Consider the following 57,671-nt stretch of genomic DNA (forward strand, 5'->3'; position numbering starts at 1 on the left):
GGGCGAGGCGGTGCACGGGACCGTGACCACGTCCGTGCCGTTGTCGAAGTCGCCCGCCACCTCCAGACAGCGCCCGGTGGCCGCGTTCACGACCTGGGCGTACGTCCCGCCGGGCGCGCGGGTCGGTGACGGCGTGGGCTTCGGCAGCGGCGGGGCGCTCGTACGGGAGGGGGAGGAACTCGGCGTCGGGGAAGGCGACGCGGAGGCGGGGGAGGAGGCGGGCGGCGCGGCGACCGTCGCCGTCACGGTCACCGGCGGGACCGTCGACGGGCCGGTGACGACCGCGCCCGCCGCGTCCTGCGAGTCCCCCGAGTTCCCCGAGGTCAGCAGCAGGGCCACCGCCAACGGCACCACGGCCACCCCCAGCGCGGCCGAGGCCAGCGCCACCCGCCGCGACGGCCGTCTCACGGCCGTCGGTCCCCGGCCGCCGGACGGCTGCCGGTCGTCCCTCACGTACGCCGACCCGCCCCACACCAGCAGCCCCTCGGCCAGCACCCCGCGAGGATCGTCGCGCAGGGCGCACTGCTCCTCGTGGGCGGTCGCGCAGTGCGGGCAGTGCGCCATGTGGGCTTCGAGGTCGGGGCTGTGCCGCGGGCCGTCCGGACGTACGGACTGCTCGATCAGCCGGCGGAAGTCCCCGCAGCGCGGGTCGTCGGAGGCGGCGAGCCGGTGCCGGAGGCAGGCCTGGGCCAGGAGGTGGAGGGCGGGGCCCGTGCCGTACGCGACGTCCTCGGGGGTCAGGCCGAGCAGCGCGGCCGTCCGTTCGGCGGGCTCGCGTTCCACGACGCCGTACCAGACGAGGCCCTGGGTGCGGGAGGGCACGGAACGGAACGCGGCGAGCAGGGGCGGCGCCGGGCCGCCGGGGGCCGCCGTGTTGAGGACGAGCAGCAGTCCCGCGTCCAGGCCGCCGGCCCGGTCGTCGAGGGCCCACTGGGCCGCCACCTGCCCGGCCAGCAGCAGGAGTCGGTGCCGCCAGGACCCGCCGGGGTCGTTGCCGCGGGCCGTCTCCCGGGCGGCGAGGGTGAACGCCTCGGCCGCGAGCCGTCGCGCCGCCGGGTCGCCGGTCGTGCAGCGGCGGGCGTAGGCCAGGACGGCGGGCTGGTGGCGGGCGCGGAGTGCGCGCAGCGCCGGGTACGCGGTGGCGGGGGCGGCGCGGAGCCGGTCGGTGAGGTACGCGTCGGAGCCGTCGGCGCTCACGTCGTCGCCGTCGCGGTCGGCACGGGCCATGGGGGTCGCCTCCTCGCCGGATGCGCTGCGCGCCCGGTTGCTGACGTACCGGTCAGTCTGTGGTGGAGGTGACCCTAGTGGCCCAGGGGGTTCCGTGGGGAGGTTTCCGGGAGTAACAAGGGGGAGGTTTCCGGGGGTAACACGAGGGGTCGGGGGCGGGCGGCCGGGGTGACAGCGGCGTCCGTGTCCGGGAGGGCGCCCGGACACGGACGGGACGGGTCACTCCTCGACCGTCAGGCCCTTCCGCAGCCGCACCAGGGTCCGCGACAGCAGTCGCGACACGTGCATCTGCGAGATGCCGAGTTCCTCGCCGATCTCCGACTGGGTCAGACCGGCGACGAAGCGGAGGGACAGGATCTGCCGGTCGCGGGACGAGAGTTCGGCGATCAGCGGCTTCAGCGACTCGACGTACTCGATGCCTTCGAGTCCGTGGTCCTCGTAGCCGATGCGGTCGGCGAGGGCGCCTTCCGAGTCGTCATCCTCCGGCTGCGCGTCCAGCGACGAGGCCGTGTACGCGTTGGACGCCGCCATGCCCTCGACGACCTCCTCGTTGGAGATGCCGAGACGCTCGGCCAGTTCCACGACGGTGGGCGCCCGGTCGTGCTTCTGGGCCAGTTCGTCGCCCGCCTTGGCCAGGTCGAGGCGGAGCTCCTGGAGCCGGCGCGGGACGCGCACCGACCACGACGTGTCGCGGAAGAAGCGCTTGATCTCGCCGATGATGGTTGGCATCGCGAAGGTCGGGAACTCGACGCCGCGCGACAGCTCGAAGCGGTCGATCGCCTTGATCAGGCCGATGGTGCCGACCTGGATGATGTCCTCCATCGGCTCGCTGCGGGAGCGGAACCGGGAGGCGGCGAACTTGACCAGGGCGAGGTTCAGCTCGACGAGGGTGTTGCGGACGTACGAGTACTCGTACGTGCCCTCCTCGAGGGACTCGAGCCGTGCGAACAGGGTCTTGGACAGGGCCCGTGCGTCGACGGCTCCGACCTCGTCGTACGGGGGGATCTCCGGAAGTCCGGCGAGGGTGTCGGTGGGGTCGACGTCCGGTGCCGTGTCCTGCGCGATGGGTTTCAGATGTTCTTGTTCCGGAGGGGGTGTCGACGTCGCTCCGCGGGTAGGCGGTGCGTCGAGCCGGGGTGACATGAAGTCCTCCATCGTTCTCGGCGTATGGCCGCCGAAGCCAGTGGGTGCACTGCGGTGTGCGGCGCCTCCAAAGCCGACCGTGTCGGTTACGTGCTTCTACTAGCCCTACCCGCTTTACTTGCCCCGCCGCAAGTGCATTTTGTCCGTCTATGTCCGTTTGTGTGTGATTGTTCGGGTGTTGAGGTGCGGGCCGAAGGCGTAGGGTGCGAGGGCGTCAGCAAGCAGTCAACGACCTCAGGAGAAGAGACGGCATGGACCGCGGGACGGTCGGCAGCGCACAGTCTGGCCGGCTTCTGGTCGAGGTGCGGCAAGAGGGCTCCAGCGCCGTGGTGACCCCGGCGGGTGAGTTGGATCACCACACCGCCGATCTGTTGCGTGAACCACTCGAGGACTGCCTCTCCAAGGGGACCAGTCGCCTCGTGGTGGACTGCACGCGTCTGGAGTTCTGCGACTCCACCGGGCTCAACGTGCTGCTCGGCGCCCGCCTGAAGGCGGAGGCGGCCGGCGGCGGAGTCCATCTGGCGGGCATGCTGCCCGTGGTGGCGCGGGTCTTCGAGATCACCGGCGCGGACGCGGTGTTCACCGTGCACGCGACGGTCGAGGCCGCCCTGAGCGACGGGCACGACGAGCGTGACGCGAACGGCTGAGCTTCGCCGTCCGCCGGAAACGGGTGCGAACGGACGTGAACGGGGGGTGTTCCGGCGGTTCTCTCGGGCAGGAGACATCCTGAGCCCGAACATGTCGGCGGCATTGCCGACGCGAACGCCGTCCGTCTGCGTAAAGATGCGTGAAGGCTTGTAGTGATCCGACCTGTGAATGGTGAACCGGTGAATCGGGGAATCGGTGAGGTGAAGCGCTGATGAGCACCACCCGGCCTTGTTCGCCGGGCGACCGCGGCCCGGAGCCCAGCGACGCTCCTGGGGTGTCCGAGGGGGGCGCACCTGGAGCCGTGACGTCCGAAGGGGGCGCGGCGACCGTGGCGTCAGGGTCGCCGGGCGGCCGCCAGGTACGTCGGCTGAGCTTCGACGGCGCCAGCGGGGTCGTCCCGCTCGCCCGCGACTTCGCCCGCCAGGCGCTCTACGCGTGGTCCTGGCTGCCCGCGGACACCGCCGACCGGCGGGCCGCCGCGGAGGACGTGCTGCTGGTCGTCTCCGAGCTGGTCACCAACGCGTGCCTGCACGCCGAGGGACCGGACGGGATGGTCCTCAGCTGTGACAGCAAGGGGATCCGCGTCGAGGTCTCGGACCGCGGCGCGGGCCAGCCGGCCCCCCGCACCCCGCACCGCGCGGGCCGCCCCGGCGGCCACGGCATGTTCATCGTGCAGCGCCTCTGCCTGGACTGGGGCGTCGTACGGACCCCGGACGTCACGGGCAAGACGGTCTGGGCGGAACTGGGCGCCCCGGCCTGACCGCCCGCCCCCGAGGCCCGGGAACCTTCAGTCCTTCCCGGGCCCGCTCCACCGGGCCTGCTCCGCCGGGTCTGCTCCGCCGGGTCTGCTCCGCCGGACTTGCTCCGCCGGGGTTTGCGTTCGCCGGGCTCGCTCCGCCGGGTCTGCTCCGGTAGGTCTGCTTCCGGCCGTCCGGCCCACGGCGGTCGCGTTCTTCCGCGGTCCCCCGGCGCACCGGGCCCTCCTGTGGCGGGACGGGCCCTTCCGGGGCGGGGTCGGCCCTTCGCTGGCGGCGCCGGTGTCCCGACGGCACGGTCGCGGCCCTGAGACGCCGCTGCGCACGCGGTGCCGGGCGTCGTCCTCGAAACCCCCTGAACCCGCGCGCCGGATCGCCACAACTCCGGCGCGTACCTTCTCTTCCCTCCTCATCGCCCCGGGCGTACCTTGACGGCTCAATCTGATGCCTCGTCAGTAAAGGCGGGGCGGTGGGAGTGAGGGGACGGGACCGTGTCGAACCGGAAGCGAACCGCAGCGCTCGCGACTGCCGCGGCCCTGGCCGGCTCGGCGGTGTGGATGGCCGCCCCCGCGGCCGTGGCCGAGGTCGTGAACGTCGACTACGCCTGCAAGACGCCCATCGGCGACAAGAGCGCCGTATCGCCCATCGACATCAAGGGCGTCAGGAGCGGCAGCGGCTACAAGATCACCATGTCCTGGCAGAAGGGCGTCTCGTCCAGCCCCGTGGAACTCGGCGCGGGCTCCATGAAGCCGAGCGCCACCATCAAGCTGGGCGGCGCCGACAGCGGCACCCTCGCGGTCACCGGCCCCGCCAACCAGGCCGCGATCCCCGAGAACACCCCCATCAAGATCAACGACCTGAGCGGCACGTACACCCCGAAGAAGACCGGCAAGGTCACCTTCACGGCCGGCGTGCTCACCATCAAGGCGCTCGGTACGACCACCACCTGCACGCCCACGAACAACGCAGCCCCCTCGCTGACCCTCGACGTGACCGCGTCGGGCGGCGGGAGCGGCACGAGCGGCGGCACCACGAGTGACGGCGGCTCCGGCGGCGACCTCCCGCAGACCGGCCCCGAGGACTCGGCCATCGCACTCGGCACCCTCGGCGGCACGGTGCTGCTCGCCGGCGCGGCCGGAACCCTGTGGCTGACCCGACGGGACCGGACGGCACGCGTCCACCGCTGACCGTCCCCCTCGTACGAGTGCTGGAGCCGCCGATGCCGTACGCCGCCGCCCGTGCCCTGCTGCTGACCCTGTCGCTGCCGCTGCTGCTCGCGGCCACCCCGGCCACCCCCGGCGGCTGGTCGGTCGCGCCCTCCGGTGGGGGACGGCCGTCCTTCTACGCGGAGGGCACGCCCGGGGCGGTGCTCCAGGACACGCTCGCCGTGACCAACCGGGGCACGGAGCCGCTCACCGTACGGCTGCGCGCCACCGGCGACGGCCTGCGGGTCGCCTTCGCCGAACCGGCCCTCGGCATCCCCGCCCGCACCCGCGCCGAAGTGCCCTTCACGGTCACGGTCCCCGCGGACGCGCCGCCCGGCGACCGCGCCGGCGAACTCCTCGTACGGGACTCCGCCGGCCGGGAGTCCGCCGTCCGGCTGCTGATCCGGGTCGGCGGCCCGGAGCTGGCCGCGCTGACCGTGGAGCACGTGGCCGTGCGCGGCGACCGCATCACGTACGAGCTGGTCAACCGCGGCACCACGGCCCTCGTCCCACGGCTCGCCGTGCACGCGGACGGCGTCCTCGGCGCCGTCCTGGACCGCGCCCCGCGCACCCTGCCCGTCCGGCTGTCCCCGGGCCGCCGCCTCGCGCTCGACGAACCGTGGCCCGACCGCCCGGCCCTGGACGCCGTCACCGTCCGCCTCACGGTGACCGCGCCGGGTGCGGCGCGGGCCACCGGGCGGGCGTCGGCACGGTTCGTGCCGTGGGGCGCGGCGGCGGGCACGGCGGCCGGCGCGCTGTCGGTCGCGGCGGCCGTGCTGGCCGCGGTGGCCGTACGGCGACGCGGACGCCGAACGGCCATGGCCCGGACCGTGGAAAAGGGAGCACCGACATGAGAGGCAAGCCCCGGATCCCGGCGCTGGTACCGGCCCTGCTCCCAGTCCTACTCCTGCTGCTGCTCCCGCTCTCGCTGCCGGCGGCCGGCACGGCCGCCGCCGCGGAGGGCAAGCCGGCCGTCACCCTCTCCTCGTCGCAGGCGGGGACGGGGGGTTCGATCACCGTCAGCGGCACCGGCTGGCGGTCGCGCACGCTGCTGATGCTGCTGGTCTGCGGGCAGGCGACACCGGCCCGGGGCGTGGTCGGCGGCACCAACTCCTGTGCCAACGCCGACGGACGTGCCGTCACCACCGACGCCGACGGCCGCTTCAGCCGGGTGCTGCCGGTGACCGACCCGCCGGTGCCGTGCCCCTGCGTGGTGCACGTGGCCACCGCGACCGGGGCGAAGGCGCAGGCCGACGCGGTGTTCCAGGTGGCCGGGCACCCCGTCGCACCGCTTCCCGCGCAGACGGCCGGCGGACGCCTCACCGTGCTCACCGACACCCGGCTCGACGGCTCCGGCTCTCTGCTGACCTGGTTCGGGGCGCCGCCCTCCCGCACCCTCGCCTTCACCGTCGGCAACGTGGGCACCGCGGCCGTCGAGAACCCCGTCTTCCAGGTCGGCACCGCCCATGGGGTGTTCGCCCCGCAGTGGGACGAGCGGCAGTGGCACGGCACGCTCGGCCCCGGCGACAAGGCCCGCGTCGAACTGCCCGTCGAACTCACCGCCGGCGCGCACGGCGACTACACCGTCTCCCTGAAGTACGGCGGGAAGGTCCTCGCCGAACAGCCGTGGGGGGTGGGCCGCCCCTGGGGCGTGACCCTGTTCTGGATCCTGCTCTGCGTGGTGGTGCCGGCGGCGGTCTTCCGCATCGGGATGGCGCTGGTGGACCGCGTACGCCCGCGCCATGCCGCCCGACGGCCCTCGCCCGCCCCCGGGCACGGACGCAGGCGCAGGACGGCGATCGCGCCCCCGAGGCCCGCGCCCCCCACCCCGAACGCGACCCTGCCGTGGTTTACCCCGGACACCGGTCCGGGCCCGGCGGGCCGGCTCTCCGCACCGCACGAAGACCATCCGACGAGTCCCACGACTCCCACGACTCCCGGCAGGAAGGGATCCACGTGAGTGAGAGAGCCGTATCACCTGACCGTGCGCCCGCGCGGAAGAGAGCGGCAGCGGCGGGCGCCGCCGTCCTGATCACCGGGGCGGCCGTCCTGCTGGGCGTGAGCGCCGGGCAGGCGCAGGCCGCCGAGGTGGCCTACGCCACCAAGTGCGTTCCGCCCTCGGGCATCGGCCTGCCCGACGTCAACGGCACCACCAAGGTCGAGATCACGGCGCCGGCGACGGCGAAGGTCGGCGACACCGTCGACGTCGTCTGGAAGTTCACCCAGGCCGCGTCGAAGAACCCCGACATCATCGACCTGCCCGCCAACTCGGTCCAGCCGTCCGGCACCCTCCTGGCGGCCGGCGCGCAGAGCGCCGACATCGCGATGCAGGGGCCGCGCGAGAACCCTGCGATCCCCAAGGGCGGCGCGATGACGCTGTCCGACATGAAGGGCACGCTGAAGCTGACGGCGGCCGGACAGGTGACGCTGACCCCGGACGCGTACGTCGTCAACGCGCTGTCCACGGACACCAAGTGCGCGCCGACGGAGGCCGTCCAGCCGGCGGCGACCATCACCGTGACGGCGGGGGAGGGGAGTTCGGGTTCCGGCTCGGGCTCGGCCTCGCCGAGTACGTCCCCTGACCCCTCGCAGAGCCAGAGCCCGTCACCCTCGGCGAGCGCGTCCGGGACGCCCAGCACCTCCCCTTCGGCGTCCGAGAGCGGAGGCGACGGCGGCCAGACCGACTTCACCGGCAAGGTCGTCGACATCCCCTACACCTGCCAGTCGCCGATCGGCGAGAAGAAGGCGACCTCGCCGATCCAGATCAACGCCAAGAAGAACGGCGGGAGTTACGGCCTCACCGTGCAGTTCAAGAAGTCGGTCATGGACAGCCCGATCGACATCCCGGCCGGCAAGGTGAAGCCGACCATGCAGATCGTGCTGGGCGGCGCGGACGAGGGCTCGGTGACGGTGGAGGGCCCGCTGAACTCCGCGCCGATCCCACAGAACGAACCGATCGAGATCCCGGACCTCACGGGCGTCTACAAGCCCGGCGCGACCGGTGAGTCCACGCTCTCCCCGGGCGTCCTCGTCATCGAGGCCATGGGCACGACCACCACCTGCACTCCGGACAGCACGGCGGTCTCCCTCACCCTGGACACCTCGGAACAGGCGAGCGGCGCGTCCGGCGGCAGCGGCTCCTCGTCGTCCTCGGGCGGGTCCACGTCGAGCAGCGGCGGCCTCGCCGAGACGGGCTCCGGCGACCACGGCGCCCTGAAGGCGCTGGGCCTGGTGGCGGGCACGGCGATCCTGCTGGGCGGCGCGGTGTTCACCTTCATGCCCAGGAGAAGGGCGAGCTGAGCCGCGCAAGACCGGAAAACGGCGGAGGGGCGCCGTACCCACGTGGGTACGGCGCCCCTCCGGCATGCGCGGGAGCGGACGTCAGTGGACGTCGCCCATCAGCGCCTTGACCTTCTTGCGGTACATCCACACCGCCACACCGGCGACGACGGCGAGCACCGCCTCCAGGGCCACTATGCCCGTCTTGTTGAGGTCGACGCCGGCGATGGACAGCAGACCGGTCGTGGCGTCACCGGCGGTGACGGCCAGGAACCAGACGCCCATCATCTGCGAGGCGTACTTCGCGGGCGCCATCTTCGTGGTGACCGACAGGCCGACCGGGGAGAGCGTCAGCTCGCCGACGGTCTGCACGAAGTAGATCGCCGCCAGCCACAGAGCGGCCGCCTTGTGACCGCCCTCGGCGATCGACAGCGGCGCCAGGAAGAGGAAGAAGGACGCGCCGACCAGCACGAGGCCCATCGCGAACTTCGTCGCGGTGCTCGGCTCCTTGCCGCGCCGGGCCAGCGCCAGCCAGGCCCAGGCGAAGAGCGGGGCCAGCGCCATGATCAGGACCGGGTTGACCGACTGGTACCAGGAGACCGGGAAGTCCCAGCCGAGGACGCTGTTCTTCGCCGAGGAGTCGGCGAACAGGGACAGCGTCGAGCCGCCCTGGTCGTAGATCATCCAGAACACGGCCGCGGCGACGAAGAACCAGACGTACGCGGTCAGCTGGGACTGCTCGGCGCGGTCCAGCTCCTTGTCGCGCTTCATCCGGGCGATGACGACGACCGGGATGATCAGACCGGCGGCGGTGATCGGGACCAGCAGCCAGTTCAGCGTGTAGACGCCGGAGACGCCGACGACGGCGTAGAAGACGATCGCGACGGCCGCCCAGAACGCGGCCTTGCGCAGTGTGGCCGCCTTCTCCCGCGCGGACAGCGGCGTGGGGACGACGTCCGAGCGGGAGCTCAGGTGGCGGCTGCCGAGCAGGAACTGGACGAGGCCCAGACTCATGCCGAGCGCGGCCAGCGCGAAGCCCAGGTGCCAGTTGACGTTCTCACCGATGGTGCCGATGATCAGCGGCGCGGCGAACGCGCCCAGGTTGATGCCGATGTAGAAGAGCGTGAAGCCACCGTCGCGGCGCGGGTCGTCGGGCCCGTCGTAGAGGTGGCCGACCATCGTCGAGATGTTGGCCTTGAGCAGGCCGGAGCCGATGGCGACCAGGCCGAGGCCCCCGTAGAAGGTGCCGGCGTTCGGCAGCGCGAGGGTCAGATGGCCGAGCATGATGACCGCGCCGGCGACGGCGACGGTCTTGCGGGGGCCGAGCACGCGGTCCGCGAACCAGCCGCCGGGCAGGGCGAGCAGGTACACGAGCGACAGATAGACCGAGTAGATCGCGGTCGCGGTCGCGGCGCTGAGGTGCAGGCCGCCGGGAGCGACCAGGTACAGCGGGAGCAGGGCCCTCATGCCGTAGTAGGAGAAACGCTCCCACATCTCGGTCATGAAGAGAGTGGCCAGTCCGCGGGGGTGGCCGAAGAAGGTCTTCCCGGAGCCGGGGGTGCCCGGGCGGACCGAGTCCTTCGTCAGGCTGGACGCCATGTCGTTCCTTGCTGCTCGGGACGCGCGCCGCGGTGGAGCGTCGCGCGCCCGGTGGGGGGCGGCCGGCACCGGCGGACCGCGTCGTCCACCCCCACGCCCCGGGGGAGTCCGCTCCGGGTCTCGGAGCGGCGGACGGCGACCACCGGGATCCACGCCCCCTCGAGTCGGGGGCCCGGCCACAGGTCGTTCCTTTGGAGGCCGGCGGGGGCCGGCCCGCACACAAAGGAGACCTTCAGCGTCAAGCCGACCGCCGAAGGTCCATGCGTGCTACAGGCGTTACCTCACCATACGACAGCACAACGCCTGATATGGAAGGACTTGAGACACGGATCACAGGTGATCAAGGAACCGTGGGCGGTGTTTTGAAGGTCTGCATCAGGATGCCATCCCTCGACCGTAGGTCCGTACCAAGATCGACGGAGGGATGGGTCCCCGCTCGGCATGCCGTCTGTCCGGCATGTCCGTGAGTAAGAAACAGCTGGGCGATCACACTTCGGCCGCCGCCCGGCGCGGACTACCATCAGCTCATGACCCGTGTACTGCTCGCCGAGGACGACGCGTCCATCTCGGAGCCGCTGGCCCGCGCCCTGCGTCGGGAAGGTTACGAGGTCGAGGTGCGTGAGGACGGCCCCACCGCGCTCGACGCCGGAATGCAGGGCGGCGTCGACCTGGTCGTGCTCGACCTCGGGCTGCCCGGCATGGACGGCCTGGAGGTGGCCCGGCGACTGCGCTCGGAGGGCCACGCCATCCCGATCCTCATCCTGACCGCGCGCGCCGACGAGGTGGACACCGTCGTAGGTCTGGACGCGGGCGCCGACGACTACGTCACCAAGCCCTTTCGGCTGGCCGAACTGCTGGCCCGGGTCCGGGCCCTGCTGCGGCGCGGCGCGTCCGAGCCCCAGCAGCCGCCCGCCACGCACGGCGTCCGCATCGACGTCGAGTCGCACCGCGCCTGGATGGGCGAGGAGGAACTCCAGCTCACGGCCAAGGAGTTCGACCTGCTGCGGGTCCTCGTCCGCGACGCGGGCCGGGTCGTCACCCGTGACCAGCTGATGCGCGAGGTCTGGGACACCACCTGGTGGTCGTCCACCAAGACCCTCGACATGCACATCTCCTGGCTGCGCAAGAAGCTCGGCGACGACGCGGCGAACCCCCGTTACATCGCCACGGTGCGGGGCGTCGGCTTCCGCTTCGAGAAGAGCTGAGCGCTGCCGCGGGCCTGGCGTTCGACCCGCGTCGCGTCGTCCTCGCGTTCGTCGTCGGCCGCCGGCCGGTGGGGGCTTGTCGCGCCGTTCCCCGCGCCCCTGGGTGGGGCTCCTCGGCCGGGGGCGGGAGGCGCCGCGTCCTGGGCGGGGTGGCCGTCGCCGTAGTGAAGTCGTTGCCCCGGAGGGTCTTGTGCGTCGCCGTCTCATTCAGTCCACCCTTGCCGTCGTGCTCGTCGTCATCGCCGTCTTCGGGGTGTCCCTCGTCATCGTCGAGACCCGCACGATCAGCAACAGCGCCCAGGAACGGGTGGACTCCGAGGCGCTGCGGCTGGCCAGCATCGTGGACAGCCGGCTGGTCGGCTCGGAGAACGTCACCGCCGAGATACTGCGCGACCAGGTCACGCAGGACCGCTACGCCGAGATCCGGATCCCCGGCCGGACGGTCATCGAGGTCGGCGCCGAGCCCCAGGGCGATGTGATCAAGGCGACGGCCCGGGGCGAGGAGGGCGAGACCATCCTCGTCCAGGAGCCGCGCTCCACGGTCACCCGGGAGGTCGGCCGCACGCTGCTGATCATCGGCCTGGTGGCGCTGCTCGCGGTGATCGCGGCGGTGCTGCTGGCCATCCGCCAGGCCAACCGCCTCGCCTCCCCCCTGACCGACCTCGCGGAGACGGCGGAGCGGCTGGGCTCGGGCGACCCGCGGCCCCGGCACAAGCGGTACGCCGTCCCCGAGCTCGACCGGGTCGCCGACGTCCTCGACGCCTCCGCCGAGCGCATCGCCCGCATGCTGACCGCCGAGCGCCGCCTCGCGGCCGACGCCTCCCACCAGCTGCGCACGCCGCTGACGGCCCTCTCCATGCGCCTGGAGGAGATCACCCTCACCGACGACCCGGACACCGTGAAGGAGGAGGCGACGATCGCCCTGACGCAGGTGGAGCGCCTGACGGACGTGGTCGAACGCCTGCTCACCAACGCCCGGGACCCCCGCACCGGCTCGGCGGTCACCTTCGACCTCGACGAGGTCATCCAGCAGCAGCTCGCCGAGTGGCGCCCCGCCTATCGCGGCGTGGGCCGGGCCATCGTCAGCTCCGGCAAGCGAAATCTGCGGGCGGTGGGCACGCCCGGCGCGGTCGCCCAGGTGCTGGCCGCGCTGATCGAGAACTCCCTCATGCACGGCGGCGGCACGGTGGCGCTGCGCACCCGCGTCACCGGCAACCAGTCCGTGGTCGAGGTCACCGACGAGGGCCCCGGCGTCCCCGCCGATCTGGGCGCCCGCATCTTCGAGCGGGCCATCAGCGGCCGCAACTCCACGGGCATCGGCCTGGCGGTGGCCCGCGACCTGGCGGAGGCCGACGGCGGCCGGCTGGAGATGCTCCAGGCCCAGCCCCCGGTCTTCGGGCTGTTCCTGTCCCGCACGGCCCCGCAGAAGCGGACCGCGGAGGACGGCGGGCCGACGGTCAGGTAGCACCCGCCCGCCGCGCGGTCCCGACCTTTTCCGGCCGACCCGGCGCCCGGCCGGTCAGCCGACCCGCTGCCCGGCCCTCGGCTCGGGCCCCCGGGACTGCTCGGCCACCGTCAGGAACGATTCGGCGCCGGCCACGGCCCCTTTGGCGGGCAGCGTCCGGAACACCCACGTGCGGTACGACCAGAACCGGAACAGCGTCGCGATCCCGATGCCGACGAACTTGAACACGTTGCTCTGGATCGGGCTGTCCCAGCCGAAGCCGTACGTCGCCGCGAACAGCAGGCCGTTCTCGATCACCAGTCCCACCGCGCTGAACAGCAGGAACAGCGTCAGTTCCTTCGTCCGCCCGCTCTTGTCGCGGTCACGGTAGGTGAAGTAGCGGAACCCCACGTAGTTGAAGACGATGGCCACGACCGTGGCTATGACACTGGCCCGCACCACCGGGAGGTCGGTGAGATGCCGGACAAGGTTGAAGACTCCGAGGTTGACCAGCAGCCCCGCGCCGCCCACGGCCCCGAACTTCGCGAGCTCGCGGACGACCCTCCTCAGCCCCGAGGAACCATGCGCCATGGCCGTACAGGCCCCCGTCCGGGTTAGGTTTCGTCAACCCAGCCATGCTAACCACCACTCTTGTCGGTTTCCTGTGGTCCGGCTCACGGGTCCGTGACCAGCGGGGGAGAAGCGGGGAAACGGTCGGTATGAGGCGGGAAAGTTCCCGGTAAGAGGCACGGAATTCGGCCGCGGTGGCGTGGCCGATACCCTGGGGTCGTGACGTTCCCGGTAGTCGGCATGGTCGGCGGGGGCCAGCTCGCTCGTATGACACACGAGGCGGGCATCCCGCTCGGCATCAGATTCAAGCTCCTCAGTGACACCCCACTGGATTCCGCGGCGCAGGTCGTCAGCGATGTCGTCATCGGCGACTATCGCGATCTCGACACGCTCCGCGAGTTCGCGCGCGGGTGCGATGTGATCACCTTCGATCACGAACACGTGCCCACCGAGCACCTCAGGGCGCTGGAGGCGGACGGCATCCCCGTCCGCCCGGGCCCCGACGCGCTGGTGCACGCCCAGGACAAGGGGGTGATGCGCGCGCGACTGGACGCGATCGGCGTTCCGTGCCCCCGGCACCGGATCGTGACCGACCCGGCCGATGTCGCCGCGTTCGCCGCCGAGGGCGACGGCTTCCCGGTGGTCCTCAAGACCGTCCGGGGCGGCTACGACGGCAAGGGCGTGTGGGTCGTCGACTCGGTCGAGGAGGCGGCGGACCCCTTCCGGGCCGGCGTCCCCGTCCTGGCGGAGGAGAAGGTCGACTACGTCCGCGAGCTCGCGGCCAACGTCGTCCGCTCACCGCACGGTCAGGCGGTCGCGTACCCGGTGGTCGAGTCGCAGCAGGTGGGCGGCGTCTGCGACACGGTGATCGCCCCCGCGCCCGGCCTGGACGGGGCCCTCGCCCTGCGGGCCGAGGAGATGGCGCTGCGGATCGCCAAGGAACTGGACGTGGTCGGCCACCTCGCGGTCGAGCTCTTCGAGATCCGCAACGACGACGGGTCGTCCGGCGTCCTCGTCAACGAACTGGCGATGCGCCCGCACAACTCGGGCCACTGGTCGATGGACGGCGCGATCACCTCGCAGTTCGCCAACCACGTCCGCGCCGTCCTCGACCTCCCCCTCGGCGACCCGCGCCCGCGCGCCACGTGGACGGTCATGGTCAACGTCCTGGGCGGCGACTACCCGGACATGTACTCCGCGTACCTGCACTGCATGGCCCGCGACCCCCAGCTGAAGATCCACATGTACGGCAAGGACGTGAAGCCCGGCCGCAAGGTCGGCCACGTCAACACCTACGGCGACGACCTGGACGACGTCCTCGAACGCGCACGTCACGCAGCCGGTTACCTGAGAGGCACGATCACCGAATGAGCCCTGCCCACCCGTCGCCCGACCACCGCCCCTCAACGAGCGCTGACGCGCCCCCCTTCCCATTGGTCGGCATCGTCATGGGGTCGGACAGCGACTGGCCCGTCATGGAGGCCGCCGCGCAGGCCCTCGACGAGTTCGAGATCGCGTACGAGGTCGACGTCGTCTCCGCGCACCGCATGCCGCGCGAGATGGTCGCGTACGGCGAGCAGGCGGACGGCCGCGGGCTCAAGGTGATCATCGCGGGCGCCGGCGGCGCCGCCCACCTCCCGGGCATGCTCGCCTCCGTGACCCCGCTGCCGGTGATCGGCGTACCCGTGCCCCTGAAGTACCTGGACGGCATGGACAGCCTGCTGTCGATCGTGCAGATGCCGGCCGGCGTCCCGGTCGCCACGGTCTCGGTCGGCGGCGCCCGCAACGCCGGTCTGCTGGCCGCCCGCATCCTCGCCACCCAGGACGAGGAGCTGCTCGCCCGGATGCGGGACTTCCAGCAGGAGCTGAACGACCAGGCCACCGAGAAGGGCAAGCGGCTGCGCGCCAAGGTCGAGGGTTCGAACGGCTTCGGTTTCGGAAAGTGACGGAGATGACCTCACTGGACGCGGCCCGCGAGCTGCTGCGCGAGTTCCCCGTGGTCGACGGCCACAACGACCTGCCCTGGGCGCTGCGCGAGCAGGTCCGCTACGACCTCGACGCCCGCGACATCTCCGGCCACCAGCACGCCCACCTGCACACCGACATCCCCCGGCTGCGGGCGGGCGGGGTCGGCGCGCAGTACTGGTCGGTGTACGTGCGCGCGGACCTGCCCGACGCGGTCCCGGCGACCCTGGAGCAGATCGACTGCGTGCGACGGCTCATCGCCCGTCACCCGGGGGACCTGCGCGCCGCGCTGACGGCCGCGGACATGGAGGCGGCGCGCGCGGAGGGCCGTATCGCCTCGCTCATGGGGGCGGAGGGCGGCCACTCCATCGCCAACTCGCTCGGCACCCTGCGCGGCCTGTACGCGCTCGGCGTGCGTTACATGACGCTCACCCACAACGACAACGTGGACTGGGCGGACTCCGCGACCGACAGGCCCAGGGCCGGCGGCCTGTCCGCCTTCGGCCGAGAGGTCGTGCGCGAGATGAACCGCGAGGGCATGCTGGTCGACCTCTCGCACGTGGCGGCGACGACGATGCGGGACGCACTCGACGCGACGAGCGCGCCGGTGATCTTCTCGCACTCCTCCGCGCGAGCGGTGTGCGACCACCCGCGCAACATCCCGGACGACGTCCTCGAACGCCTCCCCGCCAACGGCGGCATGGCGATGGTGACCTTCGTGCCGAAGTTCGTCCTGCAGGCGGCGGTCGACTGGACGGCCGCAGCCGACGACAACATGCGCGCGAACGGCTTCCACCACCTCGCCACCACGGCCGAGGCGATGAAGGTCCACCGGGCCTTCGAGGAGACGAACCCCCGCCCGATCGCCACCGTCGCCACGGTCGCCGACCACCTCGACCACATGCGCGAGGTGGCCGGCGTCGACCACCTCGGCATCGGCGGCGACTACGACGGCACCGCCTTCACCCCCGACGGCCTCGACGACGTCTCCGGCTACCCCAACCTGATCGCGGAGCTCCTCGACCGCGGCTGGTCCAGGCCGGACCTCGCCAAGCTGACCTGGCAGAACGCGGTACGCGTACTCGGCGCGGCGGAGGACGTGGCCCGTGGCCTTCAGGCCACCCGGTCGCCGTCCCACGCGACGATCGAGTCGCTGGACTGCTGAGCGGGCCCGTCGGTCAGGGCGGGGTAGTCGGTGTAGCCGACGGCCCCGCCCACATACATCAGGTACCGGTCCCGCAGGGGGTTCAGCGGCGCCCCCCGGCGCAGCCGGTCGACCAGGTCGGGGTTGGCCAGGAACGGCCGTCCCAGGGCGATCAGCTCGGCCCCGGCGGCGAGCAGCCGGTCGACCGCGCGGGAGACGGCGTCCGTGGTGAGTTCCGGCAGCACGGGGTTGGCGACGAGCGTCCCCGGCCACTCGGCCCGGATCCGGCGGAACAGCGGCGCGTCCGGGTCGGCGTACACCAGGTGCAGATAGGCGAGCCCCAGGTCCTTCAGCCGCTCGACGAGCGCCGGGTAGAGCTCCGTCGTGTCCTCGTCGTCCTCCGCTATGCCGTTGAAGGTGACGCCGGGCGAGATCCGCACCCCCACCCGGTCCGCGCCGATCTCCGTGGCGACCGCCTCCACCACCTCCGCCGCGAACCGGATCCGCCCGGCGACCGAGCCGCCGTAGGCGTCGGTGCGGCGATTGGTGTCGCCGGCCAGGAACTGGTGCAGCAGATGGCCGTTGGCGGCGTGCACCTCCACGCCCTCGAAACCGGCGTCGAGCGCGTTGCGGGCGGCCGCGGCGAAGTCGGCGACGGTGGCGCGGATGTCGTCCAGGTCCATCTCGCGGGGCGTCACGGCGGGCCGGTGGCCGTCCGGTGTGAAGATCGTCTCCGGCAACGGGACGGGAGAGGGCGCGACGGGCGTCAGCCCGGTGGTCGCCGGATGGCTCACCCGCCCGCCGTGCTGGAGCTGGAGGAACATCCGCCCGCCCGCCTCCCGCACGGCGTCCGTCACCCGCCGCCACCCGGCCACGTGCTCGGGCCGGTGGATCGCGGTGATGTTCGGATACGTCTGCCCGACCGCGTTGGGCGTCGCGGCCTCGGCGATGATCAGGCCGGCGGAGGCGCGCTGGGCGTAGTACGCGACCATGAGGTCGCCCGGGGTGCCGTCGGCGGCGGCGCGGTTGCGGGTCAGGGGGGCCATGACGAGACGGTGGGGGAGAGCGAGCCCTCCCAACCGGAACGGGGTGTCCTTGGTCGGTGTCATGCCGGTACCGTAGAAGTTGACACTGATGTCAGGTTCAAGTCCTTCCGGAACCGGGGCGGCCATGCGGATCGGTGAACTGGCGCGGCGCACGAACGTCAGCGAGCGCTCCCTGCGCTACTACGAGGCCCAGGGGCTGCTGGCCGCCGACCGCACCCCCGGCGGGCACCGGGACTACCCGGAGCGGGCCGTCGACCGGGTCGTGCTCATCCAGGAGCTGTTCGCGGCCGGGCTGCACAGCACCAAGATCGCCCAGCTGCTGCCGTGCATGCGGGACTCCGACGGAGGCCCCTCCGCCGTCGCCACCCCCCGGCTGGTGGCCGACCTCACCGCCGAACGCGACCGCATCGACCGTACGATCGCGGATCTCGTCCGGTCCCGGGACACCCTGGACGAGGTGATCCAGGTGGCCGAGGGCACCTGACCGGCGCGTCCGTACCCCGAACGCCCCGTCCACCAGGAAGCCGGCCGTCCCGCGTGCGACGGTGAACCGTACTGCTGATCGACACTGCTGATCGACGTACGGAGACCGCCATGGCCGACCTCCATGACGAGCCGCACACCCTTCCCGAGGTCGGTGAGCTCGACGACGAGGCGCAGGCGACCCCGGTCGGCCCGTACGCGCCGCTCACGGCCGAGGAGGCCGCCGAGGCCGCTCGGACCGGGCAGACCGCTCGGACCGGACAGGAGCCCGAGAGCACCCCGCTGGAGCGTGCCCGCGCCCTGCTCGCCGCGCACCCCGTCGCCGACGGCTACAGCGGACTGCCCACGGCCCTGCGCCACCTGCCCTGGTACGACCTCCAGCTCGGCGAGAGCGCCGTCGACACGGACGTGCCCCGGCTGCGCCAGGGCAATGTCGGCGCGCTGCTGTGGTCGCTGCACCTGCCCGAGGGCCTCGCCGCCGACCGGGCCGTCGGGAGCACCCTGGAGCAGCTGGACCTCGTCCGGTCGGTGATCGCCGCCCACCCCGAGGGGTTGCGGCTCGCCCGCAGCGCCGGCCAGATCATCGACGCCCGCCACTGCGGCCGCGTCGCCGTCGTCCTGGGCCCGGCCTCGGCCGCCGCGCTCGACGACTCCCTGGGCATCCTGCGCGTCCTGCACTCCCTCGGCCTGCGCGTCCTCACCCTCGCCGGCGTCTCCTGGGCGGGCGAGGCGGGGCTGACCCGGTTCGGCGAGGAGGTCGTGCGCGAGATGAACAGGCTCGGCGTGCTCGCCGACCTCTCCGGCGCCTGCGACCTCACCGTCGGCCGTGTCCTCACCCTCTCCAGGACGCCGGTCCTGTTCACCCGCTCGGCCGCCCGCGCGCTGCGCCCCCACCCCGCCAACCTGTCCGACGAGACGCTCGCCGGGCTGGGCGCGGCCAGGGGAATCTGCCTGGTGCCGCTGACCGCCGAGCAGACCGGCCCCGGCCTCCGCGACGTCGCCGACCACCTCGACCACGTCCGTGCGATCGCCGGCCCGGCCTGCGTCGGCCTGTCCGGCACCTACGACTCCGGGGCCGCCCACCCGCAGGGCCTCGCCGACGCCTCCGGCTACCCGCACCTGATCGCCGAGCTGCTCCGCCGAGGCTGGCCGGAGACCGACATCACCCTGCTGACCTGGGGCAACGTACAGCGAGCCCTGCGCACCGCCGACTTCACGGCCCGAGCGACCCAGGAACGCAGAGACCCGTCGACGGCGAGGATCGCGGAGCTGGACGGGTAGAGCCGCCGAACAGTGCCGCCCGAACAGTGCCGCCGGACCGGCTGCCGAGACGGGGCCGCCGGACGGGCCGCCGAATCGGCCGTCGGCCGCCGAATTGGGCCGCTACGGGTGGTCGATCCGGCACAGGCAGAACGGATGCCCCGCCGGATCGGCGTACACCTGGAAGTCCTTCTTCTCCCGGTCCTCCAGGTCCAGCGGCCGCGCGCCCAGCGCCAGCACCCGCTCGTGGGCCGCGTCGATCTCCGCCCAGGTGGCGCCGCCGTCGAGATCGAGGTGGAACTGCTGCGGATTGTGGTCGGCGCGCGGCCACTCCGGCGGGGTGTACCCCTCCACCCGCTGGAACGCGATGCGGGGCCCGCCGGGGACGCGCAGGACGAACCAGTCGTCCTCGCCGTCCTCGGCATCGGGCCTACCGCCCAGGACCGCCGCGTAGAAGTCGGCGAGCGCGCGCGGGTCGGGACAGTCGAGGACGACGGAACGGAATCGGGCGACGGGCGGCATGGATCCTCCTGGCTCGAGCGGGATTACGGCGGTGGCGCGGGCTGCGACGGTGGCGCGGGCCTCAGCAGGCGCACAGGCAGAACGGGTGCCCGGCCGGATCCGCGTACACACGAAAGCCGCGCGAGCGGTCCGCCGCGTCCAGCGGCTTCGCGCCCAGCGCCAGCACGCCCCGCTCGGCCGCGTCCAGGTCGTCGACGGTGAGGTCCAGATGGAACTGCTGCGAGTGCTCGGGCGCGGGCCACGCGGGCGGTACGAACCCGGGAGCGGCCTGGAAGGCCAGCGACTGGCCGCCGGGCACCTTCAGGTCGACCCAGTCCCCCTCGCCGTCGACGCTGCCGCCCAGGACCTCGGCGTAGAAACCGGCCAGCGCGACCGGGTCGGGACAGTCCAGAACGACGACACCCAGCTTGGCGAGAGCCATGACTTCCTCCTGGTGATCGGGACGGTGATGGTTACCTCTAGAGCCGGGTAACCAGTAACGGTTACTGCATGCTCCCGCATTGGCGGTAACGTCGCAACCATGAATGACCGATCGGCCGCTCCCGGGGGCCTGGCCCTGGTCGAGTCCCTGGTGAACACGCTGGACCTGGAGTCGGGCGCGGACGCTCTGGACACGGCGGAGGGCCGGGCGCGATTCGGGCTGCCGGAGAGCGCCGAGAGTGCCGGGGGCGCCGAGAGTGCCGGGGGCGTCGCGGGTGAGGTGGCGCGGGCCCGCGAGCTGCGCGAGTCCCTGCGCGCGGCCCTGCTGGCCCACGCGGGCCATCCGCCGCACCGCGAGGTGACCCCGCTGGGCGAGCTGCTGGCGTCGGCGCCCCTGCTGGTGACGGTCGACGAGCACGACGGCTCCGCCCGGCTCACCCCGTCCGGCCCCGCCGCCTCGCTGCTCTCCTGTACGGCCGCCGCGGTGGCGGAGGCGCTGATCGCGGGCACCTGGAACCGGCTGAAGGCCTGCGAGGCCGTCACCTGCCACTGGGCGTACTACGACCGCAGCCCGGCGGGCCGGGGGCGCTGGTGCTCGATGCAGGTGTGCGGGGCGCGCGCGAAGATGCGGCGGTACCGGGCGAAGTAGTTCACCGGCCGAGGCACAGGCCGGTGGTGCAGAATGCAGCAAGACGCCGGTTCGGCCGACTGAGCCTCGGCCGAACCGGCGTCGCTCCGTGGACCCGTGCCCGCGCCTCGCGTGTGGCGGCGTCCGTTCCCGCGCCCAGGCGATCTGTGCCCGGGCGGTCTGTGCTCAGGTGGTCTGGGCCCAGGTGGTCCGTGCCTAGGCGGTCGGGCGGCCCATCGCCCGGTACGTCCATCCGGCCTTGCGCCACAGGACGGGGTCGAGCGCGTTGCGTCCGTCGAGGACCAGCCGGGTCGTCGCGACCTCACCGAGCTGCGCCGGGTCGAGCTCGCGGAACTCCCGCCACTCGGTGAGGTGCAGTACGGCGTCGGCGCCCCGGACGGCCTCCAGGGCCGAGTCCGCGTACCCGAGCGTCGGGAAGACCCGGCGGGCGTTGGCCATGCCCTTCGGGTCGTACACCGTGACCTGTCCGCCCTGGAGATGGATCTGTCCGGCGACGTTGAGGGCGGGCGAGTCCCGGACGTCGTCGGAGTCGGGCTTGAAGGTGGCGCCGAGCACGGCGATCCGCTTGCCCAGGAAGGACCCGCCGCCCAGCGCCTGCCGCGCCAGCTCGACCATCTGCCCGCGCTGACGCATGTTGATGGAGTCGATCTCGCGCAGGAAGGTCAGCGCCTGGTCGGCCCCGAGCTCACCGGCACGCGCCATGAAGGCCCGGATGTCCTTGGGCAGGCAGCCGCCGCCGAAGCCGATCCCCGCCCGCAGGAACTTCTTCCCGATCCGGTCGTCGTACCCGATGGCCTCGGCCAGCTTGGCGACGTCGCCGTCGGCGGCCTCGCACACCTCCGCCATGGCGTTGATGAAGGAGATCTTGGTGGCGAGGAAGGAGTTCGCGGAGGTCTTCACCAGCTCGGCGGTGGGGAAGTCGGTGACGACGAACGGCGACCCCTCGCCGATCGGCGTCTCGTACACCTGCCGCAGCACCGCCTCGGCCCGCTCGCTGCGCACCCCGACGACGATGCGGTCCGGGTGCAGGGTGTCCTGGACCGCGAGCCCCTCACGCAGGAACTCCGGGTTCCAGGCGAGCTCGGCGTCCGCGCCGGCGGGCGCCAGCTCGGCGATCGTCCGGGCCAGCCGGTCGGCGGAGCCCACCGGCACGGTGGACTTGCCGACGACGAGCGCGGGCCGCGCCAGATGCGGCGCGAGGGAGCTTATGGCGGACTCGACGTACGACATGTCGCACGCGTACTCACCGTGCTTCTGCGGGGTGTTCACGCAGACGAAGTGGACGTCGCCGAAGGCCCCCACCTCGGCCCAGTCCTGGGTGAAGCGCAGCCGCCCGCTGGACCCCTCGAAGCCGGGGACGTGCCGGCGCAGCAGTTCCTCGAGCCCCGGCTCGTACATGGGGGTCTCGCCGCGCTCCAGCATCTCGATCTTTTCGCGCACCACATCGAGCGCGAGCACCTCGAAGCCCAGCTCGGCCATGGCCGCGGCGTGCGTGGCGCCGAGATAGCCGGTGCCGATCACGGTGATCTTGAGGGCCATGGATGCTCCAGGTGGGGGTGTCGTCGCTGCGCGCCCGAGCATAGTCGGGGCTTGTCGGCTCCCCTCACCGGGCAGTTGTCAGAAGAAGGCCCCCTGTCGCCAAGCTCACGTATCACTCGGGTGGGTGGGCCCCTAAAATTTGAGTTACTTAACGGTAATTAGCGTTGGTGACCGTAGCGTTTTGGAGCGTGAGACACCTTGGCCGGATCGGCTGACTTCGACCTGTACCGCCCGTCCGAGGAGCACGACATGCTCCGGGACGCCATTCGTGCGCTGTCCGAGGCGAAGATCGCGCCGTTCGCCGCCGCGGTGGACGAGGAGGCCCGCTTCCCGCAGGAGGCGCTGGACGCGCTGGTGGCGAGTGATCTGCACGCGGTGCACGTTCCCGAGTCGTACGGCGGCACCGGCGCGGACGCCCTCGCCACGGTGATCGTGATCGAGGAGGTGGCGAGGGTGTGCGTGTCGTCCTCGCTGATCCCGGCGGTGAACAAGTTGGGTTCGCTGCCGGTGATCCTCTCGGGTTCCGAGGATCTGAAGAAGCGGTACCTGACGCCGCTCGCCAAGGGCGACGCGATGTTCTCGTACGCGCTGTCCGAGCCGGACGCGGGTTCGGACGCGGCCGGGATGAAGACCAGGGCGGTCCGTGACGGGGACCACTGGATCCTGAACGGCGTGAAGCGCTGGATCACCAACGCGGGCGTCTCGGAGTACTACACGGTGATGGCGGTGACGGACCCGACGAAGCGCTCGAAGGGCATCTCGGCGTTCGTCGTGGAGAAGTCCGACGAGGGTGTCTCCTTCGGCGCCCCGGAGAAGAAGCTCGGCATCAAGGGCTCCCCGACCCGCGAGGTCTACTTCGACAACGTCCGCATCCCGGCCGACCGCATGATCGGCGAGGAGGGCACGGGCTTCTTGACCGCGATGAAGACCCTGGACCACACCCGCATCACGATCGCCGCGCAGGCGCTGGGCGTCGCCCAGGGCGCCTTCGACTACGCCAAGGGCTACGTCCAGGAGCGCAAGCAGTTCGGCAAGGCGATCGCCGACTTCCAGGGCATCCAGTTCATGCTCGCCGACATGGCCATGAAGATCGAGGCGGCCCGTCAGCTGACGTACGCGGCGGCGGCCAAGTCCGAGCGGCTGGACGCCGACCTCACCTTCCAGGGCGCGGCCGCCAAGTGCTTCGCCTCGGACGTGGCGATGGAGGTCACCACGGACGCGGTGCAGCTCCTGGGCGGTTACGGCTACACCCGGGACTACCCGGTGGAGCGGATGATGCGCGACGCCAAGATCACCCAGATTTATGAGGGCACGAACCAGGTCCAGCGCATCGTGATGGCGAGGAACCTGCCGTAGGCGGTCGCCGAGCCGACGCTCGAAGGGCGCCCGGGGGAACCGGGCGCCCTTCGCTGCTCTCAGCCCTCGAAGGACGGCCCGTCCCGGATGATCCGGCGCCCCACCAGCCGACGGGCCCCGGCCAGCTCCGCGGCGATGCGGTCGGCCCGGTCGGCCTCCACGACCACGGCCGCCGGCAGCGTTTCGCGGGCGAGCAGGCCGGCGCGCCTGAGATGGGTCGGCGGGTGCGTCGCGTCCACGCTGTGGCCGCGCAGGGCGGCCACCCGGCGCTGCCGTTCGTACTCGGAGTCCGGGACGGACGCCATGTGCGCGGTCAGCCGTTTCCACAGCTCGTCGGCCCGGTCCTCGGCGCCGCGGTAGCCGCTCGGGCCGGTCAGCGCGGCCCGGTTCGCCTCCCGGACCAGGACGCCCTCGGCCGAGTCGGTGACCAGCATGCGGTCCGTGAGTCCCACGGCGGCCTCGGTCGAGCCGACGTGGGCGGACATCCGGTCGGCGAGGTACTCGGCGCGCTGGGCCGCGCGCAGCGTCAGCCGGTCGAGCAGGAGCAGCACACCGGTCACGAGCCAGTAGGGGCCGAGGAGGAGCAGGCTGGAAAGCAGCTGCAGGGCCGCGTCGGCGGGATCGGGATCTTCGTCGGGCGCGAAGCAGTACGCCCAGGTGATCAGCGACGCGTAGGCGCTCCCCAGGACCGTGTGATGGCGGACGTCGCCGTGGCTGTAGTGGCCGAGTTCGTGACCCAGGAGAGCGACGCGCTGCTGGGGGGTGAGGATCTCCCAGTAGGGCATCCCCATCATCAGCATCCTGCGTCCGCGCACTCCGTACGTCTGGACGCTCGCGTTGAGCAGGTCGTCGATCACGACGGCGTCCACGCCCCGGGTGCCGGCCGCCGCGGCCACCTCGTCGATCAGCGCGAACAGGGCGGGGGCGTCGGCGCGGTACAGCACCGGCGCGTTGTCGGGGAGCTTGGCCGGCCGGGGCCTGAGGATCCAGGCGAGCAGCGACAGGAGCAGGCCGGGCAGCATCAGCCAACCGCCCCATCCGTGGACGAGGCACCAGATTCCGCCGGCCGCCACCACCGCCGTCAGGCCGTGCACGGCCAGCGCGATCACGAGGGCGAGGAGCGCCGAGGCGTCCCGGCGGGCACGCAGGTCCTCGCCGGAGACGACGTCGGCGTGCAGTTTCTCACCGTGCCGACGGGCCAGCTCGCGCCGCATCCGTTCGAGCCGTCGCGGTTCCTTCCGCGGTCCCGCCGGGTCGACGTTCCAGTCGCAGGCCGCGCACCAGACGGTGAACCGCTCGTCCCCGCCGATCCCGGCCCCGCACCGCGGGCACGGCCGGGTCGTCTTCTGTGTACCGACGCTCATCGGCGCGGACTCCCTCCCCCACGGCCCCTCCCCAGAGGCCGTCTGTACATGACAGCGGAAGCTGATCATGTCGGGGCGTTCGGGTAAAGCGCCTGCTCAGTCCTCGAGTCCCTCCGCGATGCGGCGCTCGCGCAGTTCCCTGATCGCCCGGCGTCGGGCCAGCCGGTGGGTGCGGCGGATCTGGGCCTCCTCGTACCGCCGCTTGTCGCGTTCCGTCTCCGGGACGACCGGGGGGACGGCGCGCGGCTTGCCGTCGGCGTCGACGGCGGCGAAGACCAGATAGGCCGAGCCGACCTGGGTGGGCGGGGTGGACTCGTTCCAGCGCTCGGCGAGGACCCGGACGCCGACCTCCATCGACGTCCGGCCGGTCCAGTTGACCTGGGCCTTCACATGGACGAGGTCGCCGACGCGGACCGGCTCCAGGAACACCATCTCGTCCATGGACGCGGTGACGGCGGGCCCGCCGGAGTGCCGTCCGGCCACCGCGCCCGCCGCGTCGTCCACCAGTTTCATGATCACACCGCCGTGCACCGTGCCCAGCAGGTTGGTGTCGTTGTGGGTCATGATGTGGCTGAGGGTGGTGCGGGACGCGGATGTGGGCTTGCCCGGGATGTCCGGGGTGCTGCCCGAGTCTGCCGCGGTGACCTGGTCTGTCATGTCCTCCACCTTATGCCGAGGGGGACAACCCGGGACTTTGTGTCAGCTTGGCAACAGCGGGGCCCTGATTCTCCGACGGCCCTTGTAAGGCACACAGCACTGCCCTGCACACTGGTCCGCATGAACGATTGGCCCGAGGGGCGGTCCGACAGTGACCGCGGCAACCGGTACGGCGGCGGCAGCGCGAACGCGCAGCCCGAGAGCCCGCGTGTCATGCGGCAGGTCCGCCGCGGCCCGGCCGCGCCGCCGCAGGGCGCCGGGGTCCCGCCGCAGCCGTCGTACGTCAACGGTCAGGGATACGGCGACTACACGAACGCCCAGAACACCGGCTACGACAGCGGCTACAGCTCGGGCCAGGTCTACGGGGGCGGCGACGACTCCGGCGGGCCGGGGGGCTACGACACCCGCGCCCCGCGTCCCGCGCCGAACTGGCGCCGCCGCATCAAGTGGACGGCGATCACCGTCCTGACGGTGCTGGTCGTGACGTCGGTGGGCACGTACTTCTGGGCCGACGGCAAGCTGAACCGCGAGGTCGACCTGTCGAAGGTCATCGACCGGCCCGAGGCGGGCGAGGGCACGAACTACCTGATCGTCGGCTCCGACAGCCGTGAGGGCATGTCCGCCGAGGAGAAGAAGGAACTGCACACCGGTTCCGCCGAGGGCAAGCGCACGGACTCGATGATGATCCTGCACACCGGCTCCAACGGCGACACGCTGATCTCGCTGCCGCGCGACTCCGACGTGGAGGTCCCGTCCTTCGTGGGCTCCGAGTCCGGCAAGACCTACAAGGGCACCGGCCGGCACGTGAAGCTCAACGCGGCGTACGCCGAGGACGGGCCGGAGCTGCTGGTGCGCACGGTCGAGTTCAACACCGGCCTGCGCATCGACCACTACGTGGAGATCGGCTTCGCCGGCTTCGCGAACATCGTGGACTCGGTCGGCGGCGTCGAGATCGACATCCCGCAGGACATCAAGGACACCAAGTCGGGCGCCGACTTCAAGAAGGGCAAGCAGACCCTGAACGGCGAGGAGGCCCTCGCGTTCGTCCGCACCCGGTACGCGCTCGCGGGCTCCGACCTGGACCGTACGAAGAACCAGCAGAAGTTCCTCGCGGCCCTGGCCAACCAGGTGGCCACCCCGGGCACGGTCCTCAACCCCTTCAAGCTCTACCCGACCATGAGCGCGGGCCTGGACACCCTGATCGTCGACAAGGACATGGGCCTGTACGACCTGGGGTCGATGTTCTTCGCGATGAAGGGCGTCAACAGCGGCGACGGCAAGTCGATGAACATGCCGATCTCCGGTTCCAGCGGCAGCAACCTCGTCTGGGACAAGGCGAAGGTGAAGACGCTGGTCAGCCAGCTGAAGAACGACGAGAAGGTCACCGTCTCGGGCAACTGAGCCGGCCGGCGGCACGGCCGCGTCAGCCAGGGGCACCCGTACAGGGTGCCCCTGAGCTCGTTCGGGCGGCGGTCACATGGTGGCGCCCGCCATCGTGCGGCACATCTCGGCGCAGCGACGACAGGACTCGGCGCAGCGCATCATCTGCGGATCGTCCGGCATGGCCATACACGCCTCGGCGCACATGTCGCAGGCCTTGGCGCACATGGCGCACATCTCGGCCGACATGGGCGAGCGCCGCATCATCATGTCGGCGCACATGCGGGTCGTCTCGGAGCAGTCCATGAGCGCGCGCATGATCTGCATCTGGGCCTGGCCGCCCATCTGCATGCAGGAGCTCATGGTCTCCTCGCACACGCTGTGGCAGGCCATGCACGCCTCGACGCAGTCCTGCATCTCCTTGCTCATGGCGGTCATCGTTCCGGGCTGGGTCATGGCTCCTCCTGGAGGGTGAGGGGGCCCCGGGCGGGCCCCGTGCGTGCCCTTCCGTCGTACGCCTCCCACGTGCCCCGCGCCATCGGGCGGACGGCTCCGTTCCGTACGTTTCGCACCAGAAACGCACATCCGCCTAGGAACAGCCCACCTCGTCCCCCCGCACCACGCCGAACTCCCCTTGCTCCACCTGCGCCGCCCGCACCTTGCGGACCTCGTGGAAGTCCGTCCCCGCGATGACCTTCAGCGTCGCTCCGAGGCCCTTCACGGCCCGCAGTTCACTGCCCGGCAGCGCCGTCGCGAGGGACTTCGCGGAACGGTCCCAGCGCGGGTCGTAGGCGACGACCGTGCGTCGGGTCGAGGGGGCGGCCGCGCTGACCGGCTGCCGGGTCGTACGGAAGCCCGTCGCCGCCAGCGCCGCGTCCACCCGCTTGCCGAGCCCCGCCGTGCGGGTGCCGTTCTCGACCTGGACGCGGATCTGCTGCGGGGCCACGTCCACGCGCGTGGCCTTGTCGCCGCGCGGCCGGGCTCCCGCGGCGGCGAGGGGCTCGTCGTCGCGCAGGGCCCGGAAGAGGCGCTGCGCCTTCTCCTGGTCCCACTTCAGCGTCGAGCCGAGTCCTTTCACGAAGTATCCCAGCCGGCCGATGGGGACGGTCGTGAACTCGGAGGAGGAAGGGGAGAAGGTGCGCATCGCCCGGCCGAGGTCGAGGAGCTCGTCCGTGCCGAAGCCCCGGTCGGCCCGTACGGAGCCGAGCACCGCCCGTGTCACGTCCCGGAACTTCAGCGGGTTCAGCAGCACCCCGGAGGAGGTGGCCCGGTCCACCAGGGCCGCCAGGAAGCGCTGCTGGCGCTTCATCCTGCCCAGGTCGGAGGAGGCGTCCGTGTGCCGCGAGCGGACGTACTGGAGGGCCTGGCCGCCCTTGAGCGTGTGTGCGCCCGGCGCCAGGTCCAGACCCGTGTAGGTGTCCTTCAGGGGCTCCGCCGTGCAGATCCGCACGCCGTCCAGGACGTCCACCGTCTTCATGAAGCTGGTGAAGTCGACCTCCAGGTAGTGGTCGATCTTCACGTGGGTCATGTTCTCGACCGTGCGGACGGTGAGCTGCGGCCCGCCCTCCGCGTACGCCGAGTTGATCTTGATCGGGTGGCCGCTGTGCTCCTTGCCGGTGACCTGGTCGGTGTGCGGCGGAGTCTCGGCGTAGGAGTCGCGCGGGATGCTGACGACGCTGGCCCGCTCACGGTCGTCCGAGATGTGCACGATCATGATCGTGTCGGTGCAGTGACAGGGGGTCCCGCCCAGGCGGTAGCGGCGGCGCTCCGTCTCCGTGATGTCGTCGCGGCCGTCGGTGCCGACCAGCAGGACGTTCATGCCGTGGCCGGCTCGCGGACGGTTCTTCATGTCCTTGAAGGGATCGACCCGGGTGATGCCCGCGTCGAGGCCGGCGACCACCGAGTGACCGATCCCGGCGGCGGCGAGCAGCACCACCGAGAGCGTGGTCGTCGCCCGCATGGCCCAGCGGGGGCGCCCGCGTCGGACGGGACGGCGGGATGGACGACGCGGCGGGCGGGGGCGACGCGGGGACCGGGACGGTGTGGGGGGCATGGGGCACCTCCGGGCGGCGGCCGTGGGCGGTGGTGGCCGTTGGAACGGTAGGCCCATACGATCTGCCGACCGGTGCAGCGCACCCGGCGGGGCGGGCCCTGTCCCCCGTTCGCGGTAACGTGAGCCCCCTATGAACGCCAAGCCCGACGTGCGGCTCCCCGCAGTGTCCGTCATCATGCCCGTCCTCGACGAGGAGCGGCATCTGCGCGGAGCCGTCCAAGCGATCCTCGCGCAGGAGTACGACGGCGAGATGGAGGTCGTGATCGCCATCGGTCCGTCCAAGGACCGTACGGAAGAGATCGCGGCCGAGCTCGTCGCCGAGACGGCCTCCCAGAGCAAGCGCGTACAGACGGTCCCCAATCCCACCGGGCGTACCCCCGCCGCGCTCAACGCCGCGATCAAGGCATCCCGCCATCCGATCGTCGTCCGCGTCGACGGGCACGGCATGCTCTCCCCGAACTACATCGCGACCGCCGTACGGCTCCTGGAGGAGACCGGCGCGCAGAACGTCGGCGGGATCATGCACGCCGAGGGCGAGAACGACTGGGAGCACGCGGTGGCCGCGGCCATGACCTCGAAGATCGGGGTCGGCAACGCCGCCTTCCACACGGGAGGGCAGGCCGGCCCCGCGGAGACCGTGTACCTCGGCGTCTTCCGGCGCGCGGCGCTGGAGCAACAGGGCGGCTACAACGAGGAGTTCATCCGCGCCCAGGACTGGGAGCTGAACTTCCGGATCAGGGAGGCCGGCGGGCTCATCTGGTTCTCGCCCGAGCTCAAGGTGTCGTACCGGCCGCGGCCCAGCGTCAAGGCGCTCGCCAAGCAGTACAAGGACTACGGCCGTTGGCGGCACGTCGTCGCCCGCTATCACGAGGGCTCCATCAACCTGCGCTACCTCGCGCCGCCCACCGCGGTGTGCGCGATAGCCGCCGGGATCGTCGTGGGCGCCGCGCTCACCCCGCTGGGCTTCCTGATCCCGGGCGGCTACCTCGCGGCGATCGCCGCCGGGTCGCTGCCGGCCGGCAAGGGGCTGCCGCTGAAGGCACGGCTCCAGATCCCCGTGGCCCTCGCCACCATGCACATGTCGTGGGGCTTCGGCTTCCTGACCAGTCCGAAGGCGCTGGCCCGGAAGGTCATCGCGTCGCGGCGCCCCGCGGTCCTCACCGACGCGCGCTGAGCCGGGCGAGGGCGCGCTCACGGAACGACTCCGGAGCGCGCCCTCGACGCACCCGTGGACCCGGGCTACCAGGTGTAGTTCGGGTCCACGTGCATGCACTGGCTGGTGTCGGACGCGTTGATCGCCCCGGCCGTGTCCGGCGTCGTGTCGTCCTTCACCGGCGCCTTGTACGCCGTCCCCGACCGCCAGTCCGCGCCCACGACCACGGTGACCCCGGAGACCTCGTCGGACTTCTTCACCTGACCCGTCGGGATGCCGAGGGCCTTGGCGACCGCCTCGGCGTCGCCCTCCAGATCGGCGCTCGGGTAGCGGACCACCGTGGCCGCCACGGCCGTGGCCCTGGAGGTGTCCGCGACGGCCTCGCCGAAGCCCTTGCCCGTCAGCAGCTCCTTCACCGCCGTCGCCCGCCCGCGGACCGCCGCCAGCGTGCTCGTGGACGTCCCGTTCTGCACCTGCACCGCGATGTCGCCGGCCGCCGCGGCCGGGTCCGTGACCGTCGGCGACGGACTCGCGGTGACCTTCTTCGCGTCCTTGCCGTCCAGGGCGATGTCGTCGCGCACCAGACGGAACAGCTGCTTGGCGTCGTCCGTGGGCACCACCCGGCTGCCCTGGTACCGGTTCGGCATCGTCGTCATCGTGATGCGCTCGGTGGGCACCTTCTGCAACTCGCCCGCCAGGTCGTACATCTTCGTGATGGTGTCGAGGCCGTCGTCGACGGTGATCGCCTTCGTGGCCGCCTCGGCGAGCTTGCGCAGCTTGTTGGGGTTGGTCAGCTTGGCGTTGGCGCGCAGCTCGCGGACCATCGAGTTCATGTACATGTGCTGCGCCTTGGCGCGGGCCAGATCGGTGTCGTCCTCGAAGCCGTAACGGGTGCGCAGCCACTGGAGGGCCTGCTTGCCCTTGACGGCGTGCGTGCCCTCCTCCAGCTTCAGACCGGAGCCCTTGCCGGTGCTGGTGTGCGAGTAGACGTTGGCGTCCACGCAGACCGGGACGCCACCGATCGCGTCCGCCATCGACACCACACCGGAGAAGTCGATCATCATGAAGTGGTCGATGTGGATGTCGGTGAGCTTCTCCCAGGTGGCCACCGTGCAGCCCGGGCCGCCGCGACCGAGCGACACGTTCGTCATCTCGTCGGTCAGCGCCCCGTACGTGGTCCCGTCGTCGGGGTCCGTGCACTTGGGGATGTCCAGCAGCGTGTCGCGCGGCATGCTCACCACCGACATGTTGCTGCGGTCCGCCGATATGTGCAGCAGCATCTGGACGTCCGCGAGCGGGGGACCGTCGAAGGTGTCCTTGGCGCCGCCGAGCTTCTGGTTCTCCGCGGTGTCACGGGCGTCCGAGCCGATCAGCAGGACGTTCAGCGCCGTCTGTCCGGCCGAGTTGGCCTCCGTGTCGGCCGCCCGGTCCTTGGCGTCGCCGATGTTCAGGTCGTCGCTCTTGATGTTCGCGTTGAGATGTTCGTAGTAGAGGTATCCGGCCCCCGCGCCGCCGAGTATGACCACCGCGAGCACCGTCGCCGACCAGCGCAACGCGCGTCGACGTCGGCGTCTGCGATCCGTGTTCCGGCTCGCGCCGCGGCCGCCGCCGGCTCTGTCACCCCCCTCGGACGCGGTCTCGTCCTGTTGTTCCCGCGCCGCCGGGGACACCGTGTCCTCGACCGCGGGAACCTCCCTCCGCACCCCACTGCTCCCCGCCAATTCCCCTGCCCCTCCCCGCCGTGCGCCTGACACGGGCCCGTCCCGCGTCAAGTCAGACGCACGACGGGCCCGAAGGGTTACCTACTTGGCGCACTCGACCTTGTCCGCCGTGGACTTCTGGACCGTGTCCGGCACGGTGGTCGGAGCTGTGAGCGAGACGCCCGCGCCCTTGAAGTCCTTGCCCAGCGTCAGCGTCATCGTCGGCAGACCCTGGGAGTTCTCGACACTCTCGCCCGGCTTCAGCGCGGTACCGGGCAGCCCCATGATGGCGGCGAGCTTGCGTGCCTGGTCGGCCTGGTCGGGCGCGTACTCGAGCGTCGTCTTGCTCAGTTCCGCGGGCGCGTTGCCCGCGTTCTCGGACTTCGTCACGCCCTCATCATTCTGCAGCCAGTTAAGAGTTTCCTGTGCGCTGCCGGCCGGAGCGCCGCCGTTCATGACCTGCACCCGCACCGCGGAGGCGGCGGACTGGGTGCCCTTGAGGCGGGCCGCCGCGGCCGCGGAAGCCGCGTTCTTCGAGGCCGCCGCCTGTTCCTTCACCTCGGTGAAGGAGACGTCGTCCTTGATCATCTGGAAGACGGTGGGCGCCGTCGAGGTGTTCACGACGACCGTGGCCGCGACCTTCTCGGCCGGGTTGTCGACCACCGGCACGGTGGTGAAGGTCAGGTTCTTCACGTTGAGCTTGCCCAGCTCCAGACCCAGGTCCTTCAGCTTGTCGATGGTGTCCAGCTGGGAGTCGACGGTCAGCGCCTTGGTGCCCGCCTCCGCCAGCTTGATCATCTTGGTCGGGCTGCTGAGCGTGTCGTTCGACTTCAGCTTGCGCATCAGCGCACTGAGGAACTGCTGCTGGAGCTCGATCCGGCTCAGGTCGCCGCCGAAGCCGACGGAGTGCCGGGTGCGCACGAAGGCCAGCGCCTCCTCGCCCTCGATGGTGTGGGTGCCCTTCGACAGCTTCAGATGCGAGTCCTCGTCGTCGATGTCCTTCGCCAGGCACACCTCGACGCCGCCGACCGCCGTGGTCAGCGTCTTGACCGCGTTGAAGTCGGCCACCATGAAGTTGTCCGCCTGGATCCCGGTCAGCTCGGTGACCGTGCGCACGGTGCAGCTCGGCGTGCGGTCGTCCTGCCCGAGACTGGTGTTGAAGCGGACGTTGTCCGTGCCCTTGATGACCTTGGTGGAGCCGTCCTCCTGCTTGGTCTCGCAGTCCGGGACGTCCACGATCAGGTCGCGGGGGATGCTGAGCGCGGTCGCGTTCGTCCGGTCCTTGGAGACGTGCAGCAGGATCGTGGTGTCCGCGTGACCCACGCTGCCGGAGTCGCCGTAGCCCTCGTTGCCCGAACCGGTGCGCTTGTCGGTGCCGATCACCAGCAGGTTGATCGCCTTGTCCTTGCTGAACCCACCGGTGCTCGCGCCGTCGTCGGAGACGGACGTGATGTTGTCGTTGAGGTGCTCCAGATAGAGGTAGGCCGCACCGGCCGTACCCACCAGGACGAAGGCCATGATCCCGCCGGTCCACAGCAGTATCTTCTTCGCCTTCGACTTCTTCTTCACCGGCCGGCGGCCACGCCGGTTCGCCGCGGGATCCTCCGGCGGCGTGCCCCGGCGACGGCGCGGCGAAGGCACCTCCGGGTCCGGCGCCTTCTCGGGCGACGACGACGGCGCCCCTCGGCCCTGCGCCGCCTTACGGCCGCGCGCCGAGTCTCCTTTGCCCTCGCCTCCGCCGGTCCGACCGGAGTCGGATCTGCGAGGCCCGGGCACCGCCGATTGCGGTGCGGAAGGAGTCAGTCGCAGTTCGTATTCGCCGGTGTTCGGATTGAGCACCCACTGGTCTGCGGGGTCGATGTTGTCCGCCCGCCCACGGCCTTGCGCGTCCACGGTTGTCTGAATCCTCCGTCGGGGCCACGCGGCGCCTTTCCCCCTCCAGGCGCTCGGGTCTCGGTCACTCGGTGCGCGACCCCAGGAAGGACCTCGTGGCCGGGGGCACCGGATCGCTCACACTATCCGCCCGATTCGGCGGCGAGCGACGGCCGTGACAAATTCCACGCCCCTACAAGCGGGCAATCCGCCCTATTTCTTTGAACTTGTGTTCGCCGTAAGGGGTCGGCTTGGCAAGCGCTTTACCCGCAGCCGTCCTCGGCTGCCGTGTTCCCGCGGAACGTGGGAGCCGGCGGAGTGGGTGAAACCGCCCCGGAAGCCGCAGGTCCCGCCACCCCGAACCCGGACGGACCGTGGTCGCCCGACTCCGCAGGGGCGGAGTTCGTGGGAATTTCCTGAGAAACCACCACCGGCGCGTCCGTCCGCAGTCGTTCGAAGAGTTTCTCCGCCTCCGGCTCCACAAGTTGGTCGCGATTGGCGTTGTAGACGTACGACTCCCGTGGAACGGTCAGGAATTGCACATGTTCGGTGGGAATGTCCCGAAGGCCGCGCACGAGTTCGTACAGTCCGCGCAGACTCGCCAGATCCGGGTCGGTGGTGAGCGAGGACGTGGCCGCGTCCAGCAGCGGATACAGCTTCACCGGGTTCAGCAGGACGTCATTGCTCTGCACCTTGTTGACGAGCGCCCCGAGGAACCGCTGCTGCCGGTCCATCCGGTCGGTGTCACTGCCGTTCCCGAGGGACTTGCGGGCCCGCACGTACCCGAGCGCCTGCTCCCCGTCGAGCGTGACCCTCCCGGCGGGCAGCCGCAGCTTGGCGGCCTTGTCGTCGATCGGCTCCTTGAGGCACACCTCGACCCCGTCCACGGCGTCGACCATGTCCTTGAACCCACTGAAGTCGACGACCATGTGATGGTCGATGCGCACACCCGTCAGCTTCTCCACCGTCCGGATCGTGCAGGCCGAACCCCCGGTCTGGAAGGCGTAGTTGAACATCGCGAACATCGGCTCGGTCCGCTTCCCGTCCGGCCGCAGACAGCCCGGCACGTCCACCATCAGATCGCGCGGGAGCGAGACGGCGGTGGCGCTGCGCCGCCCGGCCGCCAGATGCAGCAGGATCGTCGTGTCCGACCGCTCGGTCCCGGAGTCCCGCCCGTACTTCCGGTTCTCGTCCCCCGACCGCGAATCGGACCCTATGAGCAGGATGTTCTGCGCGTCCTTCACCAACGAGGTCGGCCGCTCCCTCGCATACCGTTCCAGCTCCGCCGCGGCGGCGTCGTCGGGCGTGATGTTCCCGTCCAGCTTCGCGTAGACGACCCACCCCGCGACCCCGATCCCCAGCGCGACCACCCCCACCACCGCCGCCCCGTACCGCACCCACCGCCGCCGGCGCCGCCGTATGAGCCCCCGCCCGTCGGCGGACGCCCCCACCCCCGGCCCCAGGGGCCCACCGGAACCCGCCGCTTGCTTCACGTCCGATCCACCCCTCCCGCCTCCGGGCCGGCTTCGGCCGTACGAGCGTGTAGAGCTGCCCTTACGACGATGCCGCGAAGCAGGCCCCGAGGCGGGGCGGGGATGGGCCGAACGGGTGAGGCGGCGGGGGATACGCAAGCGGGGGTTCGGACATCCAGCCCGTCCGGCGTTCGAGACGAGGCCCCATCAGGGCCGAAGCGGGGGCCCGGGGGAGGCAGCCCCTGGCGAGGCCGACACCGACGCCCGTACCGACCCTCCCGCTCGCCCGGAGGGGCTACCGCGCGGTCGCGGTCACCCGCTCACTCTCGACCCGCTTGGCCACCGCCTCCTCGCCGGCCTCCGCCAGGTTCCGGCAGAGCACCACGGACCCCCCGCTCGCCAGCGGCGCGTACAGCCCGGCGCTGAGCCCCTCCCACGTGTCGTAGGCCAGCCCCGACAGCAGCCGGGAACCGGGCCCCGTCAGTCCCAGCCCCGCCGCCTCCGCCCGCGCCCGCTCCACGACCTCGGCCCCGGTGTACTCGGCCCCGGCCACGATCAGCGCGGGCTCCTCGGGGTCGACGGGAACGTACGGCACGAAACGGTCCCCGAAGGTCGGGACGTTCACGGCGTAGTCGTCATACCCCTCGGGCGGGCCCGGCACGAACCGTCGCCCGAGCGGCGCCAGCGACAGCGCGTACCGCTCGCCCCGGCACGCCAGCCCCGCCTCGAACGACCCGGGCCCGGCGACGACGAAGTCCGCCCGCGCCGGGTCCCCGGCCACGTCCGCGACGACGCCCACCGACGAACACGCCAGCAGCCAGACCGCCGTCTGCCAGTGCGCGGGCAGCAGCAGCGCGACCCGGTCGCCGGGCTCGGCGGACAGCCCGTCCTGGAGCAGGTTGGCGGTTTTGGCCACCCAGTTGGCGAAGGTGGCCACGGACAATTCGACCCGCTCGCCCGTGGCGTCGTCGTAGAAGGTCACCAAGGGGCGTGCGGGGTCCGCGGCCAGCGCGGAACGCAGCAGGTCGGCCGGGGTGCGATCGGTGGCAGTCACCCGCGCAAGCGTACGCGCCGCACGCGGCGCCGTACCGGTCGCCGGACCTTCCCGGAGCCACCGGTTCGGCGGAACGCGCCCGACGGCCCGTCAATTCCCCGATGGCAGAAATGTATGGATATGTTCAGGATCGTTGGCATGCGCGGATTGCTTGCTACCTCGATCGGTGTCACCTGCGCGGCGGCACTCGCCCTCCCGCTGACGCCGCCCGCCAACGCGGCGACGGCGCGACCGGCGTCGGCCGCGGAGACCGCGGCCACCGGGACGGCCAGGGCCACGAGCCCCGACACCCCCGTCACCTCATCCCTATCCCTCCCCGACCGACCGACTCACCCAGGTCTTCCAGGTCTTCCCGATCTGCCCGACCTGCCCGCTCTTCCCGACCTCCCGGGCAGCACCCAGTCGCTGCCCCTCACCGCTCTCACCCGCGACCGGGCCCTGGGTGGCGCCGCCACCGACCAGGGGCTGCTCCGCCGGGACGTACGCCAGTTCTCCCTCCTCGGCGTCATCTGGGACGACCCGGCCGCCGAACTCCACGGCCGCGTCCAGGTCCGTACCCGCACGTCCGGCACCGGCACCTGGTCCGGCTGGCAGGACGTCGAGACCCACAACGCCGACCACGGCGCCGACCCCGGCACCCCCGAGAGCGCCTCGGGCCGGGTCCGCGGCGCCACGGCCCCGCTGTGGGTCGGTGACTCCGACGGCGTCGAGATCCGGGTCCATCCGGACACCGAACGCCGTGCGGAAGAGACGTCCCGGGACACCGGCACCCTCTCGACCGCCGCCCTGCTCCCCTCCGGCCTGCGCCTGGAACTGGTCGACCCGGGCACGGCGCCCCCCGAGCACGCCCCCGCCGGCCCCCCGCGCAGCCGGACACCGGCCACCGGGTCCGACCCGGCGGAGGCCCCGGAGGCCGACTCGGTTGAGGAGGCCGGCTCGGCTGAGGAGGCTGAAGGGGCGGAGGAGGCCGAGGAGGCCGAGGAGGCGGAGGAGGCGGAGGAGGCCGAGGGAGCCGATGGGGCCGAGCCCGCGGGCATGACCGCCATGACGGCCATGACCGCCGAAGTGGCCGCGGCCTCCGCCGCCAACGCCCCCCTCGCCCCGCTGGGCGCCACGGAGATCCCCGCCCTGGACCGGTTGGGCACCGAACGCGAACTCCTCGCCCTGCGCGGGGCGGAGTTGACGTCGGCCCAGCGGGCGAAGCCGTACATCGGCCCGCGGCCGAGCATCGTCACGCGTCGCGGCTGGGGCGCCGACGAGAAGCTGCGCGAGAGCGGCTTCCGCTACACGACGAAGGTCAAGGCCGCGTTCGTGCACCACACGGCGTCGGGCAACAGCTACAAGTGCTCACAGGCCCCGTCCGTCATCCGTGGTATCTACCGCTACCACGTGAAGAGCATGGGCTGGCGCGACATCGGCTACAACTTCCTCGTCGACAAGTGCGGGAAGATCTACGAGGGTCGCGCCGGGGGAGTGGCGAAGCCGGTCCTCGGCGCCCACACCCTCGGTTTCAACAACAACAGCATGGGGATCGCCGTCCTCGGCACGTTCACCTCCGCCAAGCCGACCACCGCCACGGTCGACGCCGTCGCGCGTCTGACGGCATGGAAGCTCGGCCTCTTCGGGGCGAATCCGAAAGGAAAGACATACCTGAAGTCCGGAGGTGGCAATCTCTACGGAAAAGGAAAGAACGTACGACTGAATGTGATCTCGGGTCACCGGGACGGGTTCGCCACGGAATGCCCGGGCAGGCAGCTCTACGGCAAGCTCGGCTCGGCCCGCTCGACCGCGGCGCGCTTCCAGGGGCGCTGAGGGGAGCGATCAGTTCGGGAGCCCCGGGGCCTGGGGAGGCCCCGGAGGCCGCACGCCCCCGGACGGCCGGAGCGCTATTTCAGATGGGGGCACATTCAGCAGCCGTCGGGGGGACAGTCTCCTGGGACTGGGACGGAACACCAACGGCCTGGAAGTCGCCACACAACGGTCTGCATACACTGGCCGGTCGAATGACAGTTCGGCCGGTCCCGGCAGGAAGCAGAGACGACGGTGACAGAAGCGATCCTCCTGGTCGGCGGCAAGGGAACCCGGTTGCGGCCTCTCACGGTGCACACGCCCAAACCCATGGTCAGGGCGGCGGGGGTGCCGTTCCTCACGCATCAACTGGCGCGGGCGAGAGCGGCGGGCGTGGACCACATAGTCCTGGCGACGAGCTATCTGGCGGAGGTCTTCGAACCGTACTTCGGCGACGGCTCGGCACTGGGCCTGCACATCGAGTACGTGACCGAGGACGAGCCCCTGGGCACGGGCGGCGCGATCCGCAACGTCGCGTCCCGTCTGCACTCGGGTCCCGACGAGCCGGTTCTGATCTTCAACGGCGACATCCTCACCGGCCTGGACATCAGAAGGCTGGTGGCCACCCACGAGGCGACGGCGGCGGACGTCTCCCTGCACCTGACGAAGGTGACGGACCCGAGGGCCTACGGCCTGGTCCCCACCGACGGGACGGGCAAAGTCCTGGCCTTCCTGGAGAAGCCGCAGACCCCCGAGGAGATCGTCACCGACCAGATCAACGCGGGGGCGTACGTCTTCCGCCGCTCGGTCATCGACACGATCCCGCAGGGCCGCCCGGTGTCCGTGGAGCGGGAGACGTTCCCCGATCTCCTCGCGGCCGGAGCCCACCTGCAGGGCATGGTCGACTCGACGTACTGGCTGGACCTGGGCACCCCGGCGGCCTTCGTGCGGGGCTCGGCGGACCTGGTCCTCGGCCGGGCCCCGTCCCCCGCGGTCCCCGGCCGCTGCGGCGACCGGCTGGTCCTCCCGACGGCCAGGGTCGCCCCCGACGCCAAGCTGACGGGCGGCACGGTGGTGGGCGAGGGCGCGTTCGTGGCGGAGGGCGCGAGGGTCTTCGGCTCGACGATCCTCCCCGGCGCCGTCATCGAACCGGGCGCCGTCATCACCGACTCCCTCATCGGCACCCGGGCCCGGGTGGGCGAACGCTCCGTGCTCACGGGCACGGTCATCGGCGACGGCGCGATCGTCGGCCCCGACAACGAACTGCGCGACGGCGCGCGGGTGTGGTGCGACGCGAGAATCCCGGCGGGCGCGGTCCGCTTCTCGTCGGACCAGTAGCCTCCAGTGGCCTTCCAGCCCGTCCGGCGATTGAGGACGAGGCCGTCCAGGCCGACACGGGGGTCCAGGGGGCGGAGCCCCTTGGCGGGGCCGAAGGGGCAGCGCCCCTGGTGAGGATGGGAACGGGCAGGGGCGGCGGGGGCGAAACCCTCCGCCCCGACCCCTACCCGAGCTGAGGGGCCCCTCACAAGCGGCTCCTCACAAGCGACCCCTCAGAACTTCCCGATGTCCCACCGAGGCATCTTCGGCACCCGCCGAGCCGGCACCCGCCCGCTCAACAGGATCAACCGAGCCGCCCGATGCCGCTGCCCCGCATACGGCTCCAACAACTCCAGCATCACGGAATCATCGGCGTCCCGATCCCCCGCCAACGCCCACCCGACGATCCCCGGCAGATGCAGATCCCCCACGGTCACCGCATCCGCCGCCCCATGACTGCGCTGCACGGTCTCCGCCGACGTCCACGGCCCGATCCCCGGCACGACCTCCAGCCGAGCCTGAGCCTCGGCCGGAGCCATCCCCACCGCCTCCTCCATCCGCCCGGCGACCCGCACGGCCCGCAGAATCGTCGACGCCCGCTTGTCGTCGACGCCCGCCCGATGCCACTCCCAGGACGGGATCAGCGCCCACGTCCGGGGCGCCGGCATCACCCAGAGCCGTCCGTCCGCCGCAGGCCCCGGCGCCGGCTCCCCGAACTTGCGCACCAGCAGGCGCCACGCCCGATACGCCTCGTCGGTGGTGACCTTCTGCTCCAGCACTGAGGGGATCAACGACTCCAGGACCAGCCCGGTCCGCGTCAGCCTGAGCCCCGGCCGCCGATGCCGGGCCGTCGCCACCACGCGATGCCGGGGCACGAACGCCTCCGGCGTGTCCGAGGCCCCGAGCAACTCCGGCAACCGGTCCAACAGCCACTCCGCGCCCGGCCCCCAGGCCTCCCCGCGCACCGCACCGCCCACCGCGGCGACACGCAGCGTCCCCGGCCCGGCGGGGGTGAGACTCGCCCGCCACACGGACCCGTCCGGCATCGCGCGGAACGTCGGATCACCCGGCCCACGTCGGAGGGGTCCGAGCACCAGACCGAGTTCGAGCGGCCCCTCCGGCACCCAGTTCCGCACCCGCCCGGCCGCCGAGACCTGCCGCGGCACTCCGACGGGCACCCCCACATGCCCACCGCGCACGGTCGTACGCGTGGGCCGCGGGGGCTGGGGAGAGAACCGTCCTGACACGAAGAGTCCCGGGGGAGAGGAAGCGAGGTGCTACGAGAGTAGGCGCACCCACCCACAGGCCACCCCACGACGCCCGTCTCGGCACCACGAAGACCCACCGCCCGACGCCCAGAACGACACCACGCAGTCCGCCGACAACGCCATACCGGTGCCACGCACATCACTGTGCGGCGGGGGTCACCGTGCGACGCACATCACCGTGCGGCGGCCGTCACCGCACGCACCACCCCAACACCCCACAGCGCGCCTCACCGCACCTCGACGAAGTCCGCCACCTCCCGCTCGCCACGGGCCCGGGGCTCCTCCGCCGCGTGTCCGACCGCCACCGCTCCCATCGGGTCCCAGCCCTCCGGCAGCTCCAGCACCTCCCGCACCACGTCCCGGCAGAACATCGTCGACGAGACCCACGCGGACCCCAGCCGCTCCCCGGCCAGCGCGACCAGGAAGTTCTGTACGCCGGCGCCGGTCGCGACCACGAACATCTCCCGCTCGGCCGCGTCCCGCCGCGCGTCGCCGTAGGTGTGCGATCCGTCCATCACCAGACACGGCACCACCAGATAGGGCGCGTTGCGCAGGACGTCGCCCCGCCGCACCCGCTTGGCGATGGACTCCTCGGACTTTCCGTCCCGCCGCAGATCCGCGATCCACGCGTCCCGCATGGCGTCGAGCAGCCGTGCCCTCGACCCCGCCGACTCCAGCAGCACGAACCGCCAGGGCGTCGTGTGATGCGGCGCCGGCGCCGTGACGGCCGCCGCCACCGCCCGCCGTACCGCCCCGGGATCGACCGGCTCGTCGGTGAAGGCCCGCACGGTCCGCCGTTGGGTGACCGCCAGCCGTACCGCCTCGGAGGTCCCGAGCCGGAACATGTCGTCGCGCGCACCGCGCACCATGACGCGCGCCCCGGCGAGCCCGCTCCCGTCGGCCTCGGCGTGCCCGGCGTGCTCGGCGTTCTCGGCCACGACGACGTGCTCCAGCCCCCGGACCACGGCCACGGGCAGCCCGGCGGCCTTCCCCTTCACGAGGTCACCGGCGCCGGCCAGCTCGTCCGCCGTGGCGACGACCGTCGCGCTCAGCGGATTGCCGTGCGCGTCGGTGCCCCCGCGCAGGTCGTCCAGCACCCGTACCCCGGCGGCCCCGATCGCCATGTCGGTGAGCCCGGCGCGCCAGGGCCGTCCGAAGGTGTCGGTGACGACGACCCCGACGTCCACGCCGAGCGCGTCCCGCAGTCCGGCCCGGATCGCCCGCGCCGACGCGTCCGGGTCCTCGGGCAGCAACAGCACGGTTCCCGCCGGGGTGTTGGAGGCGTCCACGCCGGCGGCGGCCATGATCAGCCCCTGCCGGTTCTCGACGATCCGCAGCGCGCCGCGGCGGGCCACGACCCGTACGGTCTCGGCGTCGATCGCGGCCTCCCGGTCGTCCGCCCGGACGACCCGCCCCTCCGCCTTGGACACGATCTTCGAGGTGACGAGCAGGACGTCACCGTCGGCCAGGCCGGGCTCGGCGGTCGCGATCAGCTTCGCGAGGTCGTCCCCGGCCCGCACCTCGGGCAGTCCGTTCACGGCCCAGACCCGGTAACCGGATGTGAAGGACCCGCTCATGCCCCGCGCACCTCCTCGGCCAGTGCCAGCGCCTCCCGGGCCATCCGCGCGGTCGCGTCGAGGTCGCTCATCATCAGCGGGACGGCCCGGCAGCGGATCCCGGCCTCCTCCACCCGCTCCACGGTGCCGGCGTCCACGGTGTCGACGAGCCAGCCGTCGAGGAGACCCGAGCCGTAGTGCTCGGCCACCGCCGCGGCCGTCGACTCCACGCCGACCGCCGCGAGCACCTTGTCGGCCATGCCGCGCACGGGCGCGTCCCCGACGATGGGGGACAGGCCCACCACCGGCACCCCGGCCTCGGCGATCGCCTCGCGGATGCCCGGTACGGCGAGGATCGTGCCGACCGAGACGATCGGGTTGGACGGCGGGAAGAGGATCACGTCCGCCGCCGCGATGGCCTCCAGCACCCCCGGCGCGGGCTTCGCCTGCTCGGCGCCCACGGGCACGACCGCATCCGCGGGCACCGACGCCCGCAGCCGCACCCAGTACTCCTGGAAGTGCACGGCCTTGCGCTCGCCGTCCACCTCGACCGCGACATGGGTCTCCACCCGGTCGTCGGTCATCGGGATGAGCCGGACGCCCGGCTGCCACCGGTCGCACAGCGCCTCGGTCACCGCGCTGAGCGGGTACCCGGCGCCGATCATCTGCGTCCGCACGATGTGTGTGGCGAAGTCCCGGTCGCCCAGCCCGAACCACCCGGGCCCGGCGCCGTACGCCGCGAGCTCCTCCTTCAGATGGAAGGTCTCGTCGGCCCGCCCCCAGCCCTGCTCCTCGTTGATGCCGCCGCCGAGCGTGTACATCACCGTGTCGAGGTCGGGGCAGACCTTCAGCCCGAAGAGGTGGATGTCGTCGCCGGTGTTGCCGATGACCGTGATGTCCGCGTCCGGCACGGCCTGCTTCAGACCGCGCAGGAACCGGGCACCGCCGATGCCGCCTGCCAGAACCACAATGCGCATGAGGGCAAGTCTCGCAGGCGGCCACGGCAGCCCGTCGGCCGGTTGTGGACAACCACCCGCCTGTGGATGTCCGGTCCACCCGTACGAGCCGGCGGCGGTCTGCGGCGGTCGGGCGGCGAACGGCGTCCGCTCACGAGCGGACGGTGTCCACCTCTTCGTACGCGTCGTAGGTGTCGAGCGCGGCGCAGGCGATGGGGGTCCGGCCGGCCGAGCGGAGCCGGGACTCGGTGTGCATGGGCATGTCCGTCAGTCCCGGGAAGTAGACGTGCAGGCTCACCGCGGGCTCCAGCGCGTCGTTGACGACCTCGTGCGCGTACCCCGGCGCGAACACCCTCTGCACCCCCGCCCCCAGCACCCGCTTGCCGCGCTCCGTGCGCTCGGTCAGCTCGCCGTCCAGGACGGTGAGCACACCGGAGGACCCGCCGTGGTCGTGCAGACCGCTGCCCTGGCCGGGCACCCAGGACAGCAGCCACACCTCGTAGCCGGGACCGGTGCGCAGCCGGTGGTACCAACGGGTCGTCGCGTCGTACCGGACCAGGTGTTCCCACTGGGCGCGGTCCGCGGCGATCGAGCGGGCCAGGCCGACGAACTCGGCGACGGTGGCCGGGTGCTCGCGCGGAGCCTGGAGGAGGTGCGGGACTTCGAGGATGTCGCCCGCGATCTGGAGGTCGCTGTCGCTGTTCATGGGGTGCGGTGGTCCTCGGCGGAGAGGCGGAAGAGTGGGGGGCCTGCGGGGTGTCGCGTACCGTCCGCCCGGATCACGGGTGGAGCAGGAGCGCCCTGGTGTGGGCCGATGGAGACAGCAGCCGAGTCGCGGTGGACTCAGGAGGAGCAGCCGGAGCGCGTTGGGCTCAACAGCTGGAACGACGACAACAGCTACAGCGAGCGCGGGCAGCACCGTGGGACCCGGCGGAGCCGGTCGAGGTGAGTGCCAAGTTCGCGAGCATGCCCATAAGGACAGCGGTTCACACCTTCACTGTCAACTCGACGCCCGGTATGTGGGACAGGGTTCACCTCATCCGGTCCATCTCGGAGGTGAAAGGTTTGTGCAGGCGTTCTTCGGGACACATGGCGCACATGCCGGGCGCGCAAGCCTCGTGGCGATCCCGTGATCCGACTGTGATCATGTTCGCTTCCGCGTGCGTGCCGCAACGGGATCGCACCTTTGGGCGTCCTTCTCCGTGGAAGCGCTGAGCGGGGCCGGTGGCCCTCCGGGGCTTCATCTGCTTGTCAAGGTTTATGGCGATTTGAACACTTACCGCATGGCCTTGGTTCCGCAGAGTGAATAAGGGACCCAATAGCAGATCTCGGCTTGACTCGCCCGGAGCAGCACACTTGTAATTTCACTCGTGTCGTTCAGCCGAAATCGGTAACGGCCAGGTCACGGGGACGCGAAAGACAGAGCGAGGGGCGCACATGACCGAGCTGGTGCAGCAACTGCTGGTCGACGTCGACGACGCGGACGAGGAACTCGGCTGGCAGGAGCGCGCGCTGTGCGCCCAGACCGATCCCGAGTCCTTCTTCCCCGAGAAGGGCGGCTCCACCCGCGAGGCGAAGAAGGTCTGCCTCGCCTGCGAGGTCCGCTCCGAATGCCTCGAGTACGCGCTCGCCAACGACGAGAGATTCGGCATCTGGGGCGGCCTCTCCGAGCGGGAGCGCCGCCGGCTGAAGAAGGCGGCGGTCTGAGTACCGCCCGCTTCGACAGCACCAGGGCGTCGCGGCGTCGCGGTACGCGCAGGCAGGGGTCCGAACGGCCCGTCGCACGTGGGTTGCCCACAGGCGGCGGGCCGTCGCCCGCCCGCCGCCCGCCCGTCGCCCGCCCGCCGCCCTCATCGAGCCGCTGCGCGCCGCCCCTTCTGGTTCAGCCGATAGTGTGGGCGCTCGTCCGAGACACCCAGCCGACCCACACGGCGCAGGCGTCCACCGCAGTCCACCGAACCGGGGCCCGTACCTCGATGTCCGTGCACAGCCACACGGCAGCCCAGCAAGACCGCGCTGCCACACCTGAGTTCCCGCGTCATGTAGTGACCGCGGTGATCGTCGCCCACGACGGCGCCCGCTGGCTGCCCGACGCGCTCGCCGGGCTGCTCGGCCAGGAGCGCCCCGTCCAGTCCGTGATGGCCGCCGACACCGGCAGCTCGGACGACTCCGCCCGCCTGGTCACCGAGGCCCTCGGCGACGACCGCGTCCTGCACCTCGCCCGGCGCACCGGGTTCGGCCAGGCCGTGGAGGAGGCCAACCGTACGGCCCCGGTCCTCACCCCCGAGGAACTGCCGTACCTGAAGCGCCCCAGCGGCTGGGACCCCGTCACGCGCACGTGGCGCGACGACGCCTACGACCTGCCGGAGCTCCCGCACGGAGAGCCCGTCCAGTGGCTGTGGCTGCTGCACGACGACAGCGCCCCGGAACCGGACGCACTGGCCGAACTGCTGCGCGTGGTCGACAACGAACTCGAACTGGGCCGGGACGACGTGGCCGTCGTCGGCCCCAAGCTCCGCGGCTGGTACGACCGCCGCCAGCTCCTCGAGGTCGGCGTCACCATCGCCCACTCCGGCCGCCGCTGGACCGGCCTGGACCGCCGCGAACAGGACCAGGGCCAGCACGACCACGTCCGCTCCGTGCTGTCCGTGTCCACCGCGGGCATGCTGATCCGCCGCGACGTCTTCGAACAGCTCGGCGGCTTCGACCGCCGCCTGCCCCTGATGCGCGACGACGTCGACCTGTGCTGGCGCGCGCAGGCCGCCGGCCACCGCGTCCTCATCGCCCCCGAGGCCGTCGTACGGCATGCCGAGGCCGCCTCCCGCGAGCGCCGCACCGTCGACTGCGCGGGCCGCACCAGCGCCTCCCCGCACAAGGTCGACAAGGCCGGCGCCGTCTACACCCTCCTCGTCAACAGCCGCACCGCCCTGCTGCCCTGGATCCTGGTGCGCCTGGTCCTCGGCACGCTGCTGCGGACCGTCGCCTACCTCGTCGGCAAGGTCCCCGGACAGGCCGTCGACGAGATCCGCGGCCTGCTGGGCACCCTGCTGCGACCCGAGCGGATCATCGCCGGGCGGCGCAGGCGCGGAAAGCCGACGGTCGACAAGGATGAACTGCGCCCCCTGTTCCCGCCACCCGGCGCGACCGTGCGGGCCACCGTCGAACAGGTCGCCGGCGACTTCTTCGGCTCCTCCGACCCCGAGGCCACCTCCGGCGCGGGCCGGCACGGCGGCGCCGTCGAGTCCGGACCCGGCGGCGACGACGCCGACTTCCTGGAGATCGAGCAGTTCGCCCGCCTCAAGCGCATCGCGCGCAAGCCCGGCCCGGTGCTCTTCCTGGTCCTGCTGCTCGTCTCCCTGGTCGCCTGCCGCAACCTCCTCGGCGGCGGCGCGCTCGCGGGCGGCGCCCTGCTGCCCGCCCCGGCCGACGCCTCCGAGCTGTGGTCGCGCTACCTCGACGCCTGGCATCCGATCGGCGCGGGCGGCACCCCGTCCGCCCCGCCCTACCTCGCGGTCATCGCGATGCTGGCCACCCTGCTGTTCGGCTCGACCGGGCTCGCCCTCACCGTGCTGCTCGTCTGCTCGGTGCCGCTGGCCGGCCTCACCGCCTACTTCGCCTCCCGCCCGCTCGTCGAGTCCCGCCTCCTGCGCGCCTGGGCGGCCGTCGTCTACGCCTTCCTGCCCGCCGCCACCGGCGCTCTCGCCGGCGGCCGGGTCGGCACCGCCGTGCTGGCCGTCCTGCTGCCGCTCATCGCCCGCGCGGGCGTCGCCGCGAGCGGCCTCACGCACGCGTCCGGCGCTCGCGGCAGCTGGCGCGCCACCTGGGCCTACGCACTGCTGCTGACGATCGCCACGGCGTTCACGCCGATCGTCTGGCCCATCGCGCTCGTCCTCGGCCTCGCGGTGCTGGCCGTGCGCCGCCGCGAGATCACCGCCTACGGCCTGCGCTTCCTGATCCAGCTGGGCACGCCCCTGCTGATCCTCGCGCCCTGGTCGCTGTCCCTGCTGCCGTTCGGCTTCTTCACCCAGGCCGGCCTCGACCACGGCCCGTCGACCGCCACCACGCTCGACCTCCTCGGCGCCAGCCCCGGCGGCCCCGGCACCGTCGACGGCCTGATGCTCATCGGCATCGTGCTGGCCGCGCTGGCCGCGCTGCTGCGCTCCGAGCGCCACTTCGGCGTCTGGGCGGCCTGGGCGGCCGCCCTCGTGGGCCTCGTCTTCGCGGTCCTGTCCAACCGCTCCACCTGGGCCGGACCCGCCACCCTCGTCTACGGCATCGCCCTCCTCGCCGCCGCCGTCATCGGCGCCGACGGGGCACGCACGCGTGTCGCCGAGCAGAGCTTCGGCTGGCGCCAGCCGGTGGCCGCCCTCATCGCCTTCGCCTCGGCCGCCGGCCCGCTGCTCGTCGCCGCCGGCTGGATGATCGGCGGCGCCGACGGCCCCCTGGAGCGCCGCGACCCCGTACAGGTGCCCGCGTTCGTCGCCGAGGAGGCCGGCAACCGCGACCAGGCCCGCACCCTCGTCCTCGACAGCGACTCCGCCGCGCACGTCGCCTACATGCTGGTCCGCGGCTCCGGCGCCCGCCTCGGCGACGCCGAACTCGCCGCGGCCGACGGCGAGAACAAGCAGCTCGACAAGGTCGTCGCCAATCTCGTCGCCGGCTCCGGCGCCGACCAGGCCGACCAGCTCGGCAAGTTCGCCGTGGGCTACGTCCTCGTCCACAAGGGCGCGCCCCGCGACGTCACCCGCGTCCTGGACGCCACACCCGGCCTGAAGCGGCTCAGCCAGCAGGACGGCAGCGCCCTGTGGCGGGTCGACCAGGAGGTCTCCCGCGCGGCCGTCGTCGCCGACTCCGGCAAGGGCACCGCGACCCCGGTCGCCGCGGGCCCCGTGGACATCCACACCACCCTCCCCGACGGCTCCGGCAGCCGCGTCCTGCGCCTGGCCGACACCGCCGCCGAAGGCTGGACGGCCACCCTCGACGGCAAGCCCCTCACCCCCACCACCGTCGACGGCTGGGCCCAGGGCTTCGAACTACCCGCCTCGGGCGGCGAACTGGACGTCACCTACGACGACCCCTTCACCCACACCGCCTGGCTGTGGGCGCAGGGCTTCCTCGCACTCGTCCTCGTCGTCCTCGCCCTTCCCGGCCGCCGCCGCGACGTCGACGACGACCTTCCCGAGGAGGAGCCGATCCCGGCCCAGGCGGCCGACGGCGAGGGCCGCCGCGCCCGCCGCCTGCGCGCCCAGGCCGAGGCCGAGTCCGAGGCCGAAGAGCCCGGCCAGAACGAGGAGTTCCCGTCTCCTCCGCAGGAGGAGACCCCGGTCGCGGTCCCCCAGCAGCAGTCTTACGACATGGGAGACCCCCCGGGCGGGCAGGACGGGCAGGGCGGGGCCTGGGGCGGGGACCGGGCAAGCTACGCGGGCGCCGAGTACGGCGGTTACGGGGGCGAGCAGTACCAGGGCGCCCAGCAGTATCCGTCGGGCGGCTACGACCAGCAGGCCTACGACCCCTACCAGGCCGGCCAGTACGACCCGTACACCTACGACGGCCAGGCCCAGCAGGCGCCGTACGACCAGACGTACCAGCAGCAGGGCTACGACCCGTCGGCCTACGATCAGGGCGGCTACGACCCCGCCTACGACCCCGCCTACGACCCGGACCGGCCCCCGCACGGCCCCGACAGCGAGCGCCCCGACGGGAGCCAGCAGTGAACCGCACCACCATGTCCCTGATCGCCGGCACGGCCGCGCTCGCCGCGGTCACCGGGTTCGCCACGCTCAACCAGCCGGACGCGGCCGGCCCGGACACCGCCAAGGCGGCCGCCGAACTGCCCGTGGAGCGCACGAGTCTGCTCTGCCCCTCGCCCAGCACCTCCGACCTCGCCGACACCTCGTACACGTCCTTCACGCCCGTCACCAAGGGCACGGACGGCGACGGCACGGCCGAACTCGTGGCAGCCACCACGGAGTCGGCGGCAACGCCGAGCGACAAGACGAGCGACAAGACGAGTGGCAAGACGAGCGACAAGAAGAAGGCGACGAAGCCCGTCGTCACGCCCAAGGCGCCCGGCACCCCGGCCGTCGGCGACACCTCCGGCGGCGAGGCGCCCGCGCTGCTGGGCACCGCCGAGGGGAAGTTCGCACCCGGCTGGACCGTCCAGGAGACCACCGAGGTAGCCGCCGGCAGCGGCCGCGGCCTCCAGGGCGTCACCTGCACCGCGCCGGACACGGAGTTCTGGTTCCCGGGCGTCAGCACCGCCGCCGACCGCACGGACTACGTCCACCTCACCAACCCCGACGACTCCGCCGCCGTCGCCGACATCGAGCTCTACGGCAAGGACGGCGCCCTCTCGACCACGGTGGGGGAGGGCATCACGATCCCGGCGCACTCCAGCGAGCCGATCCTGCTGTCCACGCTCACCGGCGAGAAGCAGGAGGACCTCACCGTCCACGTCAACGTCCGCAGCGGCCGTGTGGGGGCCGCCGTCCAGGCCCTGGACGAGAAGCTCGGCGGGGACTGGCTGGCCGCCTCCGCCGACCCGGCGGGCACCCAGGTCGTCCCGGGCATCCCCAAGGACGCCACGGCCGTCCGGCTCATCGCCTACGCCCCGGGTGACGCGGACGCGGACCTGAAAGTCCAACTCGCCTCCGCCTCGGGCCTGATCACCCCCGCCGGACACGAGACGCTGCACGTCAAGGCGGGCATGACGGCCTCGGTCGACCTGGGCGACGTCACACGCGGGGAGGCCGGCTCGCTGGTCCTGACCCCGACGGGCCAGTCGGTGCCCGTCGTCGCGGCCGTACGGGTCCTGCGCGGCAAGGGCACCGACCAGGAGTCGGCGTTCATCACCGCCACCGCCCCGGTCGGCACGCGCGCGTCCGCCGCCGACAACAGCGCCAAGGGCTCCACCCTCTCCCTGACCGCCCCCAAGGGCACCGCCAAGGTCAAGGTCACCGCGTCGGCCGGCAGCGGCGGCGGCACGGCCGTGTCCAAGACGTACACGGTCAAGGCCGGCACCACCCAGGACGTCGAACTCCCCGTCCCCACGGGCCTGAAGGGAACCTACGCACTGACCGTGGAACCCCTCACGGACACCCCGGTCTACGCCTCCCGCACCCTGTCGGCCACGCAGGAGGGCGTCCCGGGCTTCACGATCCAGACCCTGCCGGACGACCGGGGCACGGTGGCCGTCCCAGCGGCCGACGAGGACGTCGCGGTGTTGCAGAAGTAACCCGAAAGGGCTGTCGAGGTACCCCGGAAGAGGGGCATGGGGGACGAGGCGAGGGAGACCGGGGGACGGGGAGAGGGGAAGACCGGCTCAGTCCTCGCCGTAGCGCGGATCCACCGTCTCCGGGGTCAGCCCCAACAGCTCCGCGACCTGCTCCACGACCACCTCGTGCACCAACGCGGCCCGCTCGTCGCGCCCCTTGGTGCGGATCTCGACCGGCCGCCGGTAGACGACGACCCGCGCCCGTCCTCCCTCGCGCGCGGGAATCGTCCCGCCCAGCGGGACCGCCTCGTCGTTCCACGGCTCCGGGGCCGCGTCCAGCCGCGGCACCTCCAGCACCATGAAGTCGATGTCGGCGAGCTGCGGCCACCGCCGCTCCAGCCGTTCCACGGAGTCCTGCACCAGATCCGCGAACACATCGGAGCGGCTGGCGGCCAACGGGACCTGGGGCGGCGCGATCGGGCCTCGCATGCCCCGGCCGTGGCGGTCGCGACGACGGGGTCCGGGGCCTGCGGCGGGGGGCGGTACGGGGCTGTCCATCACTACTGAAGCGTAGTCCCCGCCGAGACCCGGCGCCCGGCCCCACACGGCAACCCGACCGCGACCGGCCGCCGTACCCCGTATGTCGCGGGATGATCATTTCAGCCAAGGTTGGGCTCGATTCCGCACCTCTCCGAGACCGGTGAACTCATCGCAATTGATGCCGTTTGTGTCGAGTGGTGACCACGAGTCGACGCCTTCCTCTGTTCAAGGCCTGGTGTTCGCGCAGGTCAGCGGGGTATGACTGGAGAGGCGCGTGGGGCGTTTCACAACACGACACGGTGGAGTGACCTGATGGAGAGTCGTCGCGGCCCGCTCAAGAGTGCGGTACCGTCCAACGTCGTGAGCCCTGTACGTCGCTGTTCGCGAACTGCCTGCGGCCGACCCGCCGTCGCGACGCTGACGTACGTCTACGCCGACTCGACCGCGGTCCTCGGCCCGCTCGCCACCTACGCCGAACCCCACTGCTACGACCTGTGCGCCGAGCATTCCGAGCGCCTCACCGCCCCGCGCGGCTGGGAGGTCGTCCGGCTCCTCGACGGTTCGGCTCCCGCGCGCCCCAGCGGTGACGACCTGGAAGCGCTTGCCAACGCGGTCCGCGAGGCGGCCCGCCCGCAGGGACGCGTGGCCGGAACCGGCGGCGGACGTGCGATCGACCCGATGGAGGTCGCGCGCCGCGGCCACCTGCGGGTGCTGCGCTCGCCGGACAACTGAGCCGAGCCTCTCCTCTCGCCCCACCGCTCTGCCCTCTCGTCCACACGGACATCCCATTCAGCCGGTGAATGGGCAAGCGCTTTCCGCGTGATGGGCACCACCCACACCCACACCCACACCCACACCCACACCCACACCCACGTCTCCGCGCAACTCGCCTGCATCGGAGCCACCTTGGCGGACGCCGGGACCCGGGCTCCCGTACCGCACGCGCGCGTGCCCGCCGCCGAAGTGGTACGCGCATCCGTGCTGACGCGCACCCGCAGCGAGGAGTTGGACGGGCGGCGCCGTGGCCCTACTTGGCGTCCACGCGCGCGTGACGCACGGGAACAGGTCGCGACCGTGCACGAGTTGAGGCGCGTGATCGTCTCTCGCCACAGAACCCCACCATCGCCTGCGCCGCCGTCGGCCTCGCGGGCCGGGAGGAGCACCGGCTACGCAAAGTGCTCCCCGGAGCCTCGGACTGCTCCCGGCGAAGTCCGGATCGTGGTCGCCCGGGGCTCGCCCGTGCCGCCGCACCGGATGCTGCCCCGGCGGCGACCCCACCTCGGAAGACGGCGGAGAATAGCGGCACGGTTACGTCTGTGGGTCCACTCGGCGGCCGCACCGCGGGCGGTGAACCGGCCCGGGTAGTTTGTGGTGACCTACAGACTTCAGGAAGGTTGGCCGTGGCTGCTGATCTGTCACAGATCGTGAAGGCGTACGACGTACGCGGGGTGGTCCCGGACCAGTGGGACGAGTCGCTCGCCGAGCTGTTCGGGGCCGCCTTCACCCGGGTGACCGGCGCCGAGGCGATCGTCGTCGGCCATGACATGCGCCCCTCCTCGCCCGCCCTGACCCGCGCCTTCGCGCGCGGGGCGGCGGCACTCGGCGTACACGTCACCGAGATCGGCCTCTGCTCGACGGACCAGCTGTACTACGCCTCGGGCGCGCTCGACCTGCCCGGCGCCATGTTCACGGCCTCGCACAATCCGGCCCAGTACAACGGCATCAAGCTGTGCCGCGCGGGCGCCGCCCCGGTCGGCCAGGACACGGGCCTCACCGAGATCCGTGAACTGGTGGAGCGCTGGACGGACTCGGGCGCCCCCGCTCCGGCCCCGGCCCCGGCCCCGGGAACCATCACCTCGGCCGACACGTTGAAGGACTACGCGGCGCACCTCCGCGCACTCGTCGACCTCACCTCCATCCGCCCCCTGAAGGTCGTGGTCGACGCGGGTAACGGCATGGGCGGCCACACCGTCCCCACGGTCTTCGACGGCCTGCCCCTGACGCTCGTCCCGATGTACTTCGAACTGGACGGCACCTTCCCCAACCACGAGGCCAACCCTCTGGACCCGGCGAACCTCGTGGACCTCCAGAAGCGCGTCCGCGAGGAGTCCGCCGACCTCGGCCTCGCCTTCGACGGCGACGCCGACCGCTGCTTCGTCGTCGACGAGCGGGGCGAGCCGGTCCCGCCGTCCGCGATCACGGCCCTGGTGGCCGCCCGCGAACTCGCGCGCAACGGCGGCAAGGGCACGATCATCCACAACCTGATCACCTCCTGGACCGTCCCGGAGGTGGTGAAGGAGAACGGCGGCACCACCGTCCGCACCCGCGTCGGTCACTCCTTCATCAAGGCGGAGATGGCCCGCTCCGGCGCGATCTTCGGCGGCGAGCACTCGGCGCACTACTACTTCAAGGACTTCTGGAACGCCGACACGGGCATGCTGGCCGCCCTCCACGTCCTCGCGGCCCTCGGCGGTCAGGACGGCCCGCTCTCCTCCCTGGTCGCCGAGTACGACCGCTACACCGGCTCCGGCGAGATCAACTCCACGGTCGCCGACCAGGCCGACCGCATCGCCGCGATCAAGGCGGCCTACGGCGACCGTGAGGACGTCACCCTGGACGAACTCGACGGCCTGACCGTCACCTCCACCGACTGGTGGTTCAACGTCCGCCCCTCCAACACGGAGCCCCTCCTCCGCCTCAACGCGGAAGCCCGCGACGAACCGACGATGGCCAAGATCCGCGACGAGGCACTGACCATCATCCGAGCCTGAGGGCCGCAGCCTCAGGGGTACAAGGGGCGAAGCCCCTGGAGGCGAGACCGGACAAGGGCGTCGGGGGCGAACCCGGACGCCCAGCCCCGCGCCCACCCGGACGCCCGCCCCTGCGTCACCCCGACGGCCACCCCTGCGCTCACCGGCACGTCACCCCGAGGCCCACCCCTGTGCCCACCCGGACGCCGCCCCGACGCGCACCCCTGTGCCCACCGGGACGTCACCCCGACGCGCACCCCTGTGCCCACCGGGACGCCACCCCGACGCGCACCCCTGCGCCCACCCGGACACCCACCCCGACGCGCCGACCACCAGCCCCATCCCCCACACGCCCCTCCCACCCCACCCAGTCCCGCCCAACGCCCACGCCCCAACCCCACCAGCGGTACCCTGACCAGGCACATCCGCACACCCCGAAGGGACACCCCATGCCGCTCGAAGCCGGCCTCCTGGAGATCCTCGCCTGCCCCGCCTGTCACTCTCCCCTCAAGGAGCAGGACACGGAGCTGATCTGCACGGGTCAGGACTGCGGCCTGGCATACCCCGTCCGCGACGGCATCCCCGTCCTCCTCGTCGACGAGGCCCGCCGCCCCGCGTAACAACGCGCCGCGCGACCGCACCCCGCGCCGCCGCCGTCCCAGGCCGAACGCCCCGACGCCCGGCCGCGCACGGCGCCACGTACGACCCCTCCCGGGCGCGCCCCCGCCGCAGCTCGGCCCCCGGCCCCGCAAACCGACGACGCCCCAGGCGATCGGAGACTGCCGACATGCTCGACGACTCGCTGCTCGACACGCCGCAAGCCCTGACCGAGGCCGATCACCGGGCTCTCCTGCGCGGCGCGGCCGAGGCCGGCGCCCGCGTCCGCACCGCCGCCCGGTACGCGGCCGAGGCCGGCGTCCACGACCTCCAGCCGGACGGCCGCCCCCGCGCGATCCTCATCGCGGGCCCCGGCGCGGCGGCCACCTGCGTCGCCGACCTCCTCGGCACGCTCGCCGGCGCCGCCTGCCCCGTCATCCGTCTGGCACCCACCGGCGTCGCCCCCGCCGCAGGCGCCCTGCGCTGGGAACTCCCCGGCTGGGCGGGCTCCGTGGACCTTCTCCTCATCGCCACCCCCGACGGCAGCGAGCCCGGCCTCTCCCTCCTCGCCGAGCAGGCCTACCGCCGCGGCTGCACGGTCGCCGCCGTGGCCCCCGCCGACTCCCCGCTCACCGAAGCGGCCGGCGCCGCCCACGGACTGTTCGTGCCGCTCGCGATCGCACCGTACGAACAGGACGAGGGAGTACCGGACGCGGCCTCCGCCCCCGGAATCCTCTGGGCCCTCCTCACCCCCCTGCTCGCCCTCCTCGACCGCGTCGCCCTGCTCTCCGCCCCGCCCGAGGAGCTCGAACGGGTCGCCGACCGGCTCGACCAGGTCGCCGAACGCTGCGGCCCCGCCGTCGCGACCTACAGCAACCCGGCGAAGACCCTGGCCGGCGAACTCGCCGACTCCCTCCCGGTGATCTGGACCGAAGGCACCTCGGCCGGCCCCGCGGGCCGCCGCTTCGCCGCCGCCCTCGCCGAACTCGCCGGCCGCCCCGCCCTGGTGGCCGAACTCCCCCAGGCCCTCGCCGAGCACAACGCGATCCTCGCCGGCCCCCTCGCCGCCAGCGCCGACCCGGACGACTTCTTCCGCGACCGCGTCGAGGAAGCCCCCGCGCTGCACGCGCGCGTGGTGCTGCTGCGCGACCGTCCGATCGGCGGCCTCACCGCCGCCTCGGCCGCCCGCGAACTGGCCCTCAGCCACGACACGCCGATCAGCGAACTCGAGCCCGAAGCAGGCGACGAACTCGTCACCCTCGCCGAACTGATCGCCACCACGGATTTCGCCGCCGTCTACCTGGCCCTCGCCTCAGGCTCCTGACCGCCCCCGACCGTCACCCGAGAAACACCGAACGGCAGACGGCGGACACCGGACGGCGGACGGCAGACGGCGAAGACAAGCGACCGACGGCAGAAGACCGACAGACCGGCAGACCGGCAGGCAGAGAGAACCGCATGGACCGCCTCGACAACACCGTCCGCCCCTACGCCTGGGGTTCCCCCACCGCGATCCCGCACCTGCTCGGCACCGAGCCGACCGGCGAACCGCAGGCCGAGATGTGGATGGGCGCCCACCCGGGCGCACCCTCACGCACCGACCGAGGCACCCTCGTCGAGATCATCGAGAGCGACCCGCGACAGGAACTCGGCGCGGCGACGGTCACCAAGTTCGGCCCCCGCCTTCCCTTCCTCCTCAAGATCCTCGCCGCCGGCGCCCCCCTCTCCCTCCAGGTCCACCCCGACCTGCGACAGGCCAAGGAGGGATACGAGGACGAGGAGCGCCGCGGCATCCCCGTCGACGCACCGCACCGCAACTACAAGGACGCCAACCACAAGCCCGAACTCATCTGCGCCCTCACTGAGTTCGACGGCCTGTGCGGCTTCCGCGCCCCCTCGCACGCGGCAGACCTCCTGGACGGCCTCGGCGTCGACTCCCTCAAGCCGTACGTCGACCTCCTGCACGCCCAGCCGGAGGAGGCCGCCCTGCGCGAAGTCCTCACCGCGATCCTCACCGCCGACCGCGAGGAGATGGCCCACACCGTCGCCCAGGCAGCGGCCGCCTGTGACCGCCTCGGCGGCGACTACGCCCCCTACGCCGGTATCGCCCACCACTACCCCGGCGATCCCGGCGTCATCGCCGCGATGCTGCTGAACCACGTCAGGCTCCAGCCCGGCGAGGCCCTGTTCCTCGGCGCCGGCATTCCGCACGCCTACCTCGACGGCCTCGGCGTCGAGATCATGGCCAACTCCGACAACGTCCTGCGCTGCGGCCTCACCCCCAAGCACGTCGACGTCCCCGAACTCCTGCGCATCGTCCGCTTCGAACCCGCGGACCCCGGCGTCCTGCGCCCCGAAGCCGCCCCGGACGGCGAAGAGGTCTACGACACCCCCATCGACGAGTTCCGCCTGTCGCGCTACGTCCTCTCGCCCGGCGCCCCCGCCCACGACCTCACCCTCGCCACCCCGCAGATCCTGCTCTGCACCGCGGGCACCGTCCGGGCGGGCGAGCACGCGCTGACGCCCGGCACGTCTGTCTTCGTCCCGGCGGGGCACAAGGCCGAAGTGACCGGGGCGGGTACGGTCTTCCGGGCCACGGTCGTCGTATGACTCCTGTCGTGACGACCTGACGCACCGCTGCCGATCAGGGCTGCAAGAATGGCCCCCCGGCAAAGGACGGGCAAAGCCGAAGAAGGCCGCGCCCTGCACGGCGTACGCACGAAGGCGAAGGGACAACGCGAAAACATGAGCGCGTCAGGCGGCACCAAGGCGATCGTGGCGGCACTCGGGGCCAACCTCGCGATCGCGGCATCGAAGTTCGTGGCGTTCGCGTTCAGCGGCTCGTCTTCGATGCTCGCCGAAGGCGTGCACTCGCTCGCCGACTCCGGCAACCAGGCCCTGCTCCTCGTCGGCGGCAAGAAGGCCCAGCGCGAGGCGACCCCGCAACACCCCTTCGGCTACGGCCGTGAACGCTACATCTACGCCTTCCTCGTCTCCATCGTCCTCTTCTCGGTCGGCGGCATGTTCGCCATCTACGAGGGCTACGAGAAGATCAAGCACCCGCACCAGATCGAGCACTGGTACTGGCCCGTCGGGGTCCTCGTCTTCGCGATCATCGCCGAGAGCTTCTCCTTCCGCACCGCCATCAAGGAGTCCAACCCGCTGCGGGGCGACCACTCCTGGAAGGAGTTCGTCCGCCGCGCCAAGGCCCCCGAGCTCCCGGTCGTCCTCCTGGAGGACCTCGGCGCCCTCGTCGGCCTGGTCCTCGCGCTCGGCGGCGTCGGCCTGGCGCTGCTCACCGACGACGGCGTCTGGGACGGCATCGGCACGCTCTGCATCGGCATCCTCCTCGTCCTCATCGCACTGGTCCTGGCCGCCGAGACCAAGTCCCTCCTGCTCGGTGAGGCCGCCACCACCGAAGACGTCCGCAAGATCGAGGCGGCGGTCGTCGACGGCGCCACCGTCACCCGCGTCATCCACATGCGCACCCTCCACCTCGGCCCCGAGGAACTCCTGGTCGCC

At 72.1% G+C, this 57,671-nt stretch carries 49 protein-coding genes (2 of these 49 only partly in view); 28 read left to right on the forward strand and 21 right to left on the reverse strand.

All coding sequences use genetic code 11. The features are described 5' to 3' along the window. Together ACIRPU_RS27925 and ACIRPU_RS27930 are read right to left on the reverse strand one after the other, a co-directional pair. Positions 1-1,227 carry the 5' portion of a ricin-type beta-trefoil lectin domain protein gene (locus ACIRPU_RS27925; RefSeq protein ID WP_403872044.1) on the reverse strand. The gene continues 288 nt to the left of window position 1, outside the view, so the window shows 1,227 of its 1,515 coding nt (coding positions 1-1,227); the start codon lies at positions 1,225-1,227; the stop codon falls past the left edge of the window. A gap of 219 nt (positions 1,228-1,446) precedes the next feature. After that, entirely contained in the window at positions 1,447-2,382 is a 936-nt protein-coding gene (locus ACIRPU_RS27930; protein WP_403872046.1) for an RNA polymerase sigma factor SigF, read from the reverse strand. A 239-nt stretch (positions 2,383-2,621) separates the two neighbouring features. Here ACIRPU_RS27930 and ACIRPU_RS27935 point away from each other — a divergent pair, with 239 nt between their 5' ends. From ACIRPU_RS27935 to ACIRPU_RS27960, 6 genes are all read left to right on the forward strand, one after another. After that, the gene (locus tag ACIRPU_RS27935) at positions 2,622-3,017 is read left to right on the forward strand and encodes an STAS domain-containing protein (protein ID WP_403872048.1); all 396 of its coding nucleotides are present in this window, start codon (positions 2,622-2,624) and stop codon (positions 3,015-3,017) included. A gap of 212 nt (positions 3,018-3,229) precedes the next feature. Next, positions 3,230-3,778, forward strand: a complete 549-nt coding sequence (locus ACIRPU_RS27940; protein ID WP_403872050.1) for an ATP-binding protein — start codon at positions 3,230-3,232, stop codon at positions 3,776-3,778. A gap of 486 nt (positions 3,779-4,264) precedes the next feature. Then, a complete protein-coding gene (locus tag ACIRPU_RS27945) occupies positions 4,265-4,960 on the forward strand; it encodes an LPXTG cell wall anchor domain-containing protein (RefSeq protein WP_403872052.1) in 696 nt (231 codons plus the stop codon). 32 nt (positions 4,961-4,992) lie between these two features. Continuing rightward, the gene (locus tag ACIRPU_RS27950; protein WP_403872136.1) at positions 4,993-5,832 is read left to right on the forward strand and encodes a hypothetical protein; all 840 of its coding nucleotides are present in this window, start codon (positions 4,993-4,995) and stop codon (positions 5,830-5,832) included. Beyond that, positions 5,829-6,938, forward strand: coding sequence for a hypothetical protein (locus tag ACIRPU_RS27955; protein ID WP_403872054.1), 1,110 nt, complete (start codon positions 5,829-5,831; stop codon positions 6,936-6,938). Before ACIRPU_RS27950 ends, ACIRPU_RS27955 begins: the two co-directional genes overlap by 4 nt. Before the next feature lie 68 nt (positions 6,939-7,006). Next, the gene (locus ACIRPU_RS27960) at positions 7,007-8,278 is read left to right on the forward strand and encodes a hypothetical protein (RefSeq protein WP_403872138.1); all 1,272 of its coding nucleotides are present in this window, start codon (positions 7,007-7,009) and stop codon (positions 8,276-8,278) included. An 81-nt stretch (positions 8,279-8,359) separates the two neighbouring features. On the opposite strand, the gene ACIRPU_RS27965 is transcribed toward ACIRPU_RS27960, so the two are convergent. Continuing rightward, positions 8,360-9,856, reverse strand: coding sequence for an oligopeptide:H+ symporter (locus ACIRPU_RS27965; RefSeq protein WP_403872056.1), 1,497 nt, complete (start codon positions 9,854-9,856; stop codon positions 8,360-8,362). A gap of 527 nt (positions 9,857-10,383) precedes the next feature. Between ACIRPU_RS27965 and ACIRPU_RS27970 the strand changes: the two genes are divergently transcribed. After that, complete coding sequence (locus ACIRPU_RS27970; protein WP_020128522.1) at positions 10,384-11,061, forward strand: response regulator transcription factor; 678 nt, start codon at positions 10,384-10,386, stop codon at positions 11,059-11,061. A gap of 190 nt (positions 11,062-11,251) precedes the next feature. After that, a complete protein-coding gene (locus tag ACIRPU_RS27975) occupies positions 11,252-12,526 on the forward strand; it encodes an ATP-binding protein (protein ID WP_403872058.1) in 1,275 nt (424 codons plus the stop codon). A 54-nt stretch (positions 12,527-12,580) separates the two neighbouring features. Here the strand turns inward: ACIRPU_RS27975 and ACIRPU_RS27980 are convergent, their stop codons facing one another. After that, positions 12,581-13,096, reverse strand: a complete 516-nt coding sequence (locus ACIRPU_RS27980) for a GtrA family protein (protein ID WP_384123860.1) — start codon at positions 13,094-13,096, stop codon at positions 12,581-12,583. A gap of 198 nt (positions 13,097-13,294) precedes the next feature. Between ACIRPU_RS27980 and ACIRPU_RS27985 the strand changes: the two genes are divergently transcribed. The 3 genes from ACIRPU_RS27985 (at position 13,295) to ACIRPU_RS27995 (ending at position 16,205) form a co-directional block, all read left to right on the forward strand. Next, complete coding sequence (locus tag ACIRPU_RS27985; RefSeq protein WP_403872061.1) at positions 13,295-14,446, forward strand: 5-(carboxyamino)imidazole ribonucleotide synthase; 1,152 nt, start codon at positions 13,295-13,297, stop codon at positions 14,444-14,446. Positions 14,447-14,523: 77 nt separating this feature from the next. After that, the gene (gene purE, locus ACIRPU_RS27990; protein ID WP_384123867.1) at positions 14,524-15,021 is read left to right on the forward strand and encodes a 5-(carboxyamino)imidazole ribonucleotide mutase; all 498 of its coding nucleotides are present in this window, start codon (positions 14,524-14,526) and stop codon (positions 15,019-15,021) included. 5 nt (positions 15,022-15,026) lie between these two features. Next, positions 15,027-16,205, forward strand: coding sequence for a dipeptidase (locus ACIRPU_RS27995; protein WP_403872063.1), 1,179 nt, complete (start codon positions 15,027-15,029; stop codon positions 16,203-16,205). On the opposite strand, the gene ACIRPU_RS28000 is transcribed toward ACIRPU_RS27995, so the two are convergent. After that, positions 16,154-17,293, reverse strand: a complete 1,140-nt coding sequence (locus tag ACIRPU_RS28000) for an alkene reductase (protein WP_403872065.1) — start codon at positions 17,291-17,293, stop codon at positions 16,154-16,156. The two genes, ACIRPU_RS27995 and ACIRPU_RS28000, sit on opposite strands and share 52 nt — an antisense overlap. A gap of 61 nt (positions 17,294-17,354) precedes the next feature. Between ACIRPU_RS28000 and ACIRPU_RS28005 the strand changes: the two genes are divergently transcribed. After that, complete coding sequence (locus tag ACIRPU_RS28005) at positions 17,355-17,714, forward strand: MerR family transcriptional regulator (protein WP_020128529.1); 360 nt, start codon at positions 17,355-17,357, stop codon at positions 17,712-17,714. Between the two features lie 110 nt (positions 17,715-17,824). Next, positions 17,825-18,994 carry a dipeptidase gene (locus ACIRPU_RS28010; RefSeq protein ID WP_403872067.1) on the forward strand — a complete coding sequence of 390 codons (1,170 nt, stop codon included), beginning with the start codon at positions 17,825-17,827 and terminating at the stop codon, positions 18,992-18,994. A gap of 102 nt (positions 18,995-19,096) precedes the next feature. Here ACIRPU_RS28010 and ACIRPU_RS28015 read toward each other — a convergent pair whose 3' ends face one another. Next, on the reverse strand, positions 19,097-19,495 hold the full coding sequence (locus ACIRPU_RS28015) for a VOC family protein (RefSeq protein WP_403872069.1): 399 nt from the start codon (positions 19,493-19,495) through the stop codon (positions 19,097-19,099). 61 nt (positions 19,496-19,556) lie between these two features. Beyond that, positions 19,557-19,916 carry a VOC family protein gene (locus ACIRPU_RS28020; protein WP_403872071.1) on the reverse strand — a complete coding sequence of 120 codons (360 nt, stop codon included), beginning with the start codon at positions 19,914-19,916 and terminating at the stop codon, positions 19,557-19,559. 99 nt (positions 19,917-20,015) lie between these two features. On the opposite strand from ACIRPU_RS28020, the gene ACIRPU_RS28025 reads away from it, so the two are divergent. Next, on the forward strand, positions 20,016-20,564 hold the full coding sequence (locus ACIRPU_RS28025) for a CGNR zinc finger domain-containing protein (RefSeq protein WP_403872073.1): 549 nt from the start codon (positions 20,016-20,018) through the stop codon (positions 20,562-20,564). A gap of 195 nt (positions 20,565-20,759) precedes the next feature. On the opposite strand, the gene ACIRPU_RS28030 is transcribed toward ACIRPU_RS28025, so the two are convergent. Continuing rightward, positions 20,760-22,103, reverse strand: a complete 1,344-nt coding sequence (locus ACIRPU_RS28030; protein ID WP_385568154.1) for a UDP-glucose dehydrogenase family protein — start codon at positions 22,101-22,103, stop codon at positions 20,760-20,762. Between the two features lie 198 nt (positions 22,104-22,301). On the opposite strand from ACIRPU_RS28030, the gene ACIRPU_RS28035 reads away from it, so the two are divergent. After that, positions 22,302-23,459 (forward strand): acyl-CoA dehydrogenase family protein, encoded by a 1,158-nt coding sequence (locus ACIRPU_RS28035; RefSeq protein ID WP_403872076.1) that lies wholly within the window; start codon positions 22,302-22,304, stop codon positions 23,457-23,459. Between the two features lie 59 nt (positions 23,460-23,518). Here ACIRPU_RS28035 and ACIRPU_RS28040 read toward each other — a convergent pair whose 3' ends face one another. Next, positions 23,519-24,823 (reverse strand): M48 family metallopeptidase, encoded by a 1,305-nt coding sequence (locus ACIRPU_RS28040; RefSeq protein WP_403872078.1) that lies wholly within the window; start codon positions 24,821-24,823, stop codon positions 23,519-23,521. A gap of 96 nt (positions 24,824-24,919) precedes the next feature. Then, entirely contained in the window at positions 24,920-25,480 is a 561-nt protein-coding gene (locus ACIRPU_RS28045) for an acyl-CoA thioesterase (RefSeq protein WP_355704528.1), read from the reverse strand. Positions 25,481-25,600: 120 nt separating this feature from the next. Here ACIRPU_RS28045 and ACIRPU_RS28050 point away from each other — a divergent pair, with 120 nt between their 5' ends. Then, positions 25,601-26,881, forward strand: a complete 1,281-nt coding sequence (locus ACIRPU_RS28050; RefSeq protein WP_355704529.1) for an LCP family protein — start codon at positions 25,601-25,603, stop codon at positions 26,879-26,881. Between the two features lie 72 nt (positions 26,882-26,953). Here the strand turns inward: ACIRPU_RS28050 and ACIRPU_RS28055 are convergent, their stop codons facing one another. Next, positions 26,954-27,316 carry a four-helix bundle copper-binding protein gene (locus ACIRPU_RS28055; protein ID WP_355704530.1) on the reverse strand — a complete coding sequence of 121 codons (363 nt, stop codon included), beginning with the start codon at positions 27,314-27,316 and terminating at the stop codon, positions 26,954-26,956. A gap of 133 nt (positions 27,317-27,449) precedes the next feature. Then, the gene (locus ACIRPU_RS28060; protein ID WP_403872081.1) at positions 27,450-28,820 is read right to left on the reverse strand and encodes an LCP family protein; all 1,371 of its coding nucleotides are present in this window, start codon (positions 28,818-28,820) and stop codon (positions 27,450-27,452) included. 223 nt (positions 28,821-29,043) lie between these two features. On the opposite strand from ACIRPU_RS28060, the gene ACIRPU_RS28065 reads away from it, so the two are divergent. Next, on the forward strand, positions 29,044-30,087 hold the full coding sequence (locus ACIRPU_RS28065; protein WP_403872083.1) for a glycosyltransferase family 2 protein: 1,044 nt from the start codon (positions 29,044-29,046) through the stop codon (positions 30,085-30,087). Positions 30,088-30,152: 65 nt separating this feature from the next. Here ACIRPU_RS28065 and ACIRPU_RS28070 read toward each other — a convergent pair whose 3' ends face one another. The 4 genes from ACIRPU_RS28070 to ACIRPU_RS28085 all read right to left on the reverse strand — a co-directional run bounded on the left by ACIRPU_RS28070 (position 30,153) and on the right by ACIRPU_RS28085 (position 36,164). Then, complete coding sequence (locus ACIRPU_RS28070; protein WP_403872140.1) at positions 30,153-31,736, reverse strand: LCP family protein; 1,584 nt, start codon at positions 31,734-31,736, stop codon at positions 30,153-30,155. A 132-nt stretch (positions 31,737-31,868) separates the two neighbouring features. After that, positions 31,869-33,659 (reverse strand): LCP family protein, encoded by a 1,791-nt coding sequence (locus ACIRPU_RS28075; RefSeq protein WP_403872085.1) that lies wholly within the window; start codon positions 33,657-33,659, stop codon positions 31,869-31,871. A 242-nt stretch (positions 33,660-33,901) separates the two neighbouring features. Next, positions 33,902-35,131 (reverse strand): LCP family protein, encoded by a 1,230-nt coding sequence (locus ACIRPU_RS28080; protein ID WP_403872089.1) that lies wholly within the window; start codon positions 35,129-35,131, stop codon positions 33,902-33,904. A gap of 274 nt (positions 35,132-35,405) precedes the next feature. Beyond that, positions 35,406-36,164: a TIGR03089 family protein gene (locus ACIRPU_RS28085; RefSeq protein WP_403872091.1), complete on the reverse strand. Its 759-nt coding sequence runs from the start codon at positions 36,162-36,164 to the stop codon at positions 35,406-35,408. A 138-nt stretch (positions 36,165-36,302) separates the two neighbouring features. On the opposite strand from ACIRPU_RS28085, the gene ACIRPU_RS28090 reads away from it, so the two are divergent. Beyond that, positions 36,303-37,976 (forward strand): peptidoglycan recognition protein, encoded by a 1,674-nt coding sequence (locus ACIRPU_RS28090; RefSeq protein ID WP_403872093.1) that lies wholly within the window; start codon positions 36,303-36,305, stop codon positions 37,974-37,976. A 231-nt stretch (positions 37,977-38,207) separates the two neighbouring features. Then, a complete protein-coding gene (locus tag ACIRPU_RS28095) occupies positions 38,208-39,290 on the forward strand; it encodes a sugar phosphate nucleotidyltransferase (RefSeq protein WP_403872095.1) in 1,083 nt (360 codons plus the stop codon). A gap of 212 nt (positions 39,291-39,502) precedes the next feature. Here the strand turns inward: ACIRPU_RS28095 and ACIRPU_RS28100 are convergent, their stop codons facing one another. The 4 genes from ACIRPU_RS28100 to ACIRPU_RS28115 form a co-directional block, all read right to left on the reverse strand. Beyond that, positions 39,503-40,516, reverse strand: coding sequence for a DNA-3-methyladenine glycosylase family protein (locus ACIRPU_RS28100; RefSeq protein ID WP_403872097.1), 1,014 nt, complete (start codon positions 40,514-40,516; stop codon positions 39,503-39,505). Between the two features lie 248 nt (positions 40,517-40,764). After that, positions 40,765-42,114: a coenzyme F420-0:L-glutamate ligase gene (locus ACIRPU_RS28105; protein ID WP_403872099.1), complete on the reverse strand. Its 1,350-nt coding sequence runs from the start codon at positions 42,112-42,114 to the stop codon at positions 40,765-40,767. Continuing rightward, complete coding sequence (gene cofD, locus ACIRPU_RS28110) at positions 42,111-43,070, reverse strand: 2-phospho-L-lactate transferase (RefSeq protein WP_403872101.1); 960 nt, start codon at positions 43,068-43,070, stop codon at positions 42,111-42,113. Before cofD ends, ACIRPU_RS28105 begins: the two co-directional genes overlap by 4 nt. Positions 43,071-43,200: 130 nt before the next feature. Next, positions 43,201-43,755, reverse strand: coding sequence for a cysteine dioxygenase (locus tag ACIRPU_RS28115; protein WP_403872103.1), 555 nt, complete (start codon positions 43,753-43,755; stop codon positions 43,201-43,203). A 731-nt stretch (positions 43,756-44,486) separates the two neighbouring features. On the opposite strand from ACIRPU_RS28115, the gene ACIRPU_RS28120 reads away from it, so the two are divergent. The 3 genes from ACIRPU_RS28120 (at position 44,487) to ACIRPU_RS28130 (ending at position 50,283) form a co-directional block, all read left to right on the forward strand. Continuing rightward, positions 44,487-44,756: a WhiB family transcriptional regulator gene (locus ACIRPU_RS28120; RefSeq protein ID WP_020128551.1), complete on the forward strand. Its 270-nt coding sequence runs from the start codon at positions 44,487-44,489 to the stop codon at positions 44,754-44,756. A gap of 269 nt (positions 44,757-45,025) precedes the next feature. Next, positions 45,026-48,763: a glycosyltransferase gene (locus tag ACIRPU_RS28125; RefSeq protein WP_403872105.1), complete on the forward strand. Its 3,738-nt coding sequence runs from the start codon at positions 45,026-45,028 to the stop codon at positions 48,761-48,763. Further along, entirely contained in the window at positions 48,760-50,283 is a 1,524-nt protein-coding gene (locus ACIRPU_RS28130) for a DUF5719 family protein (protein WP_403872107.1), read from the forward strand. Before ACIRPU_RS28125 ends, ACIRPU_RS28130 begins: the two co-directional genes overlap by 4 nt. A gap of 87 nt (positions 50,284-50,370) precedes the next feature. On the opposite strand, the gene ACIRPU_RS28135 is transcribed toward ACIRPU_RS28130, so the two are convergent. Continuing rightward, a complete protein-coding gene (locus ACIRPU_RS28135) occupies positions 50,371-50,751 on the reverse strand; it encodes a metallopeptidase family protein (RefSeq protein WP_355704544.1) in 381 nt (126 codons plus the stop codon). A 363-nt stretch (positions 50,752-51,114) separates the two neighbouring features. Here ACIRPU_RS28135 and ACIRPU_RS28140 point away from each other — a divergent pair, with 363 nt between their 5' ends. The 6 genes from ACIRPU_RS28140 to ACIRPU_RS28165 all read left to right on the forward strand — a co-directional run. Beyond that, entirely contained in the window at positions 51,115-51,534 is a 420-nt protein-coding gene (locus ACIRPU_RS28140; protein WP_403872109.1) for a DUF3499 domain-containing protein, read from the forward strand. 668 nt (positions 51,535-52,202) lie between these two features. Further along, a complete protein-coding gene (locus tag ACIRPU_RS28145; protein WP_403872111.1) occupies positions 52,203-53,573 on the forward strand; it encodes a phosphomannomutase/phosphoglucomutase in 1,371 nt (456 codons plus the stop codon). Positions 53,574-54,001: 428 nt separating this feature from the next. After that, positions 54,002-54,172 carry a Trm112 family protein gene (locus ACIRPU_RS28150; protein WP_079057723.1) on the forward strand — a complete coding sequence of 57 codons (171 nt, stop codon included), beginning with the start codon at positions 54,002-54,004 and terminating at the stop codon, positions 54,170-54,172. A gap of 167 nt (positions 54,173-54,339) precedes the next feature. Further along, complete coding sequence (locus tag ACIRPU_RS28155; protein ID WP_403872114.1) at positions 54,340-55,473, forward strand: SIS domain-containing protein; 1,134 nt, start codon at positions 54,340-54,342, stop codon at positions 55,471-55,473. 134 nt (positions 55,474-55,607) lie between these two features. Continuing rightward, a complete protein-coding gene (gene manA / locus ACIRPU_RS28160) occupies positions 55,608-56,759 on the forward strand; it encodes a mannose-6-phosphate isomerase, class I (RefSeq protein WP_403872116.1) in 1,152 nt (383 codons plus the stop codon). Positions 56,760-56,894: 135 nt separating this feature from the next. Further along, positions 56,895-57,671: the 5' portion of a cation diffusion facilitator family transporter gene (locus ACIRPU_RS28165; protein ID WP_403872118.1), read on the forward strand. 204 nt of this gene lie beyond the right edge of the window; 777 of the gene's 981 nt are visible here — the first part of the coding sequence; its start codon is at positions 56,895-56,897; its stop codon lies beyond the right edge, outside the window.

Source organism: Streptomyces sp. NPDC102259, assembly GCF_044766465.1.
GTDB lineage: Bacteria > Actinomycetota > Actinomycetes > Streptomycetales > Streptomycetaceae > Streptomyces.

Coding starts and splice junctions, on each gene's coding strand:
- ACIRPU_RS28155 (WP_403872114.1), top strand. CDS start 54,340: ATGCTCGACGACTCGCTGCTCGACACGCCGCAAGCCCTGACCGAGGCC.
- ACIRPU_RS28015 (WP_403872069.1), bottom strand. CDS start 19,495: ATGCCGCCCGTCGCCCGATTCCGTTCCGTCGTCCTCGACTGTCCCGAC.
- ACIRPU_RS27935 (WP_403872048.1), top strand. CDS start 2,622: ATGGACCGCGGGACGGTCGGCAGCGCACAGTCTGGCCGGCTTCTGGTC.
- ACIRPU_RS28090 (WP_403872093.1), top strand. CDS start 36,303: ATGCGCGGATTGCTTGCTACCTCGATCGGTGTCACCTGCGCGGCGGCA.
- ACIRPU_RS27940 (WP_403872050.1), top strand. CDS start 3,230: ATGAGCACCACCCGGCCTTGTTCGCCGGGCGACCGCGGCCCGGAGCCC.
- ACIRPU_RS27980 (WP_384123860.1), bottom strand. CDS start 13,096: ATGGCGCATGGTTCCTCGGGGCTGAGGAGGGTCGTCCGCGAGCTCGCG.
- ACIRPU_RS28060 (WP_403872081.1), bottom strand. CDS start 28,820: ATGCGGGCGACGACCACGCTCTCGGTGGTGCTGCTCGCCGCCGCCGGG.
- ACIRPU_RS28025 (WP_403872073.1), top strand. CDS start 20,016: ATGAATGACCGATCGGCCGCTCCCGGGGGCCTGGCCCTGGTCGAGTCC.
- ACIRPU_RS28050 (WP_355704529.1), top strand. CDS start 25,601: ATGAACGATTGGCCCGAGGGGCGGTCCGACAGTGACCGCGGCAACCGG.
- ACIRPU_RS27955 (WP_403872054.1), top strand. CDS start 5,829: ATGAGAGGCAAGCCCCGGATCCCGGCGCTGGTACCGGCCCTGCTCCCA.
- ACIRPU_RS28125 (WP_403872105.1), top strand. CDS start 45,026: ATGTCCGTGCACAGCCACACGGCAGCCCAGCAAGACCGCGCTGCCACA.
- ACIRPU_RS28020 (WP_403872071.1), bottom strand. CDS start 19,916: ATGGCTCTCGCCAAGCTGGGTGTCGTCGTTCTGGACTGTCCCGACCCG.
- ACIRPU_RS27965 (WP_403872056.1), bottom strand. CDS start 9,856: ATGGCGTCCAGCCTGACGAAGGACTCGGTCCGCCCGGGCACCCCCGGC.
- ACIRPU_RS27930 (WP_403872046.1), bottom strand. CDS start 2,382: ATGGAGGACTTCATGTCACCCCGGCTCGACGCACCGCCTACCCGCGGA.
- purE (WP_384123867.1), top strand. CDS start 14,524: ATGGGGTCGGACAGCGACTGGCCCGTCATGGAGGCCGCCGCGCAGGCC.
- ACIRPU_RS28135 (WP_355704544.1), bottom strand. CDS start 50,751: ATGCGAGGCCCGATCGCGCCGCCCCAGGTCCCGTTGGCCGCCAGCCGC.
- manA (WP_403872116.1), top strand. CDS start 55,608: ATGGACCGCCTCGACAACACCGTCCGCCCCTACGCCTGGGGTTCCCCC.
- ACIRPU_RS28045 (WP_355704528.1), bottom strand. CDS start 25,480: ATGACAGACCAGGTCACCGCGGCAGACTCGGGCAGCACCCCGGACATC.
- ACIRPU_RS28120 (WP_020128551.1), top strand. CDS start 44,487: ATGACCGAGCTGGTGCAGCAACTGCTGGTCGACGTCGACGACGCGGAC.
- ACIRPU_RS28010 (WP_403872067.1), top strand. CDS start 17,825: ATGGCCGACCTCCATGACGAGCCGCACACCCTTCCCGAGGTCGGTGAG.
- ACIRPU_RS28040 (WP_403872078.1), bottom strand. CDS start 24,823: ATGAGCGTCGGTACACAGAAGACGACCCGGCCGTGCCCGCGGTGCGGG.
- ACIRPU_RS28140 (WP_403872109.1), top strand. CDS start 51,115: ATGGAGAGTCGTCGCGGCCCGCTCAAGAGTGCGGTACCGTCCAACGTC.
- ACIRPU_RS28150 (WP_079057723.1), top strand. CDS start 54,002: ATGCCGCTCGAAGCCGGCCTCCTGGAGATCCTCGCCTGCCCCGCCTGT.
- ACIRPU_RS28105 (WP_403872099.1), bottom strand. CDS start 42,114: ATGAGCGGGTCCTTCACATCCGGTTACCGGGTCTGGGCCGTGAACGGA.
- ACIRPU_RS28065 (WP_403872083.1), top strand. CDS start 29,044: ATGAACGCCAAGCCCGACGTGCGGCTCCCCGCAGTGTCCGTCATCATG.
- ACIRPU_RS28055 (WP_355704530.1), bottom strand. CDS start 27,316: ATGACCCAGCCCGGAACGATGACCGCCATGAGCAAGGAGATGCAGGAC.
- ACIRPU_RS28030 (WP_385568154.1), bottom strand. CDS start 22,103: ATGGCCCTCAAGATCACCGTGATCGGCACCGGCTATCTCGGCGCCACG.
- ACIRPU_RS28115 (WP_403872103.1), bottom strand. CDS start 43,755: ATGAACAGCGACAGCGACCTCCAGATCGCGGGCGACATCCTCGAAGTC.
- ACIRPU_RS27970 (WP_020128522.1), top strand. CDS start 10,384: ATGACCCGTGTACTGCTCGCCGAGGACGACGCGTCCATCTCGGAGCCG.
- cofD (WP_403872101.1), bottom strand. CDS start 43,070: ATGCGCATTGTGGTTCTGGCAGGCGGCATCGGCGGTGCCCGGTTCCTG.
- ACIRPU_RS27950 (WP_403872136.1), top strand. CDS start 4,993: ATGCCGTACGCCGCCGCCCGTGCCCTGCTGCTGACCCTGTCGCTGCCG.
- ACIRPU_RS28005 (WP_020128529.1), top strand. CDS start 17,355: ATGCGGATCGGTGAACTGGCGCGGCGCACGAACGTCAGCGAGCGCTCC.
- ACIRPU_RS27995 (WP_403872063.1), top strand. CDS start 15,027: ATGACCTCACTGGACGCGGCCCGCGAGCTGCTGCGCGAGTTCCCCGTG.
- ACIRPU_RS28000 (WP_403872065.1), bottom strand. CDS start 17,293: ATGACACCGACCAAGGACACCCCGTTCCGGTTGGGAGGGCTCGCTCTC.